This window comes from Paenibacillus rhizolycopersici (genome assembly GCF_014947195.2).
Classification (GTDB): domain Bacteria; phylum Bacillota; class Bacilli; order Paenibacillales; family Paenibacillaceae; genus Fontibacillus; species Fontibacillus rhizolycopersici.
Genome location: NZ_JADCNN020000003.1, coordinates 230,686 through 288,356, shown reverse-complemented (window position 1 = coordinate 288,356; position 57,671 = coordinate 230,686). Strand labels below are relative to the sequence as shown.

Below are 57,671 nucleotides of genomic sequence, written 5' to 3'. Positions count from 1 at the left end.
TCGGCGTACGGCAAAGAGCCGCCGCCTTCGCTGGACGGCGTCCAATTTCGCATCGTAGCGACCCAATTGGCCGATTTCCACGAACGATTTGCCGATATGGAAGCGGAGCGGTTCGAAGAGATCCAAGAGGCTTGGTTGCTCGGGTTGCATCGCAATCTGGAGGCTGGCCCGTTTCGAGCGCTGTCCGTTTTCGACCATGAAAACTTACTTATCACCTTCTTGGCTTCGGAGCAAAGGGCCGAACTGGAGGCTTGGGACGAAAGGCTGTCCTCGGCTATGGGTTCGCTTGACCCTGGAGCGGGGGGACGTATTTATGGCGGTGCTTCCTCCGTATACGAGGATCTGGAAGAAACCGCGGATCGCTGCGCCGAAGCCGTGCGTCTGCTGGCGCTTCATGTGCTGGACGGGCGCCGGGTCCTGACGGCCGACTACGGCGATGCGGCGATGTTCGGCCGGACGCTGCCGGCGTTCGATATCACGGAGACGGTGCAAGGACTCGTATCCGCGTTCTTCAAGCAGGACCGGGAGGAAGTTCGCCGGGCGGTGGAGGGCATGGTTCGGTTTTGCCGGGAATCGGGTTATTTGCTGCCGGAATTCTGGAACCTGTACGAGGAATTGTTTGCACTGCTCCGCCAGCGCTTGCGCAAAAGCGGCATGACCGGGTTGGATTACGCCCGCCGGGGACAGCCGGACCCGAATATATATAACTCCTATGCCGGACTTGAAACGGTGGTCTTGGAGGATATGGAGGAACTGCAGCGGTTAATTGACCAGAACGGAATCGACAAGTCTTACTGGATCGTCGAAAAAGCGAAAAAGTTCATCGTCGACCGTTACCGCACGGACCTCAAGGCTTCCGAGGTCGCCGCTTGGCTGAAAATCACTCCGAGCTATTTCAGTTATATTTTTAAGCAGAGCACGGGAAAAGGGTTTACGGAGTATATGAATGAGATGCGGATTGATCAGGCCAAAAACCTGCTGGCCACGACGCAAGATAAGGTATTCGAGATTGCGGACAAGGTCGGTTATAAGGAATACAAGTATTTCGTGTCCGTGTTCAAAACGTACACGGGCATGACGCCGAAGGAGTACCGCGGTCTGCGCGTCTGCAAGGAGGCGTCCGCGGGCGGCGGGAATACGGCGGCCGGCATGGAATCGGCCAATGACTAGGAGACGGTCGGACGGCGTTTGGGCCTCCGGCCGATAAGCGGGAGGAAGACGGATGGAAACTTACAAGCTGCCGTCCGCTCCGTTAGAAGAGCGGGTAGCGGATTTGCTGTCCCGGATGACGCTCCGGGAAAAGGTGGGCCAACTCAATCAGCGGATGTACGGCTGGGACGCTTATGTGCGGAAGGGAGAAACGTTCGAGCTGACCGATGCGTTCAGGGACGAAGTAGCCAAAGGCGGCGGAATGGGCGCGCTGTACGGTTTGTTTCGCAGCGACCCTTGGTCGGGGGTGAATTACGAAAACGGCATAGCCGCGGCGGATAGCGCGAGGGTGGCGAACATGGTGCAGCAGTACGTGCTGGAGCATACCCGGCTGGGCATTCCCGTCCTGTTGACGGAGGAATGTCCGCATGGCCACCAGGCGCTGGACGGGACGCTGCTGCCGGTCAATCTCGGCGCCGGGGCAACCTGGAATCCCGAGCTGATGGAGCGGGCGTACGCCCATGTGGCGGCGGAAATCCGCAGCCGCGGCGCGCACGTGGGGCTGGTCTCGGCGCTCGATATTTTGCAGGAACCGCGCTGGGGGCGTTCGGAGGAATGTTACGGCGAGGATCCTTATTTGGCCGCCCGCTTCACGGAAGCGGCGGTGCGCGGAATGCAGGGCGACGAGCCTCGGAAGCTGGATGCGCCGGACCGCGTCGCGGTCGTCCTGAAGCATTTATGCGCGCAGGGGGCGGCTCAAGGCGGGCGCAACGCCGGTCCGGCGGCCATCGGGCCGCGGGAGCTCCGGGAGATCCACCTCCCGGCTGCCCGGGCGGGGGCTCTTGCCGGAGCTGCAGGTTTCATGGCAGCCTATAACGAAATTGATGGCGTGCCGTGCCATGCCAACCGTGATTTGCTGACCGGCATCCTACGGGAGGAATGGGGCTTCGAAGGACTGGTGATGGCAGACGGCTGCGCGGTAGACCGGCTGTTGGCGCTAACCGGCACCTATGAGTCCGCGGCTGCTCTCGCCTTGGCGTCGGGCGTCGACCTCAGCTTATGGGATACCGCTTTTTCCACGCTGGAAGAGGCGGTACGCCTAGGACGGGTGCAGGAAGCGGAGATTGACCGTGCAACCGCGCGCGTGCTGCGGCTAAAATTCCGGCTGGGGCTGTTCGATCGGCCTTACGTGCCGGAGCTCCGGGCCATTTCCGTTGTCGGCAGCCCGGAATTCCGGGACGTGAACCTGCAGGTCGCCCGCGAATCGGCCGTGCTGCTCAAGAACGAAGGCGACTTGCTGCCGATCGTCGGCCGAACGCGGAGGATCGCGGTGATCGGCCCGAACGCCGACCGCTTGTACAACCAGTTGGGCGACTATACGAGCGTCCAGCGCGAAGGGACGGGCACGACGGTGCTGCAGGGCATCCGTTCGTGCGCCCCGGAAGAGACCGAGGTCGTGTACGCCCTGGGATGCGGCATCCGCGACCGGTCCAAGGCGGGCTTCGCCGAGGCGGTTGCAGTTGCCCAGGGCGCGGACGTCGCGGTACTCGTGCTCGGCGGAAGCAGCGCCCGAGAGTTCGGAGGCGACTTCGAAGACAACGGCGCGGCGATCGTCAAAGAGGGCAGCCCGTCCGAGATGGACTGCGGCGAAGGCGTCGACCTGGCTGACCTTTCGCTCGGCGGAGTCCAGCGGGAACTGCTCGAGGCCGTTGCCGCCACCGGCACGCCGGTCATCGCCGTCATCGTGCAAGGCCGCCCGCATGCGCTCCTCGACGTCGTCGATTTATGCGGTGCGGTCCTCTGCGCGTGGTATCCCGGCACGGAAGGCGGCCGGGCGATCGGGGAGCTCCTGTTCGGCATCGCGAATCCGAGCGGCAAGCTGCCCGTGACGCTGCCGCGATCCTCAGCCCAACTTCCCGTGTATTACAACCAAAAGGATCCCGGACGAACCCGAAATTACGTCGATATGCCCTCCGCGCCGTTGTACCCGTTTGGCTACGGGTTGAGCTATACGCAGTTTGCTTATGCCCATTTATCCTTGTCCCGGGAAGTCGTCTCGACGGCGGAGCTGGAGAACGGGGAGCGGGTGAAGGTTCGCGTCGAGGTAGAAAATACGGGGGCCAGGAGCGGGGCGGAAACGGTCCAACTGTACATCCGAGCCCGGGAATCGGGCATCACCCGGCGGATTGCCGAGCTGAAGGGGTTCCACAAAATCGAGATGAACCCGGGAGAAAGTCGTGTCGTCGAGTTCATGTTGGGCCTGGAGGAGCTGGGGATCTGGAACCGCGAGTTGCGTTTTGCGGCGGTTCCTTGCATAGTCTCCGTTCAAGTCGGGGGCGACAGCCGCGACACTCTTTCCGCTGATCTGACCGTCACAGCTTTGCAGCATTATCCCGTTTGATCAGAAGTTAAGACAGTTAAGACTACAACAAGAAACAGGCCAACTCGGATGAGCAAACTTATGCCCACTGAACAAAAGGGATAATGGTGAAAAACGCCCGCACAGAGCACAAAGCGCCCGGTTTATTTCGTTTCCCGGAAAGCGCTGGGCGATTGGCCGGTTACTTTTTTGAACAACATGGAGAAATATTTGTCGTTCCCGTAACCGACCCGTGCGGCGACTTCATGAATCGGTGCGTTGGTTTCGCGGAGCAGTCGCTTGGCCTCCTCGATCCGGCGGGTGATGAGATAGTTGACGGGCGAGTCGCCAAGTTCTTTTTTGAACAGATGGGATAAATAATGTTGACTGACGTAGAGGGTATCGGCAATTTCCTTGAGCGTAATGCTGCGGGTGTAATTCTTATCGATGAACTGCTTGGTGCGGACGGTAATTTCGTTCTTGTCCTTCAAAGGATCAAAAGGATGCTTCACGTCAACGATCCGGTATAGGAGCGTGATCAGTGACATGAGCAGGTTGTTGCTGAGCGTCTCGTAGCCGAGCACTTGGGAATCGCATTCCTGCAGCATTTCCGACAGGTAGCTCTCGACTTTGTAGGCGTATTTTTCGCACGGGATCACCGGGTCGACGGAGGCGGGCAGCAGCTGCCCCGGCGGTACGCCGTCGATATGCACGTTGCCAACACCGCAGTAGATTAACTTAAACGGCTCTGGACTCACCGAACGTTCCTCATGCGGAACGCCTGCGTTATAGACAGCGACATCGCCGGGATGCACTTCGTAGGTCGTGCCCCCGATCCGGAATTCCCCTCGGCCTTCGACGATATAGATGATCTCGCAATAGTCGTGGATTTGCGGCGGCGCGTAGAAACGGCGTTCGTCCACGACTTGGCCGGCGTACAGCAGCTCGGGCGTTTTTTTGAAGCGGAAGCGGTCGCTTTTGCGATGAGGAATTTCGATTTTCGGCACGATGGGCTCCTCCCGAACGTTGGATACTCCCATTATAGCGGAAGCGAAGGCGAATGGGAGGAAATTGCAGGAAAATTACGCAGCGGAGAGGCGGTTCACTATTTTGCGGTGTTGCGGCGGCAAGAGGGCAATATAGTAGGTTCCCGAACGTACCGAGCCAACTTTAGAATGGGACTATAATTCATTGTCCAAGGAGGCAGGTTGGGTATGGTTGAAAACGGTTACAGATGGCGGGATGGATTTCCGAAAATCGGCATTCGTCCAACGATCGACGGCAGAAGACGGGGCGTACGCGAATCGCTGGAGGAGCAGACGATGAACCTGGCCAAGGCGGTGGCCCGGCTGCTAGAGGCGGAGCTCCGTTACCCGAACGGGCAGCCGGTGGAATGCGTAATCGCCGATACGTGCATCGGCGGCGTAGCGGAAGCGGCGGCCGCGGCGAAGAAATTCAAGGCGGCCGAGGTCGGCGTATCGATCACCGTAACGCCGTGCTGGTGTTACGGTACGGAAACGATGGATACCGATCCGCAGATCCCGAAGGCGGTATGGGGCTTTAACGGCACCGGCCGTCCGGGTGCGGTGTATTTGGCCGCCGTGTTGTCCGCGCATGCGCAAAAAGGGCTGCCGGCGTTTGGCATCTACGGCGAGGACGTACAGGACGAAGGCGACGACCGGATCCCGGCCGACGTGCAGGAGAAGCTGCTGCGGTTTGCCCGCAGCGGGCTGGCGGCGGCGCTGATGCGCGACCGGGCCTATCTATCGATGGGCTCGGTGTCGATGGGGATCGCCGGGTCGATGGTGAACGACGCCTTTTTCCAGGAGTATCTGGGAATGCGCAACGAGTATATCGACATGACCGAGTTCACGCGGCGGATGGAGGAAGGGATTTATGATCCCGAGGAATACGATGCAGCATTGGCCTGGGTCAAGGAAAATTGCCAGGAAGGTCCGGATAATAACCCGGCCCAGCTACAGACGACGCGGGAGCGCAAGGACCAAGAATGGGAGACGGTCGTTAAAATGACGCTGATCACGCGCGACCTGATGATCGGCAACCCGCGCCTTGCCGAATTGGGGTACGAGGAAGAAGCGCAAGGCCATCACGCGATTGCTTCCGGCTTCCAGGGGCAGCGCCAGTGGACGGATCACTTCCCGAACGGCGATTTCATGGAGACGATGCTCAATTCGTCGTTCGACTGGAACGGCACGCGCGCGCCTTACCTTTTGGCAACGGAAAACGACAGTCTGAACGGCGTCGGCATGCTGTTTGGGTATTTGTTGACGAATACGGCGCAGATTTTTGCCGATGTGCGTACGTACTGGAGCCCGGCCTCCGTGGAGCGGGTGACCGGCCATAAGCTGGAAGGACGCGCTGCGGGCGGTCTCCTGCACTTGATTAACTCCGGTTCGGCGGCGCTCGACGGAACCGGCGAGCAAATGAAGGACGGCGCTCCCATCATCAAGCCGTTCTGGGAGATCAGCGACGAGGAGGTCGATCGCATGTTGCAAGCGACGCAATTCCGACCGGCTTCGCTGGAGTATTTCCGCGGCGGCGGATTCTCCACCGACTATTTGACCCGTGGCGGCATGCCGATGACGATGACCCGGCTCAACCTGGTCAAAGGGCTCGGGCCAGTGCTGCAAATCGCCGAGGGGTACTCGGTGGATCTGCCGGAGCAAGTGCACGACACGCTGGATAAACGAACGGACCCAACGTGGCCGTCGACCTGGTTTGCGCCAAACCTAACCGGCAGCGGCGCGTTCGCTAGCGTCTACGACGTGATGGATCACTGGGGCGCGAACCACGGCGTGATTAGCTACGGCCATATCGGCGCCGATCTCATCACGCTGGCGTCAATCCTGCGCATCCCGGTCAGCATGCACAACGTGCCGAAGGAGAAGGTGTTCCGTCCGCGGGCCTGGGGCCTGTTCGGTACCGAGGATGCGGAGAGCGCAGACTTCCGGGCGTGCACCGCGTTTGGACCGCTGTACAAGTAAACCGTTACTCAAGCCTATAAAGGAGCTAAACGAGATGCAAAACATGGAAACACGCCAGGAGCTTTGCAAATATGCCCGTAAGATTGTGGAGAGCGGGTTGGTCGTGGGGCCGGGCGGCAACATCAGCGCCCGGGCTGGCGATAAGATGTATCTGTCGCCGAGCGGCTTCGCGCTCGAGGAGATCGAGCCGGAGAAGTGGATCGAGGTGGATATCCCGACGGGGGAAGTGACCGAGATCGGCCTGCGTCCGTCGTCCGAGGTGCTGATGCATCTATATGGCTACCGCCAAAAGCCCGAAATGGGAGCCATGGTGCATACACACCCGTCCCATTGCATCGCTTTTACGCTGATCGAACGGGACCTGCCGATCATGTTCCCGGATCAGGCCGCTTTGGTCGGTCGGACGGCGTTTATCCCGTATTTGATCCCAACGACGGATCTGCTGGCGAATGCGGTCGCCGAAAAGGTGAACGAGGCGAGCTCGATTTTGCTTGGGAACCATGGGCTGGTGACGACGGGCCGCAATTTGCGGGAGGCTTACTACCGGACCCAGGTCGTGGAGGAAAGCGCGAAAATTTACTTAAACGCGAAGGCGGCGGGTACGCCTGTCCCTTTAACGGACCAGGAGGTCGCGGACATCGCGGCGCTCGAAAGTGAAGACTACCGGATCACGCTGCTGCAAAAAATGAAGTGATTGGACGGTGAAGGTCATGTCATCGGAACAACAACATTTCCCTTGCGTCCTCGCGTTTGATTTAGGCGCTAGCAGCGGTCGGGCGTTCGTCGGCGAGATCATCTCCGAGCGCCTTGGTGACCCCTCCGGTGCCGGTGCCGACAACGGCTCTTCCAGCGTTCGGAAGCTGAATATCATCGAGGTTCACCGTTTCCCAAACGTTCCGGTCCAAATCGGCGGGCACCTGTATTGGGATACGCCGATGCTCCTGCGAGAGATCAAAACCGGCATTCGCAAAGCGTTCCAGGCCGGGTACCGGCCGGAGAGCTGCGCCATCGATACCTGGGGCGTCGATTTTGGCCTGTTGGATCGAAACGGAGAGCTGCTCGGCATTCCGTACCATTATCGGGATCGTCAAACCGAAGGAATGGTCGAGGAGGTATCCGCCCTGGTCGGCCCGGAGCGATTGTTCCGCGAAAGCGGACTGCAGTTTATGCCCTTTAACACGTTGTATCAGCTGTATGCCATGAGAAAAGCCGGTTCTCCCAAACTGGATCTGGCCGAAACGCTGTTGTTGACGCCGGATTTGCTGAACTATTTTCTAACCGGCCGGCGCGTTTGCGAATTTACGATGGCGACGACGACGGGGCTGTTCGATCCGGGAAGGGGCGCGTGGAATGTCGCATTGATGGAGCAACTCGGTATCCCGAGCGCGATACTTCCCGATCCTGTACCCCCGGGCACCGAAATCGGCGAATTGACGGCGGAGGTCTGTGCGGAGCTTGGCGTGCCGCCGATCAAGATCATCGCCGCAGCCTCGCACGACACGGAATCCGCGGCTGCGGCCGTGCCGGCGGATTCGCCGGCGTTCGGCTACCTCGTGAGCGGCACCTGGTCGCTGCTGGGGACTCAGATGGCGAAGCCGCTGCTGACGTCGGAGGTGCTGGAGCGCCAATTCTCTAACGAGGGCGGCGTGGACGGCACCTACCATTTGCTCAAAAACATCATGGGCCTGTGGATCCTCCAAGAGTGTAAACGCAAATGGGAGCAGGACGGCGAAGTCTACTCTTTCGCCGAACTCGTACTGCTAGCTGAGCAGGCCGCGCCGCTGCGCACCTTGATCGACCCGGATGACTTGCGGTTTATGAATCCGGTCGACATGCCGGAGGAGATCCGGGCTTACTGCCGAGAAACGGGCCAGCCGGTACCGGAATCGCCCGGTGCCTTCGCCCGCTGCATCCTCGAAAGCCTGGCACTCCGCTACCGCCAGGTGTTGGAGCAGGCCGAGGAACTGACCGGCTTACGGTTTGCCGGGCTGCATATGGTCGGCGGCGGCATTCAGAACGAGCTACTCTGCCGGTTTACGGCAGAAGCGATCGGTCGCCGGGTCTGGGCAGGACCGGTGGAAGCCAGCGCGATCGGCAATCTGCTTGTCCAGCTGCGAACCGGCGGCTGGCTTAAGGATTTGCAGGAAGGCCTCGCACTGGTCAAGGCATCCTTCCCGCTCCGGATTTACGAGCCGGAGTCTGAGGAAAGCCAGTCGGCTTGGGCCGCCGCCTATGAGCGATTCGAACGACTTGGGAGGTCGATGAAATGTTAAAAGGGATATCCAGCCTCCTTTCACCGGAGCTGTTGAAGACTCTGATGGAAATGGGGCATTCGGACGAGATCGTGCTTGCCGACGGCAATTTTCCGGCAGCCAGCCACGCCCAGCGCTTAATCCGCTGTGACGGTCACGGCATCCCCGCGTTGCTGGATGCCATCCTGCCGCTGTTTCCGCTCGACGTCTACGTGGACCACCCGGTCGCGTTGATGGCGGTCATGCCCGGCGATCCGGTAGAAACGCCGATTTGGGATGAGTACCGTCAGATCGTGAGCCGCCACCACTCGGCGGATCAGCCGTTCGAGGAAGTCGAGCGGTTTGCCTTTTACGAACGGGCCAAACAGGCGTATGCGATCGTCTCCACCGGGGAAAAAGCGTTGTACGCTAACGTGATTCTAAAAAAAGGCGTAGTAAAATCATAAGAAAAGTTATCGAATGCAAAGGGGGCTGCCGGAAGGCATGCCCCCTTTTAACGCCGAGAAAAAGCGTTTACAATAAAAGAGACCGCGGCCTCGGACAGAATGAGCAGATAGGGCTTCGGAGAAGGGGAGTGGACGGCAATGAGTTATACGGCATTGGTGACCGGCGCCGATCACGGCATCGGACTTGAACTGGTGCGCAAGCTGCTGGAGGAAGGCCACCGGGTGTTTGCCGGGAGGTTCAATTCGGCGGATCCAGGGCTGCCGGAGTTGGTATCGTCGTACGGCAACCGGTTGATTCTTGTGGACCTGGACGTGGGCAGCGATGCCAGCGTGCAGGCGGCAGCCGACAAGGTGCGGGAGCATACGGATTCGTTGGACCTCCTGATCAATAATGCGGCGATTCTGGGCGATATCGAAACGACGGTCCTCGGCGAGTTAAACTTCGAAGAAATGCTGCAGGTATTCAACGTCAACGCTTTGGGCAGTCTGCGGATGACGAATGCACTGATTAGGCTAATCCTAAACAGCGAGTCGCGGACGATCGCTAACATTTCCTCAGAAGCGGGAAGCATCGGTCAATGCTACAGGGACAGCTGGTTCGCTTATACGATGTCGAAGACGGCGGTGAACATGCATTCGAACGTCGTACATAACGGCGTGAAGGCGCAAGGCGGACAAGTGCTGATCCTTCATCCCGGCTGGGTGCAGACGTTTATGCGCGGGGAAAAAGATTCCGCCGCAACCCTCACACCGGAGCAATCGGCCGGCAAGTTATGGATCATTATCCGAGAGGCGATGGAGCAGCGGCGAAGCGAGCCTGCCGAGGCGCCGGTATTCCTTGATGTGGATGGCCATATCTTACCGTGGTAAACAAGTAGGATCCTTAATTGAAAATGGAGGTATCGACAAATGGAATACACGTACTTAGGACGTTCTGGAATAAAAGTGAGCAAGCTGTGCCTCGGCACGATGAACTTCGGAGTGAACACCGACGAGAAGGAAGCATTCCGGATCATGGACGCAGCGCTGGATGCGGGCGTGAACTTTTTTGATACGGCCAATATTTACGGATGGGGCGAAAACGCTGGGAAGACAGAAGAAATCATTGGCCGCTGGTTTGCCCAAGGCGGAAGTCGCCGCGAGAAAGTCGTGCTGGCCACCAAGGTTCATGGCGATATGAGCGATCCCCTCGACGGACCAAACAGCCCAGCCGGGTTATCATCCTATAAAATCCGTCGCCATCTGGAAGGCTCGCTGCGCCGGCTGCAAACCGACCACATCGAGTTGTACCAAATGCACCATATCGACCGCAACGTATCTTGGGATGAGCTGTGGGAAGCATTCCAAGTTTCCATCCTGCAAGGGAAAATCGGTTATGTTGGCTCCAGTAACTTCGCCGGTTGGGATCTGGTGAAGGCGCAGTATGAGGCGAAGAACCGCCATATGCTGGGCCTCGTATCGGAGCAGCATAAATATAATCTGCTCTGCCGTTTGCCGGAGCTGGAAGTGTTGCCAGCCGCCGAGCATCTCGGCATCGGCGTCGTAGCTTGGAGCCCGCTCGAAGGCGGATTGCTCGGCGGCAACGCGTCAAAGAAGCAAGCTGGCTCGCGCACGGCGAACGATAACCGCTACGAGCAGTTCCGCCCGCAGCTTGAGGCATTCTCAGCGTTGTGTCGGGAGTTGGGTGAAAGCGAAGCCAACGTGGCTTTGGCTTGGACTCTCGTGAATCCCGCGATGACCGCGCCGATCATCGGACCGCGTACGCTGGAGCAGTTCCAGGATACATTGCGGGTGGTCGATATCAAGCTGGATGAGGCCGCGTTGAAGAGATTAGATGAGATCTTCCCGGGTCCGGGAGGTTCGGCACCACAAGCTTACGCTTGGTAAAAGGGGATGACGGAGATGAGTAACACGCGGAAAAACGCATGGGTAATCGGCAATAACGCTGACGCGCCTTACCATCCGCTGAACGCGGTACAAGATGAGCTGGAGCGGATTCTGCAGGATGATTTCGAGCTTACGACCAGCCTGGATTACGGCATGCTGGCCGCTGGAACATTAGAGGAATACGATCTCTGCATCTCCTATACGGACCGTTGGGAGGACGCGGTTAGCGCGGAGCAGGCGGCGGGGCTGCTTACCTACGTGGCAAATGGCGGCGGGTTGCTTGTCGTGCATAACGGGATCTCCTTGCAGGTCCGACCGGAGTTGGCCCAATTAATCGGGGCCAAGTTTACGGAGCATCCGCCATATACGGAGCTTGAGTTCCAGGTAGTGGTCGGAGCTGGGCATCCGGTCGTGGAAGGGATCGAACCTTTTGTGCTGGCGGAAGAACCTTATCGCTTCGAATTCGATCCGTTTTGTGCCAAAGAGGTGCTGCTCAGGTACCACCATGAAGGCCAAGATTGGCCGGCGGCCTGGGCGCATGCTTATGGACTCGGCAAGGTCGTGTTCCTGATGCCGGGGCATCACCTCCCCACGTTTCAGCATCCCGAGGTAGCAAAACTACTGCGAGGCGGAGCGAAGTGGGCGGCAAAATAAATTTGTATGAACTGGACTGGTCCTTTCGAGGCGAAACTTCGCCTTGGGGACCAGTATTTTTTGTGATTCAAAGAGGTAAGGTCGACCCTCTTTCACCCCACCGACCCCCCTGCCACCCCTGTCACCCCCGACACCCTCCGTCAGCCCCACCGTCACCTATGTCTGCCCCCTTCCCTTAACGATTATCCCATTTGATCAGGTTACGGCCGGTCTTGAAATGAATCCGAATGAATCGGGACAACAAGAAGATCTTCCGAGATGAAAGTAGTTTAGGGAGAAGAAAACAGCCAAGAGGAAGAAAGTAACTTAATGAGAAGAAAGTAGCTTAATGCGAAAGAAAGTAGCTTAAAGAGAAAAAACAATTAAGTTTAAATCAGAATGTAGCAGTCCGAACGCAAGAAATGAAAGAAGCGAAAGAAACGAAAAAACGATGTAAGGCGACTAGAGCGGTAGTCGAGTCTATGATTAGGCCGCAGCTGCAAGGGGAGAATTCAGTTGACGGGCGATTAGTATGTGGTAAGAGATTGCTGTAACCGATACACACATGGAAAGCAACTTTAGCAGCCTCTGCTGTTGCGTTTCTTTCGTTCCAGCTAGATGCAGTTGCCGGCGTCCGGTGAATTCGTTCAGGTACGCTTGAAGATGCTTCGATCCTAAGGCAACATAGGTACTCTTCAGTGAATCCCACGCCTCTCTCACCAATTTTCGCAAGGGAGTATATAACCGAAAAGCCAGAGGGAACGACTGTACGGCAGAAGTACGAACATCCACATTTCGGGTGATAAACTCGTCGAGTTCAAGGCGGTTGGGCCTTCTTCCATCGCCTCTTTTGTGAGGCAACAGGCGTATTTTGACTTGCTCTGGTTCGCCTGATTCCGTTAGCGTGCATCCGGCTACGACCGCCGTGGCATGCGGGTGGGGGAACTGACACCGGGACGGGTTGCGACCGTACTGGTCGCTATTCACTTTCACATCACCACTCAGTAGTACCCGGGCATCGGACTCACCGAGGGTATGGCGTATTTTGTGCAGCATCAACCAGGCGGTCTTATAGGTGACCTGGATCACCTGACTTAGCCGCATCGCCGAGATGCCGTCGGGGAGCAGGAATAGCTCCAGAGCGCGAAACCACTTCATTAGAGAGAGATGTGTTCTTTCAAAAATGGTACCGACCAAAGGTGAAGTTTGATGCATGCATCGTCCACACTCAAACAAGGGGATACGTCGGGTGGTCAGGCGGGTACACCGAGGGTAAGCACAGCGTGGGCAGACGAAGCCAGTAGGCCACTTCATGGCAATTAACGCCTCTATGCAGGCCTCCTCATTCTGATAGAATCTGTTAATAATTTGAAGATCCGTATCCGAACTGTCTCCCATGATCGCTACCCCCATTTCAATGAAAATACGTACGTATGTTCGATATATGGTAATTTTACCAAACATACGCTCTCGAATCAAGCTTTTAACCTCACTTTAATAAACTTTTTTGCATTATTTTTTATTCACCATCTCCCTGGATAACTCGAATCCTGCAATCACTGCTTTCTGAGCTAAAGGGATAATCGTGGAGAGAGGTGTGAAGAGTACCCAATTACCAATTGCTTTAATCCGATAAAGCGATAAGTGCCCAAAGTCCAAAATTTTAATCGGTATTTTATGAAAGCGCTATACCCAAAACAAACCAAATCGTTTAAAATTGAAACAAACAAAAATAAAGGGAAAACCAAACAAACAAAAATGGAGGTAATTATGGTACAGAACTTATGGGACTCATCCAAAGCATCGGCTTTATCCACGGGATTGGAGCAACTCGTCTACCGTTCTAATTTACTTGGGGCAGACCGACGGGTGTGCAACTGGGGTGGCGGCAATACGTCGAGCAAAACCATGGAGAAAGACTTCCGTGGCCGGGATGTTGAAGTGATGTGGGTGAAGGGTAGCGGTTCGGATCTCGCAACGATGAAAGCCGGTAACTTCACCGGATTGCGCATGGACGACATTCGGCCCCTTTTTGAGCGGGAGGAGATGTCGGATGAAGAGATGGTGGCTTACCTGACGAACTGTATGATCGACGCCAAACATCCGCGAGCATCGATTGAAACGCTGCTTCATGCGTTTTTGCCCTTCAAGCATGTGGACCATACACATCCGGACGCGATCATCAGCTTGTGCTGTGCCGATAACGGCCAAGACATAGCCCGGGAAATCTACGGCAATCGGTTTGTGTGGGTTCCTTATATACGCCCAGGGTTTATGTTATCCAAAATGATCGCAGAGGGCGTACTGGCCAACCCGGATGCGGAGTTGGTGTTGATGGAAAAGCACGGGCTGGTGACTTGGGGAGAGACGCAAGAGGATTGTTACACCAAAACCATTGCCATTATCAATGAGGCAGAGGCGTATATTGAAGCGAAAAGCGGTACTCAAGCCGCGGAAGGCCGCGTGTTTGGCGGGCAGTTGGCTGAGCCGCTCGAAGCCGGACAGCGCCGAGCGATCGCGGCCGAGGTCATGCCGCTGGTCCGTGGGTTGGCGAGCGGGGAGAAGCCGGTCATCGTCACGTTCGATGACGAGGCGGACGTGCTCGAATTTGCCGGCAGCAAGGATGCGGGTGGGCTGTCGCAGATTGGAGCGGCTTGTCCCGATCACTTGGTGCACACCAAGGTGGTGCCGCTTTTCATCGACTGGAAGCCGGATGCCGCAGACGTCACCGGGCTGAAAGAGAAGCTGGCGGCAGGAATCGCCGATTACAAAGCGCGTTACCAAGCTTATTTTGAGCGCAATAAACAGGCGAATGACGCCATGTTTGACGCTGCACCGCGCGTCATTCTGATCCCTGGCGTGGGCATGCTGAACACCGGCAAAAGCTGGGTCAACTCCAAGCTGAGCGGGGCGTTATACCATCGGGCGATCGCAGTGATGAAAGGTGCAACGGCTCTCGGTCGGTTCGTATCGCTCAGTGAGAACGAGTCCTACAACGTCGAGTATTGGCCGCTTGAGCTGTACAAATTGTCATTGGCTCCGGCAGAAGCGGAATTCTCCCGCAAGGTTGCATTCATTACCGGAGGCGCTGGCGGGATTGGCAGTGAATCGGCTCGGCGACTGGCTGGAGAGGGAGCTCATGTCGTGTTGGCAGATCTCAATTTGGAGGGTGCGCGGAAGATAGCTGCCGAAATAAATGCCCAATACGGCGAGAACCGGGCACTGGCAGTGAAGATGGATGTAACGAGTGAAGAACAGGTCACGGCTGCTTACGCCGAAACAGCGTTGACCTACGGAGGCGTCGATATCATCGTGAATAACGCTGGGTTAGCGACGTCCAGCCCGTTCACGGAAACTTCGCTAAAGGAATGGAATTTGAATATGTCTGTGCTGGGGACGGGATATTTTCTCGTCGCGCGGGAAGCGTTCAAGCTGATGAAGGAGCAAAGCCTCGGCGGCAGCATGGTGTTTATCGGCTCGAAGAACTCGGTGTACGCCGGCAAAAACGTCACTGCTTACAGCTCCGCCAAGGCGCTCGAAGCTCATTTGGCCCGCTGCATCGCGGCCGAGGGCGGGGAGCTGGGCATTCGGGTGAATACGATTTTGCCCGATGCGATTTTGCAGGGCTCGGCCATTTGGAATTCTAACTGGCGGAATGAACGGGCCGCCGCTTACGGCATTGAGCCGGACCAACTGGAGGAATATTACCGCAAGCGCACGACGCTGCTGGTGAATATTTATCCGCGCGATATCGCCGAGGGCGTCGCCTTCTTCGCTTCGTCCAAGTCGGCGAAAACGACCGGCTGCATGCTGACGATCGACGGTGGTGTCCCGGCGGCGTTTGTAAGGTAGCATAAAAACCTAAGGGAGGTGCGAGGATGGAGCTGCTGGATAAAGCGGATACGGCAACGACCGAGACTGGCATCAAGGTTTCGATGTTTGTCACTTGTATCGGCGATGCGGTGTACCCGCGCATCGCGGAAGCGATGGCCCGATTGCTGGCTCGGGTCGGCGTCAAACTGGAATTTCCGCAGGTGCAAACCTGTTGCGGTCAGCCGGCGTTCAACAGCGGGTATTGGGATGAGGCGCGACGTTCGGCAGCCACGCTGCTTGAGGCTTTTTCAGATAGCGATTTCGTTGTTGGACCTTCAGGCTCATGCATCGGAATGATTCATCACTACCCGAAGCTGTTCGAACAGGATCCGATCCGGCTGGCGATGGCCGAGGAATTGAAAGCGAAGTCGTATGAATTTACCCAATTCCTCGTTCAGGTACTGGGCGTAACCGATCTTGGAGCGACGTTTCCGCATAAGGTTACGTACCACCCGTCCTGTCATGGCAGTCGGTTGCTCGGAATCAGGGAGGAGCCGATGGCACTACTCCAAAACGTAAGGGGCATGGAGCTTGTACCGCTCCCATTTGCGGAGGATTGCTGTGGATTCGGGGGCACGTTTGCCGTGAAGATGGCCGATATATCCGGGGCGATGGTGACGGAAAAAGCCGACCACGTCCTGGAGACGTCAGCCGAGGTACTGACCGGGTTGGACATGGCCTGCCTGATGAACATCGCCGGTCAACTTCGGCACCGCCGTCAGCCGGTACGCGTGATGCATCTGGCGGAGCTGCTGTATGAGGGGGTGAGCGGGGCATGAGCAGCGTAAAAGAGCGAGCAGACCTAGCACTAAACAATGATTTCTTGCGTAAGGCGGTGCGATTTACGACCGAACGTCTGCGCGACGGGAAGCGGAAAGCCGCCGATGACCATGGGAATTGGGAGGAATGGCGGGAGCGGGGGCGGCAAATTCGCCTGCATACGATCGCGCATCTCGATTACTACTTAAATCGGTTTGCCGAGCAAGCTCGGGCGAATGGGGCGCATGTTCACTTTGCTTCGACCGGTGAAGAGGCGGTGCGGATTGCTTTGGAGATTGCGGCACGCAAGCAAGCCCGTTCCGTCGTGAAGTCGAAATCGATGGTCAGCGAGGAACTGCACATCAACCGGGCGCTGGAAGAAGCGGGCGTGGAGGCGGTTGAAACCGATCTGGGCGAGTATATCATTCAGCTTGCCGGTGAAGCCCCTTCGCATATCATCATCCCGGCGATTCACAAAAACCGTTACCAGATCGCCGAGCTGCTGTCCCGCGAGGCGGGGGAAGAGCTGCCGCCGGAAACGAGCGTGCTGGCGGGCTTCGTGCGCCGGAAGCTGCGGGCGAAGTTTCTGGCGGCGGACATCGGCATGACCGGCTGCAACTTCGCGATCGCCGAGACCGGTTCGATCGTGCTGTTCGAGAACGAAGGCAACGCCCGCATGGTGTCGACCGTGCCGAAAACGCAAATCACGTTTATGGGCATGGAGCGCATCATCCCCTCCTGGAGTGACCTCGAGGTGATGGCGACGCTGCTGCCGCGCTCGGCGACCGGTCAGAAGTTGACGGTTTATATGTCCGGCATCACCGGACCGCGCCGTAAAGCGGATGGGGACGGCCCGGAGGAGATGCACATCATCATCCTCGATAACGGCCGGTCCGAGCAACTGGGTGATCCGGAGTTTCAGGAGCTGCTGAACTGCATCCGCTGCGGAGCCTGCCTCAACGCTTGTCCGGTATATCGCCATATCGGCGGCCATGCTTACGGCGGAACGTACAGCGGCCCGATCGGAGCGGTCCTGACGCCGGCGCTGAACAAGAATGTAGCGGAATGGGACGATATCGCTTCGGCCTCCAGCTTGTGCGGGGCCTGTTATGAAGCGTGTCCGGTCAAAATTCCGCTGCACGACATGCTTGTCTATTTGCGCCGGCGCAAGGTCGAGCAAGGCTATGGAAACAAGCTGGAGTCGGCAGGGATGAGGGGCTTTGCCGCCGTGACGTCAAGCTCCAAGCGGTTCCAACGCGCGCTGAAGGCGGGAAGGGTTTTGCAGCGAATTATCGTTCGCAACGGTGAAATTCCGGCGCGGATTGGCCCGCTGAAGGATTGGAACCGTTACCGCGTTGCGCCAAGCCTGGCAAACGAACCGTTCCGCGAACGCTGGAATGCGCTTCAGCATGAACTGCGCGCTTCCGTTCCGCAAACAGTGACCGGCACGGTCGTGCAGGAGCGGATGAAGGAGGCGCTACACAAGCGTGCGGCTAAGCCAATCGACCGGAAAGAAGGTCATACCTATGATGGATAACGAATATAACGATTGGTTGAAAGTGAAGGAAGCGGAAGCGCGGCAGAAGCAGGAGCAGTTTATGGACCGGATTGCCGGAAAACTCAAGCGGCCGCGGCTGCGGGAAGCACCGGATCATCCGTTCCGGGGAGCGCCGGCGTACTGGAGGGAGCTGGATTGGAGCCTGGAGGAGCGATTGGCTCGATTTGAGGACAATTTTACGGCAGCGGGGGGGCATGTCGCCCGGCTGGACGATCTTGAAGCGGCCAAGGCATACATTATGGCCAAGGCGCAAGCGCTTGGCGCCCGTTATATTCTACGCCAGGACAATCCGTTACTGGCGGAGCTTGGACTGGATGAGGCGCTTGCCGCAGACGGCGCCCGCGTGTCCGTGTGGAACGGGCATCGCTCCGAGGCCTGGATCGCCCGGGCGGCGGAGGCGGACTTCGGCGTCGTGGCGCCGGACTTTGCCGTCGCTTATACCGGTTCGCTGGTCGTTCAGTCGGCCGCGGAGGAAGGGCGCTCGGTTAGCCTGTTGCCGACGGCGCTGTTCGCGATCATCCCCGTAGAGCGGATGAAAACCCGTTTGGGCGAGGTGCTGGATACGTTCGATGCGGTCGGACGCGAAACCTTGCCTGCCGGCATCCATTTCATCTCCGGCCCAAGCCGTTCGGCGGACATCGAAAACGATCTGACGATCGGAGTTCATGGGCCGGGCATCGTGTTTGCGCTACTCGTCGGTTAATACAACACTTCGATGTTCTTGCCTTGCAGAAGCTGAAGCCAGGCATCGGAGGGGCGCTCGTCCGTGATTAGATAGTCGATTTGCTCCCAGTCCGCCAGCTTGACGAAAGCATTCTTGTCAAATTTCGTATGGTCGGCCAGCAAAATGACTTTGTCCGCGTGACGGAGCATATGCTTCTTCAGCTCGCATTCCGGCTCGTTGGAATCGGAGATGCCCTTGTCCGGCGACATGCCTTTGCAACTGATGATCGCGGTGTCGACGTTGTACTTCTGCACGGTTTCCTGGGCGGCGGGGCCGACCAGCGACAGGGAACGCGCGCGCAGCGAACCGCCGGTGGAAATGATGTTCAGGTTCGAGCCGGCGAATTCGTTCAGGACGCTGACGGAATTGGTGATGACAGTAACGTTGTTTTTGGAATGCAGCGTCTTCAAAAATTCAAAGCTTGTAGAGCTCGGGTCGATCATCAGCGTGTCGCCGTCGTTCACCAGGTCGATGGCCTTGAGCGCGATGTCCCGTTTGATCTCCACATTAAGCGTGTTCCGGGTCGTATACGGCAAATCTTCGTTCGTGTGCCGGTTGAGTATGGCGCCGCCGTAGGAGCGGGTTGCGATCCCCTCTTTCTCGAGCTTCTCCAGGTCGCGGCGGATCGTCTCCTCCGTTACTTCGAACATCCGGCTGAGCTCGGACACCAGGACACGCTTGTCCTGATGAAGCAGGTCGATGATTTTTTGTTTGCGTTCTGCCGCCAGCATGGCGATTCACCTCGGGATCCGTTCATATTGTCAAGACACCAGGGTCTTGGGTTCCCTCCCATCATAGCGAGAAAAAGGGGCGCTTGGCAACCGTATTTCGGGAATGAAGCGGGTGAGTAAGACAGAGTTGCTTCACGGAATAGACAAAAACAAAAATAAAACAACATAAATGATCTTTGTTTATGTTGACTATAAAACAAAACGGACATAGGATAGAAGTAAGAACAGGCAGCATTTCAGAGCGAGGAGCGCTGAACGATGAGAGATTACGTTGCGGTTGATATCGGCGCCTCCAGCGGGAGGCTGGTAAGGGGAGAACTGCAGGATGGACGGTTGTCGCTGCAGGAAATCCACCGGTTTGACAACGGGTTTTCCGAACGTGACGGGCATTGTTATTGGGATATCGATCATTTATATCGGGAAATCCTCCGTGGGCTACAGCAGGCCAAACAGCTTGGGATCGAGAACTGTACGCTAGGCATTGATACATGGGCGGTCGATTATGCGCTGCTGGACGGGAAAGGGGAACGGATCGGCGAGGTTTATGCTTACCGCGATTCCCGTACGCTTGAAGCAGTTCCTCAAGTTCACGAGATCCATCCATTTGCACGGATTTATGAGAAAACGGGCATTCAGCATCTGCCTTTCAATACGGTGTACCAGTTATTCGCGCATGACCGCGAGGAGTTGGCGACGGCAGAGCAGATCCTGCTCATTCCGGATTATCTCTATTATTTGTTATCCGGGCGGCGGATCAGCGAGATGACCAACGCTTCGACAACCGCGTTATTAAACCTGCAAACCCGCGATTACGACCCGGGATTGCTTGAGTTGCTGGGGTTGCCCCGATCGAAGTTTCCGGCGCTAACTGAGCCCGGGACGCGGCTTGGGAAGATCAAGCCGGAATTGGTTCGGGATTATGGGCTACCCGAATGCGAGCTGATCGTCGCGGCGACGCACGATACGGCCTCCGCTGTGTTAGGAGTTCCGGCCAGCGGCGATTCGTGGGCGTACCTCAGCAGCGGGACGTGGTCGTTGATCGGCGTGGAGCGGCAGACGCCGCTGGCGACGGCGGAAGCGATGGAGCGCAACTATACCAATGAATGGGGCGCGTACGGAAAGTACCGCTTTTTGAAAAACATCATGGGTATGTGGTTGATCCAAGAGGTTCGAAAGGATTACGACAAACAACACAGCTACGCCGAATTGGTGGAATTGGCGGAGGCGGTGTCGCCGTTTCGTTCCTTAATCGATTGTAACGACGACCGATTCTTGAACCCGGCGAATATGACCGAAGAGATTCGGCGGTTCTGTGCGGCGACGGGCCAACCGGTTCCGGATACGCCGGGTGAGGTGGCGCGGTGCATTTTTGACAGCTTGGCCTTGTCTTATGACGTTTACCTGAAAGAGCTTGAGCGGCTGACCGGACAAAAGCCGGAGACGTTGCATATCGTCGGCGGTGGTGCCAACAATGGGCTGCTGTGCCAATGGACGGCGGACGTGTCAGGCATCCAAGTGGAAGCCGGGCCGACGGAGTCGACGGCTTTGGGCAATTTGCTGGTGCAAATGATCAGCAGCGGCGCGATTCGCGATATCGGCGAGGGGCGTGAGCTGATTCGGCGGTCTTTTCCGATCCAGACGTATGTTCCTCGGGGGAGCAATGCCGACCCGATTACAGAGGCGCGGAAACGGTTCGTGAATTTGTTGGCACGATGACGGTTGGACGGAGCTATAGATAAATTATGCAAAAGGAGGAACAGAACATGGACAACGCGATTCAAACCAGCTATCACGAGGCGAAAAAGCTGTATGAGCACCATGGAATCGACGTCGACGCTGCACTGGCCCGACTGAGTCAAATCAAGATTTCGCTGCATTGCTGGCAGGGGGACGACGTCAAGGGATTCCTGGGCAAGGATCAAGAGCTGGGCGGCGGCCTGGCGGTTACCGGCAGTTATCCGGGCCGGGCGCGGACGCCGGACGAACTGCGGCAGGATCTAGACGAGGCGCTTCGCTTGATTCCCGGCCGGCACAAGGTCAATCTTCATGCAATTTATGCCGATACGGACGAACGGGTTGAGCTTGACGCCCTGGAGCCTAGACACTTTGCCGGTTGGGTAGATTGGGCGAAGGAGCGGGGGCTGGGGCTGGATTTTAACCCAACTTGCTTCTCGCACGAGAAAGCCAAGGACGGGTTCACGCTTAGTCACCCGGACCTGGATATCCGCAAGTTCTGGATCGACCACTGCAAAGCGTCGCGCAAGATTGCCGAGTCGTTTGGACGGGAGCTCGGCCAGCCGTGCGTGACTAACGTCTGGATCCCGGATGGCTTCAAGGATTCGCCGGTGGATCGACTCACGCCTCGGGCTCGTTTGATGGAGGCTCTTGATGAAGTTTTCGCCGAACCGATCGATGAGAAATACAATATCGATGCGGTGGAGAGCAAGCTGTTCGGGATCGGCTCGGAGAGCTATGTCGTCGGCTCGCATGAATTTTACATGGGGTATGCGTTGTCTCGCGGCAAAGCGGTCTGCTTCGACGCCGGCCATTTCCATCCGACGGAGACGATCTCTAACAAGTTGTCCTCCTGGCTGTTGTTTGGCCGCGAGCTTCTCCTTCATGTCAGCCGCCCGGTGCGATGGGACAGCGATCACGTCGTGACGATGGACGACGAGCTGTTGGAAATCGCCCGCGAGCTGGTACGCGGCGAGCTGCTGGACCGTACGCACATCGGTCTCGACTTCTTCGACGGCAGCATCAATCATATCGCGGCTTGGGTCATCGGGACGCGCAACACGCAAAAAGCGCTGTTGCGGGCGATGCTGGAGCCGCTCGACAAGCTGAAGCAATTGGAACTGGACGGCGATTACACATCGCGGCTGGCGTTGGTCGAAGAATTCAAATCGTATCCGTACGGTGCCATTTGGGATTACTTCTGCGCAACGCAAGGCGTGCCAGTGCGTGAAGCTTGGCTGGCAGACGTGAAAGAATACGAAACGAACGTGCTGGCGACTCGGTAATGCAACCTAGGTTATCCGTTTTTTTATATAAGCTTGACCAAAAGGAGAGGAACCTACTGTGAGTACGACATTAACGGAAGTGGAGCAAGGTCGGCGGGTCCCGGGGATGGAAGTGCCTTTCATCCGGGAGATGGCGGAAATCTCGTTCCATATGTGGCGGCTGGGCTGGGATGAACGCAACGGAGGGAATATCAGCTATCTGCTGGATGAAGCGGAGGTGGCGAAATATCTTGGAGCCGCTTCTGTAACGGAGCGCCGTAAGCTTCAACTCGCGTTTCCGGTGAAGGAGCTGGCGGGACGTTATTTTATCGTGACGGGCTCGGGCAAGTATTTCAAAAATGTGATCTCCGATCCGGAAGCGAATCTGGGCGTATTGCGGGTGGCTGAAGGCGGTGACCAGGTCGAGATCCTGTGGGGCCTTCGGGACGGGGCGGTACCGACCAGCGAACTGCCAGCGCACTTCATGAGCCATATCGAGCGTTTGAAGGTGGACCCGGCGCACCGGATCATCATGCACTGCCATGCGACCCATGCGCTGGCCATGACGTTCGTCCATGAGCTGGATGAGAAAAAACTGACGAAAACGCTATGGGAAATGTGCACGGAATGTCTCGTGGTGTTCCCCGACGGCATCGGCATCGTGCCGTGGATGGTGCCCGGCAGCCCGGACATCGGGCGGGCGACCGCCGCGAAGATGCGAGAGCATCGCGTCGTCGTATGGCCGCAGCACGGGATTTTTGGCACCGGTACGACGATGGACGAGGCGTTCGGCTTGATCGAAACGGTCGAAAAGGCGGCGCAAATCTACATGCTGCTCGGCGACCGTCCGGTGCTGCAAAAGATCACCGATGCCCAGTTGCGCGACTTGGCAGTAGCGTTTGGTGTGACACCGCAGCCGGGGATTTTGAGCTAGGGATTATAGCGGAGGAGCAGAGGCTAGGCGCACGGGCTAAAAGCTGTGAGTGGAGAGCAAGAGGGATAGCGATGGAGAGCTAGTATAGAGCATAGACGATAATAGAGAAGAGACGATCGTTGGGAATACAGATCAGGACTCCGGTGCAGGGGTCCTTTTTTGCATGCTGCCGGCGATCTCGAAAGGGAGGTTCGGCTAACGGACACAGGAGACGTTATTTAGCCCAAAAGCGAGGGTTCGCATTTCTAACGGACCCTAGTGCACTTATTTCGCCAAATTGATGATGGAAACGTCCGATGGGGAGCCGATAAGGGCTCCTGGGTCCGTTAGAACTCGGAAGAGGCGCAAATGGACGGAATAAGGGCGCTACGGTCCGTTAGAAGTAGGATGGGACAAAATTGATCTCAAATTCGCAAACAAATCCTATTGTCATTTTGAGCGGCGGGCAGTACAATGGGGGTAAATCGACTTGTACGTACAATTAGAGAAGAATTGTCGAAAATACCGATATGGTATGTACAAGTTAGCTAGCAGTTATTTATGATTAGGAGGCGCTTTGGCATATGAAATTGAAACCGCATTCTTTTTGGTTCGTGACCGGCAGCCAGCACTTATACGGCCCTGAAACGCTGGAGGAGGTGGCCGCCCATTCCCGCATCATCGCAGAACAACTGGACCAAGACCCGGCGATCGGATTCCCGGTCGTGTTCAAACCGATCGTAACGACGCCAGACGAAATCTACAAGTTGATCCTGGCCGCGAACGGCGATGAGACCTGCGCGGGGATCATCACCTGGATGCACACGTTCTCGCCGGCCAAAATGTGGATCGCCGGCTTGTCGCAGCTGCAAAAACCGCTGTTGCATTTCCATACGCAGTTTAACCGCGATATTCCTTGGGAAACCATCGATATGGACTTCATGAACCTGAACCAGTCGGCCCACGGCGACCGTGAGTATGGCCATATCGGCGCCCGGCTGGGCATCGCTCGCAAAATCGTGGTCGGCCATTGGGAAGACGGCGAAGTGCGCGGCTCGATCGCCGGCTGGATGCGGACGGCGGCCGCTTATGCTGAGAGCCGTCAGCTTAAGGTGGCCCGCTTCGGCGACAACATGCGCGAGGTGGCGGTGACGGAAGGCGACAAGGTCGAAGCGCAAATCAAGTTCGGTTGGTCAGTGAACGGATATGGCGTCGGTGATCTGGTGCAGGTGTTAAACGAAGTCAGCGATGCGGAAGCCGAAGCGCTGCTGAAAGATTACGCCGAGCAGTACGCGATTACGCAAGCGGGCCTAAGCAACGGACCAGTTCGCGAATCTATCGCCTATCAGGCGAAGCTTGAAATCGCCATGAAGCGGTTTTTGGAGCAAGGCGGCTTTGGCGCGTTTACGACAACGTTCGAAGACCTGCATGGGCTCAAGCAGCTTCCGGGTCTGGCCGTGCAGCGGCTGATGGAAGCCGGATACGGCTTCGGCGGCGAAGGCGACTGGAAAACCGCGGCTTTGACGCGCGTATTGAAGGTGCTGGCGAACAACAAGAGCACCTCGTTTATGGAGGACTACACGTATCATTTTGAGCCGGGTAACCACATGATTCTTGGCGCGCACATGCTGGAGGTGTGCCCGACGATTGCCGCGACGAAGCCTACCATCGAGGTACATCCGCTGGGCATCGGCGGCAAAGCCGATCCGGCACGGATCGTATTCGACGGCCAGGCCGGTCCGGCGGTCAACGCTTCGCTCGTCGATCTGGGCCATCGTTTCCGGCTGCTGGTCAACGTGGTGGACGGCGTGAAGGTAGAGAAGCCGATGCCGAAGCTGCCGGTCGCTCGCGTGTTGTGGAAGCCGCAGCCTTCGCTGCGAGAATCGGCGGAGGCGTGGATTTTAGCCGGCGGGGCGCACCATACGGTGTTGTCTTACGCCATCACGGCGGAGAACCTGTCCGATTGGGCGGAAATGACCGGCATCGAAGCGGTGATCATCGACAAGGATACCTCGGTACCTCGATTTAAGAATGAGCTGCGCTGGAGCGATGCGGCTTACCGGCTGCGTTAATCACAGTCCCAATCGGCCGATGATTTCGGCCCGATACGTTCGCCCGGCCTATGTTACAATAACGGGTAGTCAATAGAACGGTGGCATTGGTGAAGGGTGGACGAAACATGAATGACCGGAAAATCCCGAAATATATGCAGCTCAAAAACGAATTGTTGTCTTGGCTCGAGCAAGGAAAGCTCCAGCCCGGGAAACAGGTTCCGTCGGAGAACGAGATCGCGGAGCAGTTCGGCTTAAGCCGGCAGACGGTTCGGCAAACGTTCGGCGAGCTGGAGAAGGACGGCTGGCTGGAGCGCATCCAGGGCAAGGGCACATTCGTCCGGCATCCCGGACGGCGAGACGGCGAAGCGGTCAAGACGATCGGGATCATGACGACGTATATTTCGGATTATATTTTTCCCCATATCGTTCGGGGGGCGGAAGCGGAGCTGCGCCAGCAGGGGTATCGATTGATGCTGTCGAGCACGGACAATACGAAGGAGAAGGAGATGGACAGTCTTCAGCTCATGACGAGCCAGCCGCTCAGCGGACTGATCATCGAGCCGACGAAAAGCGCGGAGGGCAACCCGAATTTGGGGTATTTTTTGGAGTTGCAGGAGAAGGGCATTCCGTATCTCATGATCAATGAGAAGTATCACGAGTTGGAATGCCCTTGCCTGAAGGTGGATGACGAGGCGGGAGGCCGGAAGGCGGCGCGTTACTTGCTGGAGAAGGGGCACCGGCAGATCGCCGGGTTCTTCAAAAGGGATGACCTGCAGGGCGTAAACCGGCTGAAGGGCTTCCTGTCCGCCCATCGGGACTTCGGGATTGCGGTGTCACCGCAGCATGTGGTGACGTTTACGACGGAGCAAAAAGGCGAGTACGCCTATCAAAAAGCGCTGGAGCTGCTTCAAAAAACGCCGGATCAGCGTCCAACCGCATTGGTGTGTTATAACGACGAGTTGGCGGTGATGCTGATGGACGCCGCGGCCGCATGCGGCTTACGGGTACCTGAGGATTTGTCCGTCATCGGTTTCGACGATTCCAGCCTGGCGGCAGCCTCGGGCACGAAGCTGACGACGCTGACCCACCCAAAAACAACGATGGGAGAGCTCGCCGCCCGCCAACTGATCGGGATGATTGAGCGGGGAGAAACGCCGGGCGATACGGTGTTCGAACCGGAGCTGATTGAACGGGATTCGGTGCTGGAACTGACGGGTCAGAAATAAACGGGAATGAGACAACTTGGCGGTTTCATCGTCCTGCTGAAGTTCGGCGGGGCGGTGCCGTTTCGGGTTGAAGCAGGTGCTCGGTAACTTGTACGTACCTTTTGTTATATGGGATGACATGGGATGAGGAAAGGGGTTGGATCAATCGATGTTGGAAGCCTTAAAGCAGCAGGTGTGGGAAGCTAATTTGGAGCTGCCGAAATATGGCCTGGTCACGTTTACGTGGGGAAACGTCAGCGGGATCGATCGGGAAAGCGGATTGTTCGTCATCAAACCAAGCGGCGTGCCGTATGAGGAATTAAAGCCGGAGCATATGGTCGTGGTCGATCTGGAAGGCAATGTAGTGGAGGGGAACCTGCGACCGTCCTCCGATACGCCAACGCATCGGGTGCTCTACCGTGAATTCCCCGAAATCGGCGGGGTCGTGCACACGCATTCCCCATGGGGAACCAGTTGGGCCCAGGCGGGGCGGGGATTACCGGCGTACGGAACGACGCATGCCGATTACTTCTACGGAGAGATCCCGGTAACGCGGCCGATGACGCGGGAAGAAATCGAGGGTGCTTACGAGTTGGAGACAGGCAATGTCATCGTGGAGCGGTTTGCCGAGCTTGGCCTCGATCCGAACCAGGTGCCTGGGGTGCTTGTGCATTCGCATGCCCCGTTCGTATGGGGCAAGGATGCGCATAATGCCGTTCATAACGCGGTCGTGCTGGAGGAAGTAGCGAAAATCGCCGCCCGCATGCTGCAGATCAACCCGGATACGCAGGCGATGGATCAGACACTGTTGGATCGGCATTTTTTGCGGAAGCACGGAGTAAATGCTTATTACGGGCAGAAATAACGGGGAGGGATAACCATGAGCAAAGGGAAAAAGTACACGATCGGCGTCGACTACGGCACCCAGTCCGGACGCGCAGTGCTGGTAGATTTGTCGGACGGCCGGGAGGTCGCTGACCATGTCACGCCATATCCGCATCATGTCATCGACGAGCGGCTGCCCGGTTCCGGGATCAAGCTCGAGCATGATTGGGCCTTGCAGCATCCCGGCGACTATCTGGAGGTGCTTCGGCGCTCCGTGCCCGCGGTGCTAAAGGAATCGGGGATCGATCCGGCGGACGTGATCGGGATCGGGATCGATTTTACCGCCTGCACGATGCTCCCGGTGGACGCCCAAGGTCAGCCGCTTAGCTTCGATCCGGAGCTGGCCGACAACCCGCATAGCTGGGTGAAGTTATGGAAGCACCATGCGGCCCAGCCGGAGGCCGACAAGATCAACGCGATTGCGGCTGAGCGGGGAGAGGCTTTTTTGCCGCGATATGGGGGGAAGATTTCCTCCGAATGGATGATGGCCAAGGTATGGCAAATTCTCGATGAAGCGCCGGAGATCTACGAGAAGACGGATCTGTTTCTGGAAGCAACCGATTGGGTTATTGCGCAAATGACCGGCAACATCGTCCGCAACAGTTGTACGGCGGGTTATAAAGCAATATGGCATAAGCAAGACGGATATCCGAGCAAGGCGTATTTTAAGGCGCTGGATCCTCGGATGGAGGATTTGACGGATACGAAGCTGCGCGGCGACGTGATTCCGCTGGGGACGAACGCGGGCGGACTTCTGCCGGAGATGGCCGAGATGATGGGCCTTACGCCAGGCATCGCCGTGGTGGTGGGCAACGTGGACGCGCATGCGGCCGTGCCGGCCGTCGGCGTCGTTACGCCGGGCAAGCTGGTCATGGCGATGGGAACCTCGATTTGCCACATGCTGCTGGGGACGGAAGAGAAACAGGTGGAAGGCATGTGCGGCGTGGTCGAGGATGGAATCATTCCGGGCTTGTACGGTTATGAGGCTGGGCAGTCGGCCGTGGGCGATATTTTTGAATGGTACGTCGAAGAAGCGTTGCCGGCTTACGTGAAGGAGGCCGCCGAGAAGGAAGGCCTGAATGTGCACCAATGGCTGGAGCGGGAAGCGGCCGCGTACCAACCGGGGCAAACCGGCCTGCTCGCGCTGGATTGGTGGAACGGCAACCGGTCCGTGCTGGTGGATACCGATTTGACCGGTCTGATTGTGGGGATGACGCTGCTGACCAAGCCGCAGGAGATTTACCGGGCGCTGTTGGAATCGACGGCTTTTGGCACGCGCAAAATCGTTGACGCGTTTGATCAAAACGGCGTACGGGTGGATGCGCTGTATGCCTGTGGGGGACTGCCGCAGAAAAACCGCCTGTTGATGCAAATTTATGCGGATGTGACGAACCGCGAGATTTTTGTGGCGGATTCCAAGCAGACGCCGGCTCTTGGTGCGGCGATGTTCGCGGCCGTTGCGGCGGGTGAGGTGGCTGGCGGGTACGATTCGATCCTGGATGCGGCCGGGAAGATGGCCCGCGTCAAGGAGGAAACGTTCAAGCCAGTTCCGGCGCACGTGGAAGTGTACGAGAAGTTGTACCAGGAGTACAGCCAGCTTCACGATTATTTTGGCCGCGGGGAAAACGACGTGATGAAGCGTCTGAAGCGAATTAAGCAGGCAGCGGAGTAAGAGTAGGGGACGGGCGGAGAGATGGGCTGGCGAGTAACGTACCGATGGCTCAAAGGCTTCGCCTGTCGCCTATTGCGGAAGCTGCGGGAGTATTAGGATGTTGCGGAAGGTTGCAGGAGTCGATGGATAGCCCAGGGAGGGGATACCATGCTGAAAGACAGGTTATTGGAGCAATTGAAAGTAATTGAACTAGAACGGGGTGCAATCCGGAAGGTCGTTCCTTACTTGCGGGAACAAGGTTATGATCATGTCCTGCTGGTGGCGGACGATCACACGTATGCGGCGGCGGGGGGACAACTGAGCGGTTTGCTGGCGGCCGAGGCCGTCGAGACGCGCGTTTGCCTGATTCAGCCTGACGCGCAGGGCGATGTCGTCGCTGACGAGATCGCGCTTGTCCAGCTGCTGCTGGAGATACGTCCCGAGGAGACAGACGCGCTCATCGCTGTGGGCTCCGGGACGATTCACGATATCGTCCGGTTTGCCGCGCACAAGACCGGCAAGCCGTTCGTATCGGTGCCAACGGCACCGTCCGTGGACGGCTTCACCTCCGCGGGCGCGCCGCTCATTATTCGCGGGGTCAAGAAGACAGTGCCGGCGGTGCCGCCGGTAGCGATATTCGCCGACCTCGACGTTCTGATGGCGGCCCCGCAGCGGCTGGTCGCCGCGGGTTTTGGCGATATGCTCGGCAAGTATACCAGCCTGTTCGACTGGAAGTTCTCCCGTCTGACCGCGGGGGAACCCTATGACGAACAGGCGGCGGCGATAACCGAGCGCGCGCTCTTGAACAGCGTGACGCACGCCGATGCGATTGGCGCGCGCACGGAAGAAGGGATCCGCGCCTTGATGACGGCGCTGATCGAATCGGGCATCGCCATGCTGCTGTTCGGGCAGTCGCACCCGGCCTCCGGCGCAGAACACCATCTCTCCCATTATTGGGAGATGGAATACCTGCGCTTGGGCCGGCGGGCGCTGCTGCACGGCGCCAAAGTCGGCGTTGCTTGCGCCGAAATCGCCCGCGCGTACCACGCCGCGGGCGAAGGGACCTTCCCGGGCGCCGAGCCGGCGGCGCTCCGGGAGCACGGGGAGCAGGTCCGCGCCTGGCTGCGGGACCTGCCCGGCGAAGCCGAGCTCCGCGGCCTGCTGCGCAAGGCCGGCGGGCCGGCAACCCTCGCCGAGCTGGGCGTCGGCGAGGAGCTGTTCGCGCGCAGCCTGCGCGAAGCCCACCTGGTGCGCGACCGCCGCACGCTGCTGCGGGCGCTGAACGAGGCGGGGCAGGCCTAGCGCGCGAACCGTCCCGCGGCCGGGCTGCCGGCTCGTTTGGCGCGAAATAGTGGTGATCCATCACCTTATTTCGCGTAAACTTCGATTTTTTGGCGAAATAGCGCCACAAAATCACCTTATCTCCCCGTATTCCGCCTTCCAAAGGGATTCCGGGGCCAAATAAGACCAAAAAATCACCTTATTCCGGTGAAAACGGGCGTTCCGTCGGAAATAAGGTGATTTTTTACCGCTATTTATGTCCGGCCACGGCCACGGCCAAAAGCCCCTTAAGCCACGCTCAACAAATCAATCAAAGCGCGGAGCGCGCTGGTTGGTTGGGCGTTTTTGCGGTAGATGAGCTCGGTCTGCATATGGCGCATCGCTTCGGGGACCTCATGAATCCGCACGGTACCGTCCTGCGCCTGTTTCTCGGCGACGATCCGCGGCACCAGCGAGATGCCGAGGCCGGCCGAAACGCCGCCGAGGATCGCTTCCAGCGTGCCGAACTCCATTGCTCCCACGTAAGTTCGGCCGCGAGACTGCTGCATTTCTTCCAGCATTTCGCGGTAGGTACAGCCTCGGCTGTAGACAAGGCTTGGCTTCGTCAGGGCTTCGTCCAGGTTATCAATGCCCGGGGGAGAAATGACGACAACCTCCTCGTCGAACACGGGAATACGGGTCAACTCGTCATGATTGTAGCGGAAGTTGCCGAAGGCTACGTCTAGATCGTAATGGATCACCTTCTCCGCCAGGCGGTCGGAGAGATCGGTGGTCAGCGTTAATTCGACCTTTGGATGCATTTCGTAATACTTGCTCAGCAGCTTGGGCAGCCGAACGGCTGCCGTTGTTTGGGTCGAGCCGATCAGCAACGGACCGGTAGGCTCGCCGGAGAAGGAAAGCGCTGCTGCCGCTTCGTCCAGAAGGCCGACGATTTTATCGGCGTAATCCAGCAGCATTTTGCCGCTGGAGGTCAAGGTCATGCCTCGGTTATGGCGGTAGAACAGCCCCGTCCCCAGCTCAGTCTCCAGTTGTCTAATGCGAGCGGTCACATTGGACTGTACATAACCCAGCCGGTCGGCGGCTTTCGTGATGGAGCCTTCTCGGGCAACGGCTTGAAAAATGCGTAATTCTGCGCTTTCCATCGGGGAAGTCCTCCTTTTATACTAATATCACCAAAAATGATATCAACTATCTCTACCAATCATTATACATAATTTCAAACCTCCCTTACAATACAAACAAGAATGACACCATGGGAGGAAGAGCTACATGAGGACTTATAAATATACAGGTTTGCTGCTGTTGACCACGTTCTTAATGGGGACGGCCTACCCCGTTGCTAAGCTGGGAATGGTGTATACGACCCCGCTTATGTTAATGGGACTCCGGTTCTTGTTTGCCGGGGGATTACTTGCCTTATTCAGCGCTAAAAAACCGCAACCCCAAGGAGTCAAGTCCTGGCGGCAGATCCTGCTGCTCGGTTTATTTCAATCGGTTGGGGTGATGGGATTCACCGCTTACAGCATGAGATGGATCACCTCCGGGGAGTCGGCGATTATCTCGAGTACCAGCCCGCTCATGCTGATCCTATGGGGTGCGTTGATGGGCACTGCTTATCGCGTGAGGCAATGGTTTGGCGTAGCGATCGGTTTTATCGGCGTGATGATCACCTTTGGGCTGCATATGAGCTTGGACCCCGGCATGGTGTTTGCTTTTGCCGGAGCGGTTTGCTTTACCGTCGCCACGTTGTTCATCAATCGATTTGGCCCTGCGTTCGATAAAAGCGTGCTGGCCGCCTACCAAATGCTCGCAGGCGGCGTTATGCTGCTGACCCTCAGCTTAATAGGGGAGAAACCCGTCTTTGATCTGAATGTTACGTCGGGGTTGGTGGTCGTTTGGATGGTTCTCTTCTGTTCCATCGTCCAATTTACGCTTTGGTTCTATTTGCTTAGCCATAGCGATCCGGGAAAAACGAGCTCGTTCCTGTTCCTCGTTCCGATCTTTAGCGTGCTTTGCAGCTGGCTGCTGCTTGGCGAGCACATCGATTGGTATGTATACGTTGGCGGAGCCTTGACCTGCGCGGGCGTATTCCTGGTGAACTGGCAGGCGAAACGCAGCCAGCAGATCCACGCGAAGGCAACGAGTCCATATTTGATGCAGGAGGAGATGTAAATATGGGTTACCTTAACAAGGTTGTGCTGGTTACCGGGGGCGGTACGGGAATCGGCAGAGCTACAGCCATGCTGCTGGCCGAACGCGGGGCGATCGTCGCCATCAACTACTCCCGTTCCGCGGTGGAGGCCGAGGAGACCGCGCAGGCCATTCGGCAATTCGGCGGCCGTGCGATGGCCATTCAGGCCGATGTGGCCCGAAATGCGGAGGTCGTCTCCATGATCGAGCAAATCGTCAAGTCCTTCGGCACGATCCATTACTTGGTCAATAACGCCAGCATCACCCGATATATCGCCATGGACGATCTGGAGGCGGTCACGGAGGAGGCATGGGACGATTTGTTTGCGGTGAATGTCAAAGGCATGTTCAACTGTGCACGGGCCGCCGCGCCGTATTTGAAGGCCGGGAAGGGAGCCATCGTCAACGTCGGCAGCATCGCAGGAATCACGGGGAAAGGCTCTTCGCTTCCGTATGCAGTATCGAAGGCCGCCGTCCATGGTTTGACGAAATCGCTGGCCCATGCCTTGGCGCCGGACATTCGCGTCACCGGCGTAGCCCCCGGAGCGGTAGACACGCGTTGGTGGGCAGGTAAGGAGGAGCAGATGCGTGCGCTCATTCGTCATCTGCCCTTGGACCGGATCTCCACACCGGAGGAAATTGCCGCACTCATCGCCGCTGTTCTGGAACAGCCCTCACTGACCGGGCAAATCGTTACCGTCGACAACGGGCAAACGATGTAGAATAGGTTGTTCATAAAAAAAAGCAGCTTTCAGGCCGAATGGGGAACCTGATCGCTGCTTCTTTTGTTATTCCTCTCGCACATCATACAGCACCCGGGCCAGGAGGTCCTGACTGTAGTTGCCGAAGTTCTTGCCGAAGATAGTCAACCCCCGCTTGTTGATCGGCTTGTCGGTGACGGCGATGCGAAACGTCAGCTCGCTTTTGTAATCAAGGTTGATCTGCTCCAGTGTGACGTCGGAGATGCGGCATCCGTCGATAAAGCTGCCCTCATTGTTGATCCGGATCAGCTTCAGCATGCCGTATTGGTTCAGATGCGGCGGCCACCAATCCGGGTTAAACGTGCCGCGTGCATCGCCGAAATCTCCCGGACTCGTCCAGAAGCCAATTTCAACGCCGTTCAAATAGAAATAGATGTCGGATGGGTAGTTGTCGCAATATCCTGGGGCCTCCGAACCAAGCTCCATCGAAAATTGAATTTCCCGAAAGGTCTGATTCGGCTTGAGGTAGTTCGGAATGCGATATTCGAGGAAACCCTCGGACAACCAAATGATCTCCGAATCGATTCGCTGCGGATCGGCAAAGTAGCGAGGTTCGTCAAAATCGCCGATGATGCTGTCCTTTGTCGCGAGTCCGCAGGTTGGAGCAACCTGATAATTACTGTAGTGACCCACTTGAATTTCCACTTCATATAAATTGTCGACATCCTTGCTCCGCAGGTCGACCATCAGCTTGTCTTTGTTCAAATAACAAATCTTCTGGATGCCATGTTTGCCTACCGAAGTATTGATTTCGATCAAACCGCTCTCTTCGAGCTTCTTAATATGCATGGTAATGGCCCCGTTGCTTAAGCCTAGTTTGGTGGCCAGGTCGTTCAGATTTAAGGCTTGGTTCTTCGCCAGCAGTTCGAGGATTTGAATCCTGATCTCGGAGCTTAATGCTTTAAAAATGTCGATCCCGCTCATCAAATCCTTAATATAGATCATCGGATATTCGAACCTTCTTCCAATAGGATAATGGATTCTTTTATTTTAGAATATTATAAACTAACTCGGTCGTTTAATAAAGTATCAAATCAAAATATGTAAATATAGTTCAAAAAATAGTTTAATTTTGTAATAAATACGCAATTAACTTCATGTTAATCTAAACTTAATTTCATTGTTTTATTGAAAATTCATGTGAATTACAGCGATTTTCAGGTGTTACAGGATGTTTTATCTCATTAATTTTATAAAAACATAAAACAGTTTAGATAAATATATTTACAACCTTAATTTCATATGTTATTTTATACCTGTAAACGTATTCATTCAAGGAAATTCGAAATGGTTTAGTATTTACTAAAACGGAAGGTGGTCAACATGTCATCAGCAGCACCGCGAGCAACGATGGTCGTAGACAAAGCCTTTAAGATTGCCGAAGTGGATCGGCGGATTTACGGCTCCTTCATTGAACATCTGGGCCGAGCGGTCTACGGAGGGATTTATGAGCCTTCGCATCCGGCGGCCGACCGATTGGGATTCCGTAACGACGTAAAGGAGCTGGTCAAACAGCTGAACGTTCCGATCATCCGGTATCCCGGCGGGAACTTCGTATCCGGGTACAACTGGGAGGATGGAGTCGGTCCGGTTGAAGCGAGACCTAAGCGCCTGGAGCTGGCTTGGAGAACGGTTGAGCCTAATTGGGTTGGGACAAACGAGTTTGCAAGCTGGGCTAAAGAGGTTGGCTCGGAAGTGATGATGGCGGTGAACCTGGGCACTCGCGGTGTTGACGCCGCCCGCAATTTACTGGAGTACTGCAACCATCCCGGCGGTAGCTATTGGAGCGAATTGCGCCGCAGCCATGGTTACGAGCAGCCGCACAAGATCAAAACCTGGTGCCTGGGCAACGAGATGGACGGCCCCTGGCAAATCGGTCAGAAGACGCCGCAGGAATACGGCCGCCTCGCCTACGAGACGGCGAAGGCGATGCGTTTGGTGGATCCCGATATCGAGCTTGTATCTTGCGGAAGCTCCAGTTCTTCGATGCCTTCGTTCCCTGAATGGGAAGCGGTGACGCTGGATCATACCTACGAGGTTGCTGACTACATATCTCTGCATCAATATTATGGCAACCGGGATAACGATAGCGCCGGATTCCTGGCTCGCTCGATGGATATGGACCATTTCATCAGGACGGTGATCGCCACCTGCGATTATGTCAAAGCGAAGAAACGCAGCTCCAAAACGATGTACCTCAGTTTCGACGAATGGAACGTCTGGTACCACTCCAACGATGCCGACGCCAAGCTTACGCCTTGGGGAATTGCTCCGCCTCAGCTGGAAGACGTCTACAATTTCGAGGACGCCTTGCTTGTAGGCAGCATGCTGATTACGTTCCTGCGTCATGCCGACAGAGTGAAAATGGCTTGCATGGCGCAACTGGTCAACGTCATCGCCCCGATCATGACAGAGAATGGCGGACGGTCCTGGAAGCAAACCATCTTTTACCCGTATATGCATGCCTCGGTTTTCGGACGGGGGGTCTCGCTTCAACCGGTTGTCAACTCGCCGGTATACGATGCCAAGGATTATACCGATGTCCCTTATCTGGACAGCGCTGTTGTATATAACGAAGCGGAAGAGACGCTTACGATTTTTGCAGTTAACCGCCATCTAGAGGAAGCCCTTGAGCTGGATTGCGACATCCGCGGGTTTGAAGGATACCGCCTGATCGAGCATCTCGTGCTGGAGCACGAGGATTTGAAGGCCGTAAATACGGCGGACCGGGAGGATGTTAAACCTCACGCCGCAGGGAGTGCGACATGCGATGACGGTTATGTCAAAGCGCGATTGGCCAAAGCCTCCTGGAACGTGATTCGTTTGGGTAAGCCAAGAAACTAGCTAGCGAATCGGTGCTCCTCCAAGAGAAGCCGGTTCATCTCCCAATTGAACGATGACAACATGAGCTATGCACAACAGGTGAGCGCTTCTTAGGGTCATTGATTGACCAACGGGTTGACTAGAAGTGAGAGAAACAGACTGTAGATGGAGTGTGTAGATTTTATTTTGTCAGGGAGGGTCAAGGATGAAGAAAAAAGGATTCATAGTGCTCTTGATATTAACGATGGCTACCTGGTTATGGGGCTGCGGCAAGGCGTCGACGACGGCCGGAGGGGAAACCTCCGTGCTGGACGGCGGTGCTGGTGAAAGTGCGACAGAACTCTCTTATTGGACATTCGTAGAACTGCATGGACAGCATTTTGAAAAGATGTTGGAGAAGTGGAACGTCGCGAATCCGGATCGGCAAATTAAGCTGAACGTCACCGTGATGCCTTACGATGATATGCATAACAAATTATCGATTGCCGTGCAGACGGGCGTCGGCGCTCCGGATATCGCCGATATCGAGCTGGGCAAGTTCCCGGATTTCTTGGCCGGGACGCCGCAGTTGGTCGAATTGAACGACGTCATCGACCCGTACCGAGACACGATCGTCAAATCCAGAATCGACCTTTACAGCAAGGACGGTAAGAATTACGGCATTCCGACCCACGTCGGCGCTTCGGTCGCTTTTTACAATACGGAAATTTTGGAAGCGGCCGGGGTGGATTACAAGACGATCGTCACATGGGATGATTATAAAAAAGCCGGGATCCAAGTTTATGAGAAAACCGGGAAATACATGGGGACCGCCGATACGAGCGCAACGTGGCAAACTTCCCAGCTGCTGGCGCAGCAAGGGACGGACTTTACGGACGACGCCGGGAACCCGGTCGTCAATTCGGAAGCGATGGTCAAGGCGCTCACGTTGCTGAAAGACCTACAGGACAACAATGTCATCGCCACGATCGCCGGCGGGCAGCCGGATACGGAAGAAGCGTACGGGGAGTTTAACGCAGGGAACTATGCGACCGCTTTCATGCCGCTGTGGCAAATGTCCAGATACACGAACTATATGAAGGATTTATCCGGAAAGATCGCGATCGCACCGATCCCGGTCATCGAGAAAGGGATGCCTCGGTCGGTCGGCGGCGGAGGAACCGGAACCGTTGTGACCAAGACGGCGAAAGATGTTCAACTGGCGAAGGATTTCTTGGCTTTCGCTAAACTGTCGGAGGATGCCAATATTGAGATCTGGAATACGTTGGGTTTCGACCCGGTCAACATGGATGTATGGGAAATGAAGGACGTTACCCATAACCCGGATAACCAGTTCGTTCAATATTTCGTGAACAATCCATTTGACGTGCTGGCCGATATCAAGGACGAAATTCGACTCATCAAATCGACTTCGGCGTCGCCAACGATCAACAACGTGCTCTGTACGGTCACGTTAAACGAAATATTTGAAGACGGCAAGGATATCAAGCAGGCTTTGGACGATGCGCAAGCGCAAATCGAGCAGGAACTGAAGTAATCCCAAATCTGCAAAAATAAACAGCGAGCTACTCCATCCGGAGTAGCTCTGTTTAAAAAAAGGGGTAGGGCGATGGTCAAAAAATTCCTATACTCACAAAAAGTAGCACCTTACGTATTTATTTTTCCGTTTGTGCTCGTGTTCCTCATCTTTTGGGTGTATCCTCTGGCCAGCTCCTTCGGGATGAGCTTTCAGAAAGTGACCCTGGGGCAGGAAGCGGCGTGGATCGGAATGGACAATTACGAGAAATTGATGGGGGACGGTATTTTCCTCAAAGCGGTTGGTAACAGCGCCATCTATATGGTCTTGACTTTAGTGATTCTGATTCCGTTTCCGATGCTGTTTGCCGTATTGATCAACAACAAGTTCATGTGGGCCAGGGAGTTTTTCAAGTCCTCATTTTTCTTCCCGGCATTGACCTCGGTCGTGGTGGCCGGGACCATTTTTCGACTGATGTTCGGGGAAATGGAAGGTTCCTTGATCAATAGCTTCCTCGGATTATTTGGCGTGGAGCCCATTAAGTTCCTGAAAGGGCAAACCACCGGCTTCATTGCTTTATTAGCCCTGGCGACCTGGCGATGGACCGGGGTGAACATGCTCTATTTCCTATCCGGACTTAAGAATATTCCTGACGAATATTACGAAGCTGCTTCGATCGATGGTGCCTCACCCATCCAGCGATTTATGAAGATCACGATGCCGCTGTTGAAGCCGACAACGATTTATGTTTTGACGATCAGTATTTATGCCGGCCTGGCGATGTTCATCGAAAGCATGATGCTCTGGAACGGCAACAATTCTCCGAAGAACATCGGGTTAACTATCGTTGGCTATTTATACCGCCAAGGGATCGAGAAGAACAACCTGGGGTATGCGGCTGCCGTCGGTATCGTACTTCTCGTCATTACGATGGTCATTAACCTCACGCAGCTGGCCTTTACCGGTATGTTTAAGAAGGAGGAGGAAGTATGACGAAATCAACCCGCGGCTTGCCGATCAAAATCGTCTTGTTCCTGTTTTTTGCCTTCCTGTGCGTACTGATCCTTCTGCCATTTTACGCCGTAACGCTAGCTTCGTTTAAGCCTGGCGAGGATTTGATCCGGTACGGGCTCAATTTGCGGTTTGATCTGCCTGCCATGAGCTTTGATAACTTTGTTTACTTGTTCACAGGGAATCATTCCTATTTTATGTGGTTCTTCAACTCGCTGTTGCTGACAGTCATACAGGTGGTATTGACGCTGTTGGTCAGCGCTACAGTGGCGTACGGGTTTTCGGCTTATGAATTTAAGGGGAAAAACGTCCTGTTCGTCTGCGTGCTGCTGATCATGATGGTTCCGTTCGAAATTCTGCTGCTGCCGCTGTATACGTTGACCTACGATATCGGGCTGATGAATTCCTACTCGGCCATCATACTGCCGGGGATCGCCAGCGCAGCGACCATCTTCTTCTTCAGACAATATCTGCGGGGAATTCCCCGGGAAATTATCGCGGCCGGCCGCGTTGACGGGGCAAGCGAGTACGGGATCTACGTGCGGCTGATCCTGCCGATCATGAAGCCTTCTTTTGCGGCGATGGCAATCCTGAACGGCATGAACAGCTGGAATAATTTCCTGTGGCCGTTTATGGTCCTGAGCGACGCGAACAAATATACGTTGCCGATCGGGTTAAAGACGCTGCTAACCCCTTACGGCAACAACTATGATTTGCTGATAGTAGGTTCGTTTTTCTCCATTATTCCGATTTTTATCTTGTTCGTCGCTTTCCAAAAATATTTTATCGATGGGATGACAGCGGGAGCGGTCAAAGGCTAGATCGGAAATAAAGCCGAGAAGCAGGCCGGCATGAAATCCAAATACTAGAAGGAGAAGGAGAAACCGAGATGAGTCACAAGCAGGAGTATCTGAATCCGATCGTGGAGCAGCGGGCGGATCCGTGGGTTTACAAGCATCAGGACGGTTATTATTACTTTACGGCTTCGGTACCCGAGTACGACCGGATCGAAATCCGGCGATCGACGACGCTGCAAGGATTGGGGGAGGCCGAGCCGGTCGTGGCCTGGCGTAAATATGAATCCGGTCCGTTGAGCGCCAACATCTGGGCGCCGGAACTCCATTTCATCGAAGGGAAATGGTATATCTATTTTGCCGCGGCGCGAACGACCGAGACGAACGAGGGGTTATTTGATCACCGGATGTACGTGCTGGAGAACCCTTCAGCCAATCCGCTCGAAGGCATATGGCAAGAGAAAGGACAGGTTCGCACGTCATGGGAGTCGTTTGCGCTGGATGCAACGATGTTCGAGCATCAGGGGGAACGTTATTACGTTTGGGCACAGAAGGACCCGAAGATTGAAGGCAACTCCAATCTCTACATCTCCCGAATGAGCAATCCTTGGACGCTGATTGGAGAACAAGTCATGATCTCTACGCCCGAATTCGACTGGGAAACCATCGGTTTTAAAGTAAACGAAGGACCGGCGGTACTAAAACGGAATGGGCGTATTTTCATCAGCTATTCGGCTAGTGCAACGAACCATCATTATTGCATAGGTTTGCTTTCCGCGGATGCATCTGCAAATCTGCTGGACTCCGACTCCTGGATGAAATCGCCGATCCCGGTGTTCGTCTCCAATGAGGCTGCCGGTCAGTTCGGACCGGGACACAACAGCTTTACCGTCTCGGAAGACGGGCGTGACGTGTTGGTCTATCATGCCCGCAATTACAGGGAGATCGTCGGCGATCCGCTGTATGACCCGAACCGGCATACGCGGGCTCAGTTTCTGGAATGGAACGAAGATGGTACGCCCAATTTCGGTGTGCCGGTGCCGGACTCTTCCCTTAAGGGGAATTAGGGCAAATCTGTTGAACCCAAGTCCTTGCGGCGGGTTTGATCAATTCAGGAAAAAGGCTGCTCTAGGCTCATCCAACGATGAGAAGGAGCAGCTTTTCGTTTCTATGCATCAAAATAGTGCAACAAGTCAACAGAATAATGTTTGTGGAAGAAGCAAAAATTGAAATATAATTAATTGTAAACGCTTTATTACTCTTACTAACTGGAAGAACGAAACTTTTTTTCCGGTCGGAGGAATGCCTAATGATTAAAGTGCTTATTGTTGACGACGAACCCAAGCTCAGAGAAGGCCTACGTACGTTCATCGATTGGGAAGCCTGTGGCTACGAAGTTGTGGATACAGCGGCGAACGGGAACGAAGCACTGGATAAATTTCAACGATATCAACCCGACCTGGTGGTGGCTGACATCCGTATGCCTGGTATGGACGGGTTGCAATTGATCGAAAAGCTCCGAATGCAGGATCCGCTCCTGCATATTTTGATACTTAGCGGGTACGCGGACTTTAGTTACGCTAAGAAGGCGATGACCCAGCGTGTGGACGGTTATTTGCTGAAGCCGGTGGATGAGGATGAACTGAAGGATTATCTCTGGAAGATCAAGCTGACGGTCGATGAGGAGAGGGCCTCCCAGCAGTGGAAGCACGTCACGACCGAATGGAACCGGGAAGCACTGATACAGTCCGTGCTGACCGGTGAAGAAGATGACGATCCTGCTCCGCTATGCGAGCGGGCCAGTGAAGTCGGCATCAGCGGTAAGGTGTATCAAGTCTTGTTGCTTAGCGCGCAAACGGAAGGGGACGTCGAGGCCCAAGGCAATGCACTGGTCCGCAAAGCGCTGGCTCGGCTGTTCGAGGAACCCGGCCGCGGTTGGGTGTTCGCCATTCACGCCAAGATTGGAGTCCTGATTAAAGAACCGCTTTTATCGGTTGAACTCGGGGGGATCTATCGCGAGCTCACGGCTGAATTGGCCGGCACGGGGATCCGTTTCTCTGTGGCACTTGGCGGGAAGGTCGGTTGCTTGACGGAAATTCGGGAATCCTATCGGACAGCGTGCGAACTGGTTCGGCATCATTTTTTTCTAGATCAGGGAACCGTTTTGACCCCGGAAGACAAGCGATCCGGAAGGGCTGCTGACGCAGGGGATTTGTCGACCGAAGAACTGGGGGAACAGCTCTTTTATGCGGTAGACATCGGCAATCAGGATGCCGTGAAATCTTTGCTGCGCCAACTGGGCGAAGCGTATATGACGGATGGCGCGATGGAGAATGAAATCAAGAACCGTTACGTTGAGCTGTTGACGACGATATACAGCAAGGCGCTGAAGCAGTCGCCGGAGCTGCAAAGCCGCGGCAAGGAGTTTTCGGACGGTTTTTCCAAGATCCAAAAGGCCTATTCCATTCTGGAATTAAACGGGCAGGCAGAGGTTCTACTGCAGCAGATCATGAATCAACTCGGTGAAGACGGGAAACACCGCGAAGTCAAAATTATGCTAGACCTCATTCACCGGAACTACAGCGATAATCTCAAACTGGAGACACTCTCCGGTATTTTTAACTATAACAGCGCTTATTTAGGCAAGTTGTTCAAGAATACGACGGGCGAATATTTCAACACGTATCTGGATAAAGTGCGGATTGAGAAAGCAAAGAGTTACCTGGAGGAAGGCTTGAAGGTATACCAGGTGGCTGAAAAGGTCGGATATACGAACGTCGATTATTTTCATAGCAAATTCCGCAAGTATGTCGGGACTTCCCCTTCTGCCTACCGAAAGCAGACCAACCATGCTTGAGGCTTCTCTGGGCCGTTCCTCTCTCGTTAGGGGGTCGGAGGATGTAGGTCATCCGCTTTCTTCTGACGATTATCCCGTTGCATCAGGGAGTGGAGAAAGAGGTACTGAAACGTACGAGTGAAAAAATGTAATAAAAGCGACCATTCTCGTTCGCTGATTAACCCGTAAGTTCAGCAGTCAATTAAGCCGCTGCTGCAATGGACGGGTTTTTTGGGTGTTCTATTAGCTGGCGGTACGGGATCGCCGGAATGGACACGCACATCTGAAGCAGTTTCTGGCGCATCGTCTCTTCAGAATCAGACATGCGCAGGCGGCGGCGTACAGTATACTCATTCAGATACGTCTGCAAATGCCCTATCCCCAAGGCAACATACGTATTTTTGAGAGAATCCCAAGCTGCTCTTATTTCTTTTCGCAAGGGCCAATACAGCCGATAAACCAACGGGAACGACTGGATGCTAGAGGTATGGACATCGACCTGCTTATTGATGAACGCGGCGAGATCGTGCCGGTTAGCCCGTTGTCCGCCACCCCTTTTATGCGATATCAGCTGAATCTTCACCCGCTCCAGCTCGCCGGACTCCGTTACCGTGCATCCGGCGACGACCGCGGTGGCATAAGGTTGAGAGGCTGGATGAAACCGCAACGGATCGTTCGCATACTGATCGCAGTTCACCTTCACCTCTCCGCAGAGCAGCTCCTGGGCATCGCATTCGCCGAGAGTATGGCGGATTTTGTGCAGCATGAGCCATGCGGTTTTGTAGGTAACCCGGATCACCTGACTCAACCGCAGCGCCGAGATGCCATCGGGAAGCAGGAATAATTCCATAGTTTGAAACCATTTCACCAAAGGCAGATGGGTTCTTTCAAATATGGTTCCCACCAAGGGCGAGGCTTGATAGCCGCATCTACCGCATTCAAACAAAGGAAGGCGGCGGGAGGATAGACGGGTGCACTCGGTATAGGCGCATCGCGGGCAGACGAAGCCATTGGGCCACTTCATAGCGATGATCGCAGCAATGCAGTCCGCTTCACTTTGAAAACGGGGGTTGATAGATTGAAGCTCCGTATTCGCATCTAATTCCAATGTACGATCCCTCCAACTCAAGATATGCGTACATACGTTCTCTTTTTCTTATTATACCAAACACACGTTCTGTTTTCAAGAAAAAAATCCCAGAAAATGATCTTGTTTTTAAACTCCTCCCCGATACCCCTAATTCTGAATGAAAGGGATAATCGTTGAGAGTAGGGGTGAGGTACCTATGGGGCCGTGTGGTCGATGCGATATTTTTATATGAAAAGATGACTAATATTCCGTGTATCGCAGGGGATGAATGGCGGGCTATGATAGGGTTGGTAAACCACGCGGGAACAAGCAGGGCATAACTTTTAAGCGCTTACAACGAAATTTTAGAGTATGGGAGCGAGGTAATCGTATGACGAACAGCACGTACCAATATCCTTATCAAAACCCCGATTTGCCACTGGCGCAGCGGGTGGATGACTTGGTTTCCCGATTCACACTGGAAGAGAAAGTTGAGCTGATGTGCCAGTTTCAAACCGAGGTGCCGCGGCTCGGCGTCAAACCATACAAACACGGTACGGAAGGGGCCCATGGCGTAGCTTGGCTAGGGGAAGCGACGTCTTTTCCGCAAAATACAGGGCTGGCCTGTACCTGGAATCCCGAGCTGATGCGTCAAATCGGCTCTGTGATCGGCGATGAGGCACGCGTGTATTTTCAGCGGAACCCGGCGGTTAACGGCTTGACGATCTGGGCGCCAACCGTTGATATGGAAAGGGACCCGCGGTGGGGGCGGACGGAGGAGGCCTATGGCGAAGATCCGCACCTCACGGGGGCGTTGACGACCGAGCTGGTGAAAGGCCTGCAAGGCGATCATCCGTTTTATTATAAAGCAGTAGCGACGTTAAAGCATTTTTACGGGAACAACAATGAAGTGGACCGCGGCAGTGATTCGGTGAGCATCGATCCGCGAAACAAGCGAGAGTATTACTTGAAAGCGTTTGAACGCACGTTCCGGGAAGGCCGGGCCGGGTCAATGATGACGGCTTATAACGGGATTAACGGTACGCCTTGCAACCTCAATCATGAAGTAAACGACATCGTTAAAGGCGAATGGGAGATGGACGGGTTTGTCGTTGGCGATGCCGGCGACGTGATGGGGACGGTGATGGATCACCGTTACTTGGAATCTTACGCGGAAGCGGTGGCTGGGAGCATAAAGGCAGGCATCGACAGCATGACGGATGATCAACCGATCATGTTCCAGGCGCTGCGAAATGCGTTGGATCAAGGCTTGCTGGCCGAGTCGGACCTAGACCGCGCCTTGCGCAACGCCTTCCGCGTCCGGTTCCGGCTGGGCGAGTTCGATCCGGAGGAGCGAAATCCGTACAGCCGTGTCCCGGAGGACAAACTGTGCGCACCGGAGCATGCGTCCTTGTCGTTGGCGGCGACTCGCGAATCGATTGTGCTATTGAAGAATGAAGGCTTACTGCCCCTGCCGCAAACGTTAAGTTCGGTGGCCGTTGTCGGGCCGCTGGCGGATGAAGCGATTACGGACTGGTATAGCGGCACGCCGCCTTACCGTGTAACTCCGTTGCAAGGCTTGAAGGAGAAAATGGGAGACCGCCCCGTCCTGTTCGGAACGGGCTTGGACCGGATTCGCTTGCGCTCCTCGGTGACCGGCAAATATGTCCGGATCGCGTCTGGTGAAGGGGCGGAAGCATTTCTGGCAGCTACCGGCGAGAACGCGGCCGATGCGGCGGTATTTGAGCGGGGCGATTGGGGCTGGGGCTCGAGCACGCTACGTTTGGTGGATACCGGCAAATTTGTGACCGAGACCGATTCGGGTCTGCTGACGGCAACGGCGAACGAAGCCAGCGGCTGGTTCGTGAAGGAAGTATTCGACTTTAGCCCCGCATCGGACGGCCAGATCGAGATGAAGGCATGGAACGGGCGGCCCATCGTCCTGAACGAGCGCGGCGGGTTGATCGCGGTTGGCGAGAACGTTTTTGATAATGCCATTAAGGTCGACAGCCGTCTGCCAGGGGAAAAATGGGTTGTGGAAATCGTAGAGAATGGGATCGAGAAGGCTGTCCATGCGGCCAAATCAGCGGAGACGGCGATTGTCGTCGTGGGTAACAACCCGTTCATTAATGCGAAGGAAACGATTGACCGCGCTGACATTGTACTGCCTCCAGCGCAGCAAGCGCTTATTCAAGCGGTACGGGCAGCGAATCCGAATACCGTGGTCGTCACTGTCGGCAGCTATCCGTTTGCGGTCAATTGGGAGAACGAGCATGTGCCGTCGATTCTGTTTACCTCCCATGCTGCCCAAGAGCTTGGACATGCCGTAACCGACGTGCTGTTCGGCGACTATAATCCGGCGGGACGCCTCAATATGACCTGGTACCAATCGGTGAACCAGCTGCCGGAATTGAAGGATTACGACATTATGAAAGGAAAGCGGACTTATCAATATTTTGACGGAGAAGTCCTCTACCCATTTGGTCATGGGCTTAGCTATACAACGTTTGAATATAGCGGACTGACGCTGGATCGGACGACGGTTGGTCAGGACGGTGAAGTTCAGATCGCATTTGAAGTGCGGAACTCCGGAGATATGGCCGGGGATGAAGTGCCGCAGCTATACGTACGGATCGGGCAGTCTCGTGTGCCGCGTCCACTCAAGGCGTTGAAGGGTTTTACTCGCCTGCATCTTCAGCCGGGAGAAGCGAAACGGGTTACATTTACGCTGAAGGCGGATGAGCTGGCGTTCTGGGATGTGACTCGGGATCGGTATTGCGTGGAGTCGGGCGAAGTGACGGTCATGGTTGGACCTTCTTCGGAGGTCATTGCCTTGATGGCAACACTACAGGTGGAAGGCGAAACCGTGCCGCCGCGTTCACTGCTCGAACCGGTGCGTGCGGTCAACTACGATGATTACGAGCAGGTCTTCCTGGATGAGTGCCGCGAGGGCGGCGAAAGCATCCGGTTAAAATCCGAGCGCGGATGGATTGCTTTCCGCGATGTCGATTTCGGAGAAGGAGCCTCCCGGTTCGAAGCTCGGGTATCGGGGAATTTGAAGGGCGGCGAAATCGCGGTGACCCTGGATTCCACGGATGGCGAGGCTGTGGTCAGTTGCAAGCTTCTGCCGACCGGCGGACGCCAGGCCTGGACGACGGTAACTGCCGAAGCCGCAACCGGCTTGTCGGGCCGGCATGATGTGTATCTGCATCTGCAAGGGGAAGCGCAAATCAGCTGGTTCAAGTTATGTTAGAAGGAATAATCGCCGGATGTCTCCGGTTCTTTTGAGCCAAACTATAAAAAACGACAAATTAGCTGGGACTATTTCCAGCTAATTTGTCGCATCAAGAATGCGAACTAATCGAAATCATTTCCGGCACTTGCTGTGCTCACCGAATAGCTACACCCCCACCGGCGCCAGCAGCCGTTTACGGAATTCCGAAGGCGAGCAGTTCATCGTCTTGCGGAATACCCGGATAAAATAGCTGATGTTGTCAAAGCCAACTTCCAGTGCAATATCGGAGATTTTGCGCTCCGGCTCGCGCAGCAGCTCGGCGGCCTGGCGAATTCGGTAGGAATTGATGTAATCCATCGGTGTCTGGCGGGTCATCGATTTAAAGAAGCGGCAGAACTGGCCCTCGCTCATTGGGATCAGTGCCGCCAGTTCCGCAAGCCGGATGGGATGACCGTAGTTCTGCTGGATATGCTGGATAACGGTCTTGAGCCTGTCGATCTTGGACGATTCGCTGCGGCTGCTGCCATAGGATCGGTTGACGGCCCGGCCTGTCGCCGCGGTTTCCGCCAGCATCAAGTATAGATGTCCTTTCACGGCGCCTTCATAGCCGGGCGATTCAGTGCTGCAACTGCGCATCATGGCTACAATATGCTCTAGTAAGGCGAGGCTTGCCGCTTCCTCTCGCTGAATATGGCGAGGGAACGTCGCTTTTCGTTCTTGCAGCGGCAGGACAAGGTTCTCCTGAACCGCGTCGTAATGGGCGCTGGCCAACAGCTGCGTATCGAAGACGAGGGAGAAGAACGCGCAGCCTTGTTCGCCGTGCGCATGCGCGGCGTGAATGTCTCCGCCATCGATAAACACCGCTTCCCCGGCCCGGACCGGGAAGTAGTCGGTATCGACTTGAAAGAGGGTTTCGCCTTCGAGGCAGTAGAAAAACTCAGCCTCGTCGTGCCAATGGCAGTCGATGACGTGTTCCCCGGGACCGTAGCGATACCAGTAAGTGCCGAACGGAAGGCGTTCATTGCCGTGACTTTTGCTCTCCTTCAGGGAGCGGCGGAGCGCTTGATCCATGCCTCTTCACCTCGTCAAAATAGTGTTATATTTTCGCTTGATAATGTTAGTTTATTGTTCGTTGTATCAGTATAATGCAAGTATAGAACGTTTTCATTTGAAAATCAATGTGACGAAAGGCGGGTTTTCCCAAATGAAGTTTACCGATGGCAACTGGCTGATTCGCGACGAATTTACGCTCTCCACCGCGGTGCAGGCCTATGATTTCCAGGTTCAGGACCATACCTTGATCGCCTCCGCATCGACAACACCGATCCGCGGCCGCGGCGACATGATCAATACCACCTTACTGACGATGCAATTCCATTCTCCACTGCCGGGAGTCATTGGCGTAAAGCTGATTCATTTTGCCGGTACGGTCGACCATGGTCCGCATTTTGAGCTCGCGAAGGGCGGCGACCATGCCGAGATCACCGAGAACGAACAATACGCCGAACTGAAGAGCGGCAGCCTTAGCGTCCGTATCAACAAAGGCCCGCAATGGTCCGTCGATTTCTATCGCGGTAGCGAGCGGATTACCGGCAGCGGCTCCAAATCGATGGCGCACATCACCGAAACGGGCGGCAACACCTATATGCGTGAGGAGCTTGACCTTCGCGTCGGCGAATGGGTATACGGACTAGGCGAACGCTTCACCTCGTTCCTCAAGAACGGGCAAGTCGTCGATATCTGGAACAAGGACGGCGGCACGAGTTCCGAGCAGTCCTACAAGAATATTCCTTTCTACGTCACCAATAAAGGGTATGGCGTACTGGTTAACGATCCGGGGGCGGTTTCCTTCGAAGTCGCGTCGGAAAAGGTGAAAAAAGTGCAATTCAGCGTCCCCGGCGAATCGCTTGAATATTTCGTGATCGATGGACCGGAGCCGAAGGACGTACTGAACAAATATACCGATTTGACCGGCAAGCCATCGCTGCCGCCGGCATGGAGCTTTGGCCTGTGGCTGACGACCTCGTTTACGACCGATTACGATGAAGCTACCGTAAATTCCTTCGTGGACGGCATGGCCGAGCGCGACTTGCCGTTGCATGTATTCCACTTCGATTGCTTCTGGATGCGCGAATTCCACTGGACAGACTTTAAATGGGACGAGCGCGTATTCCCGGATCCGGTAGGTATGCTGAAACGCCTGAAGGAAAAAGGCCTGAAAATCTGCGTATGGATCAACCCGTATATTGGTCAGCGTTCCCGTTTGTTTGAAGAAGGCAAGAAGAACGGCTATCTGGTGAAAAAAGCGAACGGCGACGTGTGGCAATGGAACTTGTGGCAGCCTGGCATGGCGCTTGTGGATTTCACGAATCCAGAGGCTTGTGAATGGTTTGCCGGGTACTTGCGCGAACTGGTCGACATGGGCGTCGATTGCTTCAAAACCGACTTCGGCGAACGGATTCCGACGGATGTAGTATACCACGACGGCTCCGATCCGGTGAAAATGCATAACTACTACACGTACCTGTACAATAAAGTCGTCTTCGAAGTGCTTGAAGAGAAGCTGGGCAAAAATGAAGCCGCCTTGTTCGCTCGTTCCGCGACCGTCGGCGGTCAGAAGTTCCCGGTTCACTGGGGCGGCGACTGCTACGCCGATTATGAATCGATGGCGGAAAGCCTTCGCGGCGGCCTATCGCTGGGCCTCGCCGGCTTCGGCTTCTGGAGCCACGATATCGGCGGCTTCGAAAATACGGCACCGGTGCATGTGTTCAAACGCTGGCTGGCCTTCGGCTTGCTGTCGAGTCATAGCCGCTTGCACGGAAGCAGCTCGTACCGCGTACCTTGGGCTTATGACGACGAGGCCGTGGACGTAACCCGGTTCTTCACCAAGTTAAAATGCCGGTTGATGCCGTATATGTTTGACACCGCCGTGCAGGCGACGCAGCAAGGCGTGCCGACGATGCGGGCGATGTTCCTCGAATTCCCAGAGGATCCGGCTTGCGATACGTTGGACCGTCAATATATGCTAGGCGACTCGTTGCTCGTTGCGCCGGTATTCAGCGAAAAGGGCGACGTCTCGTACTACTTGCCGGAAGGCCAATGGACCCACTTGCTGTCCGGACAGACGGTAGAAGGCGGCAAATGGCGCAAAGAGAAATACGATTTCTTCAGCCTGCCGCTGTTTGTTCGCCCGAATTCGATTTTGGCGACGGGAGCGAATGATGTTCGTCCGGATTATGATTATGCGGACAAAGTGGAGCTTGGCTTGTACGCGATCAAGGACGGCGCAACGTTGTCTCGAACGGTTCGCAATGCGAAAGGCGATGCCGAACTCAACGTTACCGTCGTTCGCAGCGGAAAGCTCGTGAAATTGACGGCCGAAGGCGCTGGCAAACCGTTCTTCGTCACGCTGCATGGCATGGACGAAGCGGCTGCGGTGCAAGGCGCGGTGTTGGCAAGTAACGGCGCGGTGGAAGTGGCTTCCTTCAGCGGCAAAACCGAACTGCAAATCACTTTGAAATAATTGGTCCTGGACCTTGGCCGCTAGGTAATTTAATATGTGACAGGCATCCCTGGCGTAAGGGTAAGTGTCAGGGATGCCGAAATATCCCCTTTTCCCCTTAAAGAAGGGGATATTTCCATTTTAATGAGGGGGGATCTGATTGTTGGGTAAACTGGTCCGCATCACCAACAACCTGAGATTGAAGCATAAGTTGCTCATTTCCTATATTGTCGTGGTTATGATCCCCATCCTTATCGTAGGGGTCGCTGTAACCGCTTACTTTCGCAACCAAGCGATGGAACGTGCGATCGCGCAGACCACCAACAACGTCGAGAAAGTAAAGACCCGGACCGCCACGATGCTCCGCGTGCCGACCGATATTTCTGATTTTTTTATGCTCGATGAGGGACTGGAGAAGATAGTGGACACCCGGTATCCCAGTGTGTTGGAGCTCACGAAGGCATACCTCGATTATGATGATTTCCGCAACTACGACAGGACTTACCGTGAGGTTTCCGGGATTCGTTTCTATTATGACAATCCAACCTTGATCAACAACTTGGAGCTAATCCCGATGAACGAAGAGATCGAGGACATTTATTGGTACAAGCAGGCGATGAAAAGCAAAGACATCGGGTGGTTCTACATCAACGATAATCAGGAAGTCCCGGTGAAGCGGCTTAGCTTGGTTCGGCAAATTTCATTTGAAGGAACCCGAAAAAGCGGCGTCCTCATGGTCATCATGAACCAGGAGGAACTCAACCGGATGCTGCAGCAGGAGCCTTTTGAGACGCTGATCACCGATGATTTGGGATACGTTGTGGCGGCCAAAAATCCGTCGTTCGTCGGCAAGACGCTGGAGGATCTTGATTATGGCATCGATTTGCGGACGCAGCAAAAAGGAACCTTTAAAGTAGCTATCCAAGGCGTACCGTCTTATCTCGTGATCGACACCTTGACGCCGGAATCTAGCATGAACGGCTTGAAATTCATTTCGGTGTTTGCGACGGAACCGATCGTAAAAGACGCGAATACGGTAAGCCTTATTGGACTTTTGATCATAACCCTCGTATTGCTGATCGCACTGATCTTTGTTTATATCGTTTCGTTCTTGACCACAAACCGGATGCTGCGGCTAAGCCGCCATTTGAACCGGTTGGCACTGGGGGATTTTCACGTTGTATCACGGATCGACGGCAACGACGAAATCGGACAGCTGTCACGGCAGTTTAACTATATGGTGGAAAGTATCCGCCAACTGATGGATCAAGTTGTGGAGAAAACCGAACAAAACAATGCCTTGGAGCTTGCGCAGCGGGAGATCAAGCTAAAGATGATGGCCAGCCAGATCAATCCGCATTTTCTGTTTAATGCGCTGGAGTCTATTCGCATGAATGCCCATATGAAGGGAGATAAAGAAATCGCCAACGTGGTCCGGCTGCTAGGAAAGATGATGCGTAAGAACCTGGAAGTCGGCAGGGAGAGCATCCCGCTGAAGGAAGAGTTGGATATGGTCAGCTCTTATCTGGAAGTCCAGAAGTTTCGTTACGAGGAACGCTTAAGTTATACCTTATCGATCGATCCTGAAGTCAGCGCCATCCGGGTACCGCCGCTGATTATCCAGCCACTGGTCGAGAATGCCGTTGTCCACGGGGTCGAGGATAAGGAAGAAGGCGTGCATGTCGAGGTGAACATTGAAAGGGACAAGGAACAGGTCCGGGTAACGGTACGTGATAACGGGATGGGGATGACGACGGAACGCCTTCGTGAGGTGACGAGCTTTATATCGGGTACCAAAGAGCCGGAGCAGAAGCGGATCGGACTGCGAAATGTCCATCAAAGACTCGTATTGTCCTATGGGGAAGAGCATGGATTGCGTATCGTCAGTGAGTATGGCATCGGCACGGAATTTACCTTTACGATTCCGACCGGAGGGAATCTCTAATTATTATATGGTTTTGTTCGAAATCTCTCGGGTATTTCGCCGCCCCCCCTTGTTTTATCATTAAGTTATAGCAGACGAGGGGGGAGAAAAGAGATGGAAACGCTGTCAACTCAGCCCGAAACCAGAAATGTAAGCGCAACCCCTAAGCCGCCGAAAAAGCGGAAGACCGGTATCTGGCGGAGCATTTTACAGCAGAAATACTTGTACTTAATGTCCATGCCATTCGTCATCTGGTTGTTTGTTTTCAACTATTTGCCGGTCTGGGGATGGACGATGGCTTTCCAAAATTATAAGCCGTCAAAATCCTTCTCCGAGCAGAAATGGGTAGGATTTAAAAACTTTGTGGACCTGTTCCAGGATGAACGGTTCTACCTGGTACTTCGCAATACGCTGGCCATGAGTATAATGGGCCTGATCGCGGGATTTGTGATTCCAATCACCTTTGCGGTGCTGCTCAACGAGCTGCGCGGCAAATACTTCAAGCGAACGGTGCAAACCGTATCCTACCTGCCGCACTTTGTGTCCTGGGTTGTTGTCGGGGGGATCATTACGAAAATGCTCTCGATCGACGGCGGGATTGTCAACGAGCTTCTGGTGTCGTTGCACATCATTAACGAGCCGATTCAATTTATGGCCCAGGGGAAATGGTTTTGGGGAATTGTAACCGCTTCCGATGTCTGGAAGGAAACTGGTTGGAACGCCATCATTTATTTAGCGGCGATCACCGGTATTGATAAAGAGCTTTACGAGGCGGCCCGGGTCGATGGGGCCGGACGCTTCCGGCAAATCTGGAACATTACGCTTCCGGGGATCCGGACAACGATTTCGGTGCTGCTGATTATGTCGATCGGCCATTTGATTGGCATCGGGTTCGAGAAGCAGTTCCAGCTCAGCAACTCGCTGGTTACCGACTATTCCGAAGTACTGGATTTATATGCGCTGAACTACGGGATTAACATCAGCCGCTTCTCTTACGGTACGGCAATCAGTATGTTCACTTCGGTGGTCAGCATTATCCTGCTGCTTACCGCCAACGGAATTATGAAGAAAACAACCAAAGAAAGCATCATGTAGGGGGAGGGAGACGACGATGGCAAGTTCAAGCAAAGCCTTCAACGATACACGGGGCGACAAAATCTTCAATATCTGTAATTTCATTCTTATGAGCGTTATTTTGATCATCACGTTGTACCCTTTCCTGAACGTGCTTGCGATCTCTCTGAATGATTCCACGGACACGGTAAGAGGCGGCATTTACCTCTGGCCTCGGGAATTCACCTTGGAGAATTATAAGACGATCTTTAATTACTCCAGCCTGATTACGGGATTCAAAATTACGATTTACCGGACGGTGCTCGGAACCGTGCTCGGGTTGATCAGCGCCTCGATGCTGGCGTATACGCTAAGCCGGCCTGATTTCAAATCCCGGAAGTTCGTCTCCACGTTTCTGGCGCTTACGATGTACTTCTCCGGCGGGTTGGTTCCAACCTATATGCTGATGCGCCATCTGGATTTGATCGGCACGTTCTGGATTTACATCCTCCCGGGAATTGTCAGCGCATTTAACGTTTTCATCATCCGTTCCTTTATCGACGGATTGCCGTATGCGCTGCAAGAATCCGCCAAGCTGGACGGGGCCAACGACTTTACGATTTACTATAAAGTCATCCTGCCGCTCTGCAAGCCCGTTCTGGCAACGATCGCCTTATTCCTGGCGGTAGGCCAGTGGAACTCCTGGTTCGACACCTATCTTTACAACGGGAACAAAGCGCATTTAACGACCTTGCAATACGAGTTGATGAAAATTCTGCAAAGCACGAACCAAGGTGCAAGAATGACCAATGCCAACGATATGGCCAATATGATGGCTCAGGTATCTCCCGAGTCCATTAAGATGGCGATCACGATTGTCGTTACGGTACCGATTTTGATCATCTATCCGTTCTTGCAACGTTATTTCGTAGACGGTATGACGCTGGGCGCGGTAAAGGCTTAATCAATAAGCTTTCGACTTCGCTTCCGCCGCAGATTCACTGGCGGCGGGGCGGCCTCAAGCGGACGATCTTTCTTGTCAGCCAATAATGAAAGCCCTTTCTCGTTCCGGAACGCCGGGCAGAAGGGGAGCAGGTCTCGGTATCAGCAGGCAAAGCCTGTTATACAATATAGGTTTTATCAAGACTACGAGGGGGAAAGTAGAAATGAAATGGAGAAGCCCTAAAGCTTTTGCAGCGATTTTGCTCGCGAGTACGATGTTGGTAGCGGGTTGCGGAAGTAACGGAAACAATGCCGCCAATAACGGAAATGCAGGCAACACCGGAAACGCAGGAACCAATGCAGAAGCGGCAGCCGATACAAGCCCGATTACCTTTACCTTCTTCGGCGCTGACGCTAGCCCGAACTGGAACAACATGCAAGACGATGTGGGCAAAGTGATTACCGAAAAAACCGGCGTTTCGATCGATGCCGAGTTTGACGTAGGTGCCGGCGGCGGCGAGAACAAAATCGCCCTGATGGCAGCGAGCGGCGATGTACCTGATTTGATTTTTGCCAAAGGCGAATTGAGCAAACTGGTCGATGCCGGACTGATCGTCGATATGGCCCCATTGATTGAAGAGCATGCGCCAAACCTGAAGAAAATGTTCAGTGAAAACATGAATCGTCTGAAATATAGCAATGATGATCAAGCGATCTATTCGTTGTTTACAAACGGCGGCGTGGACCAACAATATTTTGACGCCGGCGGCGGATTTGAAATTCAACAACGCGTTCTGAAGGAGCTTGGTTATCCGAAGGTTCGTACGGTACAGGACTTTGAAAATGTACTGAAGCAATACGTGGAGAAAAACCCGACGACGGACGGTCAGCCGACGATTCCGTTGACGCTGAGCGCCGACGACTGGAGAATCATGATTACGGTAACGAACCCGGCGTTCCTGACAACCGGCGCTCCGGATGATGGCGAATACTACGTCAATCCGGAAACATACGAAGCTCAATTGCACTACAAACGCCCGGAAGAGAAAGAATACTTCCGTTGGCTGAATCACATGTACAATGAAGGTCTGTTGGACAAAGATACGTTCGTACAAAAAGAAGACCAATACAAAGCGAAAATCGCCAGCGGCCGCGTGCTTGGTCTGATTGACCAGGAGTGGGGCTATCAGGATGCAGAAAACGCACTGAAAACCGCAGGCAAAGATGAATACACCTACGCACACTTCCCGGTAACCTTGTCGGAAGACTACGAAGACCATTCCTTCCAGCAAGCGGGGGTTGATGGTTACGGTATCAGTATCACGACAGCATGTAAAGATCCGGTGCGTGCAATCAAGTTCATTGACTGGTTATCCTCCGACGAAGGCCAAGTGCTGAGAAACTGGGGGGTCGAAGGCAAACACTATACCGTTGAAAATGGTCAACGTGTTGTTCCAGCCGACGTTCAAGATCGCAAAGTGAATGACAGCACGAACTTTACGAAGGAATCCGGAATCAGCCTTTATCGCACCTTCGGTGCTAACTATGGCGACGGCGTAAAAGATCCTTCGGGCAATTACTATACCACGAACTTCCCGGATCAAATCGTAGCAGGTTATACGGAAGCTGAGAAAGAAACACTGAAAGCTTACAACGCAACGACTTGGAAAGACTTGTTCCCTGGTGAAGATGCATTCCCTGCGAAGGATTGGGGCGCTCTGTACAACATGCCTACTCCAACAGACGGCGATTACCAAGTGATTTTCCAAAAAACGCAGGATATCGTCCGCAAACGGATTCCGGAAGCGGTTCTGGCGAAAGCAGCCGACTTCGACAAAGTGTATGACGCATTCCTTGCCGAGCTGGATAAAGCGGGTGCTAAGGAAATGGAAGCCGAATATACGGAACTGGTTAAGAAAAGAGTCGAGTTGTTTACCGGCAAGAAATTGTAATCATCGTATATCGTCTGACGATCTAAATAAGGTTGTGAAAAGGCCCGTGATTTCCTCGGGCCTTTTTGCGCCAATATGAAGGAGAATTTCGGAGGAGTGAGAAAGGTGACCTATCCAGATCAAACAGAGTGGGAATTGTGGTATGATCGGCCCGCTTCCCGCTGGGAGGAAGCTCTTCCCGTCGGAAACGGGCGGATCGGTGGCATGGTCTTTGGCGGGATTCATGAAGAAACGATTGCATTAAATGAGGATACGTTATGGTCGGGATTCCCCAGGGATCCGCAAAACTACGATGCGCTTCGTCACCTTGGACCGGCACGGGAGTTGATTTTTGCCGGCAAATATAAGGATGCCGAAAGGCTGGTCGACGCAAAAATGTTGGGTCGGCGCACGGAATCCTACCAACCGCTCGGGAATTTGCGATTGGAGCAGGGGGGAGTTGAGGCGGCAGGGGAAAGCGGAGTTAGCTCGTTCCGGAGAGAATTGGATTTGGGGACGGGGATCGCCGCTACGAGCTATCGAATAGGCGAGGCGGCTTATCAGCGCAAGGTGTTTGTCAGCGCGGTTGACCAGGTGCTGGTCGTGCGTATCGCTGCGCATGGGGAGAAACCCATTGATTTGACCGCTTCGCTGGATTCGTTACTGCGGTATCAAATCGGAAGCGAAGGGGCGGAAACAGCCCGAATCGTCATGACAGGTCAAGCCCCCAGCCATATCGCCGACAATTATCGTCGTGACCATCCACAGTCGGTCTTGTACGAGGAGGGCTTAGGCCTGTCTTTTGAGGTACAGCTGCTGGCGTTGACAGAAGGCGGCACGGTAGAGGTGGATAAATCAGGTCGACTGATCGTCCGCGGAGCACAGTCTGTGACGCTGCTGTTAGCCGCCGCGACGAACTTTGCCGGTTATGAGATGGCGCCGGGAAGCGGCGGGGTGGACCCGGCAGAGCGGTGCCGGACTGCGTTGACCGCGGCGGCGGAGCTCGGCTATGAGCGGCTGCGTGAGCGCCATGTAGAAGATCACCGTCGGCTGTTCGAGCGCGTAGAGCTGCGCTTAGGCAGCGCTACCGCGGCAGCGGAGCGGGCGTCACGGCCGACCAACGAGCGGCTAGAAGCCTATCGCAGTGGGGCAGAAGATCTTGCGCTGGAGGCGCTGTACTTTCACTATGGCCGGTATCTGTTAATGGCCAGCTCCCGGCCAGGGACGGAAGCCGCCCATTTGCAGGGGATCTGGAACCCTCATGTACAGCCGCCGTGGAATTGCGGGTATACGACCAACATCAATACGCAAATGAATTATTGGCATGCAGAGGTAGCGGGGCTGCCCGAGTGCCATGAGCCGTTGTTCGAGTTGATCCGCGATCTGAGCGTTACCGGTAGCCGAACGGCGCGAATTCATTACGGCGCTCGGGGCTGGGTAGCTCATCACAACGTGGATTTATGGCGTCAGTCCACGCCGTCGGATGGCGAATCAAGCTGGGCGTTCTGGCCGCTCGGCGGGGTATGGCTGTGCCGGCACTTATGGGAGCATTATCAATTTGCACCGAATGAATCATTTTTGCGGGAGACCGCTTATCCGTTAATGAAAGGGGCCGCTGAGTTTAGCCAGGATTGGCTCGTGGCCGGACCCGACGGACGGCTCGTTACAGCGCCTTCGACTTCGCCGGAGAATAAGTTCCTGACACCGGATCGCGGCGAAC

At 55.2% G+C, this 57,671-nt stretch carries 43 protein-coding genes and 1 pseudogene (2 of these 44 only partly in view); 36 read left to right on the top strand and 8 right to left on the bottom strand.

Translation table 11 applies throughout. The features are described from left to right. On the top strand, positions 1–1,170 hold the 3' portion of the coding sequence (locus tag IM700_RS05105) for a response regulator transcription factor (RefSeq protein WP_193416469.1). The gene continues 486 nt to the left of window position 1, outside the view; the window shows 1,170 of its 1,656 coding nt (coding positions 487–1,656); its start codon lies beyond the left edge, outside the window; it ends in the stop codon at positions 1,168–1,170. Between the two features lie 52 nt (positions 1,171–1,222). Further along, complete coding sequence (locus tag IM700_RS05100) at positions 1,223–3,550, top strand: glycoside hydrolase family 3 N-terminal domain-containing protein (RefSeq protein WP_193416468.1); 2,328 nt, start codon at positions 1,223–1,225, stop codon at positions 3,548–3,550. 122 nt (positions 3,551–3,672) lie between these two features. On the opposite strand, the gene IM700_RS05095 is transcribed toward IM700_RS05100, so the two are convergent. Beyond that, positions 3,673–4,515 carry an AraC family transcriptional regulator gene (locus IM700_RS05095; protein WP_193416467.1) on the bottom strand — a complete coding sequence of 281 codons (843 nt, stop codon included), beginning with the start codon at positions 4,513–4,515 and terminating at the stop codon, positions 3,673–3,675. Between the two features lie 207 nt (positions 4,516–4,722). Here IM700_RS05095 and IM700_RS05090 point away from each other — a divergent pair, with 207 nt between their 5' ends. The 7 genes from IM700_RS05090 (at position 4,723) to IM700_RS05060 (ending at position 11,752) form a co-directional block, all read left to right on the top strand. Beyond that, positions 4,723–6,513: an L-fucose isomerase gene (locus tag IM700_RS05090; RefSeq protein ID WP_193416466.1), complete on the top strand. Its 1,791-nt coding sequence runs from the start codon at positions 4,723–4,725 to the stop codon at positions 6,511–6,513. 34 nt (positions 6,514–6,547) lie between these two features. Further along, positions 6,548–7,207: a class II aldolase/adducin family protein gene (locus IM700_RS05085; RefSeq protein ID WP_193416465.1), complete on the top strand. Its 660-nt coding sequence runs from the start codon at positions 6,548–6,550 to the stop codon at positions 7,205–7,207. A gap of 16 nt (positions 7,208–7,223) precedes the next feature. Next, complete coding sequence (locus IM700_RS05080; protein ID WP_193416464.1) at positions 7,224–8,786, top strand: rhamnulokinase; 1,563 nt, start codon at positions 7,224–7,226, stop codon at positions 8,784–8,786. Next, positions 8,780–9,211 carry an L-fucose mutarotase gene (gene fucU / locus IM700_RS05075; protein ID WP_155605708.1) on the top strand — a complete coding sequence of 144 codons (432 nt, stop codon included), beginning with the start codon at positions 8,780–8,782 and terminating at the stop codon, positions 9,209–9,211. The genes IM700_RS05080 and fucU overlap by 7 nt, the downstream gene beginning before the upstream one ends. 138 nt (positions 9,212–9,349) lie before the next feature. Further along, positions 9,350–10,081, top strand: a complete 732-nt coding sequence (locus tag IM700_RS05070; protein WP_193416463.1) for an SDR family oxidoreductase — start codon at positions 9,350–9,352, stop codon at positions 10,079–10,081. 39 nt (positions 10,082–10,120) lie between these two features. Next, entirely contained in the window at positions 10,121–11,098 is a 978-nt protein-coding gene (locus IM700_RS05065; protein WP_155605706.1) for an aldo/keto reductase, read from the top strand. 15 nt (positions 11,099–11,113) lie between these two features. Next, positions 11,114–11,752, top strand: a complete 639-nt coding sequence (locus IM700_RS05060; protein WP_193416462.1) for a ThuA domain-containing protein — start codon at positions 11,114–11,116, stop codon at positions 11,750–11,752. Between the two features lie 465 nt (positions 11,753–12,217). Here IM700_RS05060 and IM700_RS05055 read toward each other — a convergent pair whose 3' ends face one another. Beyond that, on the bottom strand, positions 12,218–12,889 hold the full coding sequence (locus IM700_RS05055) for a hypothetical protein (protein ID WP_239483636.1): 672 nt from the start codon (positions 12,887–12,889) through the stop codon (positions 12,218–12,220). A gap of 60 nt (positions 12,890–12,949) precedes the next feature. Continuing rightward, positions 12,950–13,129: pseudogene (locus IM700_RS23350) on the bottom strand (transposase); the annotation flags it as partial. Between the two features lie 372 nt (positions 13,130–13,501). Here IM700_RS23350 and IM700_RS05050 point away from each other — a divergent pair. The 4 genes from IM700_RS05050 (at position 13,502) to IM700_RS05035 (ending at position 18,624) form a co-directional block, all read left to right on the top strand. Continuing rightward, complete coding sequence (locus tag IM700_RS05050; protein ID WP_239483601.1) at positions 13,502–15,583, top strand: bifunctional aldolase/short-chain dehydrogenase; 2,082 nt, start codon at positions 13,502–13,504, stop codon at positions 15,581–15,583. 71 nt (positions 15,584–15,654) lie between these two features. Next, entirely contained in the window at positions 15,655–16,383 is a 729-nt protein-coding gene (locus tag IM700_RS05045) for a heterodisulfide reductase-related iron-sulfur binding cluster (RefSeq protein ID WP_193416582.1), read from the top strand. Beyond that, positions 16,380–17,900 (top strand): LutB/LldF family L-lactate oxidation iron-sulfur protein, encoded by a 1,521-nt coding sequence (locus IM700_RS05040; protein WP_193416460.1) that lies wholly within the window; start codon positions 16,380–16,382, stop codon positions 17,898–17,900. The genes IM700_RS05045 and IM700_RS05040 overlap by 4 nt, the downstream gene beginning before the upstream one ends. Then, entirely contained in the window at positions 17,893–18,624 is a 732-nt protein-coding gene (locus IM700_RS05035; protein WP_193416581.1) for a LutC/YkgG family protein, read from the top strand. The genes IM700_RS05040 and IM700_RS05035 overlap by 8 nt, the downstream gene beginning before the upstream one ends. Here the strand turns inward: IM700_RS05035 and IM700_RS05030 are convergent. After that, a complete protein-coding gene (locus IM700_RS05030) occupies positions 18,621–19,376 on the bottom strand; it encodes a DeoR/GlpR family DNA-binding transcription regulator (protein ID WP_193416459.1) in 756 nt (251 codons plus the stop codon). The genes IM700_RS05035 and IM700_RS05030 overlap by 4 nt on opposite strands. A gap of 258 nt (positions 19,377–19,634) precedes the next feature. Here IM700_RS05030 and rhaB point away from each other — a divergent pair, with 258 nt between their 5' ends. From rhaB to IM700_RS04990, 8 genes are all read left to right on the top strand, one after another. Continuing rightward, the gene (gene rhaB / locus IM700_RS05025; protein WP_193416458.1) at positions 19,635–21,092 is read left to right on the top strand and encodes a rhamnulokinase; all 1,458 of its coding nucleotides are present in this window, start codon (positions 19,635–19,637) and stop codon (positions 21,090–21,092) included. A gap of 47 nt (positions 21,093–21,139) precedes the next feature. Further along, on the top strand, positions 21,140–22,396 hold the full coding sequence (gene rhaA / locus IM700_RS05020; RefSeq protein ID WP_193416457.1) for an L-rhamnose isomerase: 1,257 nt from the start codon (positions 21,140–21,142) through the stop codon (positions 22,394–22,396). 106 nt (positions 22,397–22,502) lie between these two features. Further along, on the top strand, positions 22,503–23,309 hold the full coding sequence (rhaD, locus tag IM700_RS05015; protein ID WP_193416580.1) for a rhamnulose-1-phosphate aldolase: 807 nt from the start codon (positions 22,503–22,505) through the stop codon (positions 23,307–23,309). 563 nt (positions 23,310–23,872) lie between these two features. Then, positions 23,873–25,360: an L-arabinose isomerase gene (gene araA / locus IM700_RS05010; RefSeq protein ID WP_193416456.1), complete on the top strand. Its 1,488-nt coding sequence runs from the start codon at positions 23,873–23,875 to the stop codon at positions 25,358–25,360. 107 nt (positions 25,361–25,467) lie between these two features. Further along, positions 25,468–26,568: a GntR family transcriptional regulator gene (locus IM700_RS05005; RefSeq protein WP_193416455.1), complete on the top strand. Its 1,101-nt coding sequence runs from the start codon at positions 25,468–25,470 to the stop codon at positions 26,566–26,568. A gap of 148 nt (positions 26,569–26,716) precedes the next feature. Then, a complete protein-coding gene (gene araD / locus IM700_RS05000) occupies positions 26,717–27,412 on the top strand; it encodes an L-ribulose-5-phosphate 4-epimerase (protein ID WP_155605838.1) in 696 nt (231 codons plus the stop codon). Positions 27,413–27,427: 15 nt separating this feature from the next. Continuing rightward, entirely contained in the window at positions 27,428–29,104 is a 1,677-nt protein-coding gene (locus IM700_RS04995) for a ribulokinase (RefSeq protein ID WP_193416454.1), read from the top strand. Between the two features lie 147 nt (positions 29,105–29,251). After that, positions 29,252–30,385 (top strand): sn-glycerol-1-phosphate dehydrogenase, encoded by a 1,134-nt coding sequence (locus tag IM700_RS04990; RefSeq protein WP_193416453.1) that lies wholly within the window; start codon positions 29,252–29,254, stop codon positions 30,383–30,385. A 266-nt stretch (positions 30,386–30,651) separates the two neighbouring features. Here IM700_RS04990 and IM700_RS04985 read toward each other — a convergent pair whose 3' ends face one another. Then, positions 30,652–31,506 (bottom strand): LysR family transcriptional regulator, encoded by an 855-nt coding sequence (locus tag IM700_RS04985; RefSeq protein WP_193416452.1) that lies wholly within the window; start codon positions 31,504–31,506, stop codon positions 30,652–30,654. Positions 31,507–31,633: 127 nt separating this feature from the next. Between IM700_RS04985 and IM700_RS04980 the strand changes: the two genes are divergently transcribed. Beyond that, on the top strand, positions 31,634–32,536 hold the full coding sequence (locus IM700_RS04980) for a DMT family transporter (protein ID WP_193416451.1): 903 nt from the start codon (positions 31,634–31,636) through the stop codon (positions 32,534–32,536). 2 nt (positions 32,537–32,538) lie between these two features. Further along, positions 32,539–33,276 carry an SDR family NAD(P)-dependent oxidoreductase gene (locus tag IM700_RS04975; RefSeq protein WP_155605691.1) on the top strand — a complete coding sequence of 246 codons (738 nt, stop codon included), beginning with the start codon at positions 32,539–32,541 and terminating at the stop codon, positions 33,274–33,276. 66 nt (positions 33,277–33,342) lie between these two features. Here IM700_RS04975 and IM700_RS04970 read toward each other — a convergent pair whose 3' ends face one another. Next, positions 33,343–34,260: an ArsR/SmtB family transcription factor gene (locus tag IM700_RS04970; RefSeq protein ID WP_193416450.1), complete on the bottom strand. Its 918-nt coding sequence runs from the start codon at positions 34,258–34,260 to the stop codon at positions 33,343–33,345. A gap of 378 nt (positions 34,261–34,638) precedes the next feature. Here IM700_RS04970 and arfA point away from each other — a divergent pair, with 378 nt between their 5' ends. The 6 genes from arfA to IM700_RS04940 all read left to right on the top strand — a co-directional run bounded on the left by arfA (position 34,639) and on the right by IM700_RS04940 (position 42,316). Next, a complete protein-coding gene (gene arfA, locus IM700_RS04965; protein ID WP_193416449.1) occupies positions 34,639–36,159 on the top strand; it encodes an arabinosylfuranosidase ArfA in 1,521 nt (506 codons plus the stop codon). Positions 36,160–36,343: 184 nt separating this feature from the next. Next, on the top strand, positions 36,344–37,675 hold the full coding sequence (locus tag IM700_RS04960) for an ABC transporter substrate-binding protein (protein ID WP_193416448.1): 1,332 nt from the start codon (positions 36,344–36,346) through the stop codon (positions 37,673–37,675). 72 nt (positions 37,676–37,747) lie between these two features. Next, positions 37,748–38,647 carry a carbohydrate ABC transporter permease gene (locus IM700_RS04955; RefSeq protein ID WP_193416447.1) on the top strand — a complete coding sequence of 300 codons (900 nt, stop codon included), beginning with the start codon at positions 37,748–37,750 and terminating at the stop codon, positions 38,645–38,647. Further along, the gene (locus tag IM700_RS04950) at positions 38,644–39,486 is read left to right on the top strand and encodes a carbohydrate ABC transporter permease (RefSeq protein ID WP_155605686.1); all 843 of its coding nucleotides are present in this window, start codon (positions 38,644–38,646) and stop codon (positions 39,484–39,486) included. The genes IM700_RS04955 and IM700_RS04950 overlap by 4 nt, the downstream gene beginning before the upstream one ends. 68 nt (positions 39,487–39,554) lie before the next feature. After that, positions 39,555–40,526 (top strand): glycoside hydrolase family 43 protein, encoded by a 972-nt coding sequence (locus tag IM700_RS04945; RefSeq protein WP_193416446.1) that lies wholly within the window; start codon positions 39,555–39,557, stop codon positions 40,524–40,526. Positions 40,527–40,768: 242 nt separating this feature from the next. Further along, entirely contained in the window at positions 40,769–42,316 is a 1,548-nt protein-coding gene (locus tag IM700_RS04940; protein WP_193416445.1) for a response regulator transcription factor, read from the top strand. A gap of 181 nt (positions 42,317–42,497) precedes the next feature. Here IM700_RS04940 and IM700_RS04935 read toward each other — a convergent pair whose 3' ends face one another. Then, a complete protein-coding gene (locus IM700_RS04935; RefSeq protein WP_193416444.1) occupies positions 42,498–43,403 on the bottom strand; it encodes a transposase in 906 nt (301 codons plus the stop codon). Between the two features lie 352 nt (positions 43,404–43,755). On the opposite strand from IM700_RS04935, the gene IM700_RS04930 reads away from it, so the two are divergent. Next, the gene (locus IM700_RS04930) at positions 43,756–46,617 is read left to right on the top strand and encodes a glycoside hydrolase family 3 protein (protein ID WP_193416443.1); all 2,862 of its coding nucleotides are present in this window, start codon (positions 43,756–43,758) and stop codon (positions 46,615–46,617) included. A 147-nt stretch (positions 46,618–46,764) separates the two neighbouring features. Here IM700_RS04930 and IM700_RS04925 read toward each other — a convergent pair whose 3' ends face one another. After that, on the bottom strand, positions 46,765–47,670 hold the full coding sequence (locus tag IM700_RS04925; protein WP_155605681.1) for an AraC family transcriptional regulator: 906 nt from the start codon (positions 47,668–47,670) through the stop codon (positions 46,765–46,767). 133 nt (positions 47,671–47,803) lie between these two features. Between IM700_RS04925 and yicI the strand changes: the two genes are divergently transcribed. The 6 genes from yicI to IM700_RS04895 all read left to right on the top strand — a co-directional run. Continuing rightward, entirely contained in the window at positions 47,804–50,122 is a 2,319-nt protein-coding gene (gene yicI, locus IM700_RS04920) for an alpha-xylosidase (protein WP_193416442.1), read from the top strand. Positions 50,123–50,261: 139 nt separating this feature from the next. Beyond that, on the top strand, positions 50,262–52,046 hold the full coding sequence (locus IM700_RS04915; RefSeq protein ID WP_193416441.1) for a sensor histidine kinase: 1,785 nt from the start codon (positions 50,262–50,264) through the stop codon (positions 52,044–52,046). A 93-nt stretch (positions 52,047–52,139) separates the two neighbouring features. Next, positions 52,140–53,120, top strand: a complete 981-nt coding sequence (locus IM700_RS04910; protein ID WP_155605678.1) for an ABC transporter permease — start codon at positions 52,140–52,142, stop codon at positions 53,118–53,120. Between the two features lie 16 nt (positions 53,121–53,136). Next, positions 53,137–54,042 carry a carbohydrate ABC transporter permease gene (locus IM700_RS04905; RefSeq protein WP_155605677.1) on the top strand — a complete coding sequence of 302 codons (906 nt, stop codon included), beginning with the start codon at positions 53,137–53,139 and terminating at the stop codon, positions 54,040–54,042. Between the two features lie 202 nt (positions 54,043–54,244). Beyond that, positions 54,245–55,972 carry an ABC transporter substrate-binding protein gene (locus tag IM700_RS04900; protein WP_193416440.1) on the top strand — a complete coding sequence of 576 codons (1,728 nt, stop codon included), beginning with the start codon at positions 54,245–54,247 and terminating at the stop codon, positions 55,970–55,972. A gap of 75 nt (positions 55,973–56,047) precedes the next feature. Then, positions 56,048–57,671, top strand: the 5' portion of a protein-coding gene (locus IM700_RS04895) for a glycoside hydrolase family 95 protein (protein WP_193416439.1). Its footprint extends 791 nt past the window's final position; 1,624 of the gene's 2,415 nt are visible here — the first part of the coding sequence; the start codon lies at positions 56,048–56,050; the stop codon falls past the right edge of the window.

Coding starts and splice junctions, on each gene's coding strand:
- rhaA (WP_193416457.1), top strand. CDS start 21,140: ATGGACAACGCGATTCAAACCAGCTATCACGAGGCGAAAAAGCTGTAT.
- IM700_RS04995 (WP_193416454.1), top strand. CDS start 27,428: ATGAGCAAAGGGAAAAAGTACACGATCGGCGTCGACTACGGCACCCAG.
- IM700_RS04950 (WP_155605686.1), top strand. CDS start 38,644: ATGACGAAATCAACCCGCGGCTTGCCGATCAAAATCGTCTTGTTCCTG.
- arfA (WP_193416449.1), top strand. CDS start 34,639: ATGTCATCAGCAGCACCGCGAGCAACGATGGTCGTAGACAAAGCCTTT.
- IM700_RS04985 (WP_193416452.1), bottom strand. CDS start 31,506: ATGGAAAGCGCAGAATTACGCATTTTTCAAGCCGTTGCCCGAGAAGGC.
- IM700_RS05100 (WP_193416468.1), top strand. CDS start 1,223: ATGGAAACTTACAAGCTGCCGTCCGCTCCGTTAGAAGAGCGGGTAGCG.
- IM700_RS04910 (WP_155605678.1), top strand. CDS start 52,140: ATGGAAACGCTGTCAACTCAGCCCGAAACCAGAAATGTAAGCGCAACC.
- IM700_RS05040 (WP_193416460.1), top strand. CDS start 16,380: ATGAGCAGCGTAAAAGAGCGAGCAGACCTAGCACTAAACAATGATTTC.
- yicI (WP_193416442.1), top strand. CDS start 47,804: ATGAAGTTTACCGATGGCAACTGGCTGATTCGCGACGAATTTACGCTC.
- IM700_RS04925 (WP_155605681.1), bottom strand. CDS start 47,670: ATGGATCAAGCGCTCCGCCGCTCCCTGAAGGAGAGCAAAAGTCACGGC.
- rhaD (WP_193416580.1), top strand. CDS start 22,503: ATGGAAGTGCCTTTCATCCGGGAGATGGCGGAAATCTCGTTCCATATG.
- IM700_RS04990 (WP_193416453.1), top strand. CDS start 29,252: ATGCTGAAAGACAGGTTATTGGAGCAATTGAAAGTAATTGAACTAGAA.
- IM700_RS04940 (WP_193416445.1), top strand. CDS start 40,769: ATGATTAAAGTGCTTATTGTTGACGACGAACCCAAGCTCAGAGAAGGC.
- IM700_RS05035 (WP_193416581.1), top strand. CDS start 17,893: ATGGATAACGAATATAACGATTGGTTGAAAGTGAAGGAAGCGGAAGCG.
- araD (WP_155605838.1), top strand. CDS start 26,717: ATGTTGGAAGCCTTAAAGCAGCAGGTGTGGGAAGCTAATTTGGAGCTG.
- araA (WP_193416456.1), top strand. CDS start 23,873: ATGAAATTGAAACCGCATTCTTTTTGGTTCGTGACCGGCAGCCAGCAC.
- fucU (WP_155605708.1), top strand. CDS start 8,780: ATGTTAAAAGGGATATCCAGCCTCCTTTCACCGGAGCTGTTGAAGACT.
- IM700_RS04975 (WP_155605691.1), top strand. CDS start 32,539: ATGGGTTACCTTAACAAGGTTGTGCTGGTTACCGGGGGCGGTACGGGA.
- IM700_RS05065 (WP_155605706.1), top strand. CDS start 10,121: ATGGAATACACGTACTTAGGACGTTCTGGAATAAAAGTGAGCAAGCTG.
- IM700_RS04945 (WP_193416446.1), top strand. CDS start 39,555: ATGAGTCACAAGCAGGAGTATCTGAATCCGATCGTGGAGCAGCGGGCG.
- IM700_RS04905 (WP_155605677.1), top strand. CDS start 53,137: ATGGCAAGTTCAAGCAAAGCCTTCAACGATACACGGGGCGACAAAATC.
- IM700_RS05085 (WP_193416465.1), top strand. CDS start 6,548: ATGCAAAACATGGAAACACGCCAGGAGCTTTGCAAATATGCCCGTAAG.
- IM700_RS04960 (WP_193416448.1), top strand. CDS start 36,344: ATGAAGAAAAAAGGATTCATAGTGCTCTTGATATTAACGATGGCTACC.
- IM700_RS04930 (WP_193416443.1), top strand. CDS start 43,756: ATGACGAACAGCACGTACCAATATCCTTATCAAAACCCCGATTTGCCA.
- IM700_RS05080 (WP_193416464.1), top strand. CDS start 7,224: ATGTCATCGGAACAACAACATTTCCCTTGCGTCCTCGCGTTTGATTTA.
- IM700_RS05060 (WP_193416462.1), top strand. CDS start 11,114: ATGAGTAACACGCGGAAAAACGCATGGGTAATCGGCAATAACGCTGAC.
- IM700_RS05030 (WP_193416459.1), bottom strand. CDS start 19,376: ATGCTGGCGGCAGAACGCAAACAAAAAATCATCGACCTGCTTCATCAG.
- IM700_RS05090 (WP_193416466.1), top strand. CDS start 4,723: ATGGTTGAAAACGGTTACAGATGGCGGGATGGATTTCCGAAAATCGGC.
- IM700_RS05055 (WP_239483636.1), bottom strand. CDS start 12,889: ATGAAGTGGTTTCGCGCTCTGGAGCTATTCCTGCTCCCCGACGGCATC.
- IM700_RS05050 (WP_239483601.1), top strand. CDS start 13,502: ATGGTACAGAACTTATGGGACTCATCCAAAGCATCGGCTTTATCCACG.
- IM700_RS04955 (WP_193416447.1), top strand. CDS start 37,748: ATGGTCAAAAAATTCCTATACTCACAAAAAGTAGCACCTTACGTATTT.
- IM700_RS04980 (WP_193416451.1), top strand. CDS start 31,634: ATGAGGACTTATAAATATACAGGTTTGCTGCTGTTGACCACGTTCTTA.
- rhaB (WP_193416458.1), top strand. CDS start 19,635: ATGAGAGATTACGTTGCGGTTGATATCGGCGCCTCCAGCGGGAGGCTG.
- IM700_RS05005 (WP_193416455.1), top strand. CDS start 25,468: ATGAATGACCGGAAAATCCCGAAATATATGCAGCTCAAAAACGAATTG.
- IM700_RS04970 (WP_193416450.1), bottom strand. CDS start 34,260: ATGATCTATATTAAGGATTTGATGAGCGGGATCGACATTTTTAAAGCA.
- IM700_RS05070 (WP_193416463.1), top strand. CDS start 9,350: ATGAGTTATACGGCATTGGTGACCGGCGCCGATCACGGCATCGGACTT.
- IM700_RS04900 (WP_193416440.1), top strand. CDS start 54,245: ATGAAATGGAGAAGCCCTAAAGCTTTTGCAGCGATTTTGCTCGCGAGT.